Raw genomic sequence first — 49802 nt, 5'->3', positions numbered from 1 at the left:
GGGTAATCGCGTTGTGTGCGTTTAACATATTGGTTCATCACATTTTCCTCTGCCTGCGAGTTAAATGTGTCAACGCTATTTAGGACGGGTCACAGTCATAAAAAAAGCGGTGACCAGGGTCACCGCTTTTTTATTTGAACAGTCGATTATTCGCGGAACATTTATTCGCGGAACAATGCTTCGATATTCAGCCCTTGAGTCTGCAAAATTTCACGCAGACGGCGTAGACCTTCAACCTGAATCTGACGAACACGTTCACGAGTCAGGCCGATTTCACGACCCACATCTTCCAGTGTTGCAGCTTCATAGCCTAAAAGACCAAAACGACGAGCCAATACTTCACGCTGCTTAGCGTTCAGTTCAAACAACCACTTCACGATGCTCTGTTTCATATCATCGTCTTGGGTGGTGTCTTCTGGGCCGTTGTCTTTCTCGTCAGCCAGAATATCCAGCAGCGCTTTTTCAGAATCGCCACCCAACGGGGTGTCTACTGAAGTAATGCGCTCGTTGAGACGCAGCATACGGCTAACATCATCAACCGGTTTATCCAGTTGCTCAGCAATCTCTTCCGCACTTGGCTCATGGTCGAGCTTATGGGAAAGTTCACGAGCGGTACGCAGATAAACGTTCAGCTCTTTCACGATATGAATCGGCAAACGAATCGTACGGGTTTGGTTCATGATTGCCCGTTCGATGGTCTGACGAATCCACCATGTTGCATACGTTGAAAAACGGAACCCACGTTCTGGGTCAAACTTCTCAACGGCACGAATCAGCCCCAGATTCCCCTCTTCAATCAAGTCCAGCAGAGCCAGACCACGATTGCTATAACGGCGGGCAATCTTAACCACCAAACGCAAGTTACTTTCAATCATGCGGCGGCGGGAAGCGACGTCACCACGCAGAGCGCGGCGGGCAAAATACACTTCTTCTTCGGCTGTCAATAATGGGGAATAACCAATCTCCCCAAGATAAAGCTGAGTTGCGTCAAGCACACGCTGAGTGGCGCCCTGTGACAATAACTCCTCTTCGGCTATGTCGTTATCACTGGGTTCCTCTTCTACGAGGGCTTTTTCGTCAAAGACCTCAACTCCATTCTCATCATATTCCGCGTCTTCATTTAACTCGTTAACTTTCAGCGTATTCTGACTCATAAGGTGGCTCCTACCCGTGATCCCTGGGTAAAGCACCTTGCACTTCGTCTTTTAAGCGCTATCTGCGTTGGCTGCCTTCATTCACCCCAGTCACTTACTTAAGTAAGCTCCCGGGGATTCACTCAGTTGCCGCCTTGATATCACTTAAACGACTTTGTGCATGTAAAGTGCTTTACCGGCTTATCGCTGCGGCAAGTAACGCAGCGGGTTGACGGATTTCCCCTTGTAACGAATTTCAAAATGTAAACGTGTTGAACTGGTTCCGGTGCTACCCATGGTAGCTATCTTCTGCCCCGCCTTGATTTCTTCTTGTTCCCGGACCAGCATTGTATCGTTATGGGCGTAGGCACTCAGGTAATCATCATTATGTTTGATGATGATTAGATTACCGTAACCACGCAGCGCGTTACCGGCATACACCACTCGCCCGGAAGCGGTAGCAATAACAGCCTGGCCTTTGCTGCCTGCGATATCGATCCCTTTATTGCCACCTTCGTTAGCAGAAAAGTTCTCAATAACCTTGCCTTCAGTCGGCCAGCGCCAGGTCGAAATTGGCGCGCTATCGGACGTGCTGCTGGCAGTCGGTACAGTAGTCGTAGAGCTAACCACAGGTGCCGTAACCGGTGCTGTGACAGTTGTCGCAGTCCCTGTATTATTCGGCAACATTTTGTTAGCACTTTGTTCACCTGAATCCTCAGAATACGTAATTACCGGTTTAGAAGCAACCACTACGGCGGTTTTTTGCGCAGCGGTAGGGGTGATGCCCTGCGCGCTGGCATCGGCCGCAGTCACAGCGTTTCCACCCGTAATTGGTGCACCGGATGCGTTACCAATCTGCAGGGTCTGACCCACGTTCAAGCCGTACGGCTCGGGGATATTGTTGCGTTGGGCTAAGTCACGGAAGTCGTTCCCGGTGATCCACGCAATATAGAAAAGAGTGTCGCCGCGTTTAACGGTGTAAGTGCTACCGCCGTTATAGCTCCCTTTCGGAATAGCGCCATATTTGCGGTTATAAACAATGCGGCCATTTTCAGTTTGTACTGGCTCGGAAGCGACCGACTGCGTTTGCACCGGCTGAATCGCAGGCTGCTGAGCGACAGGCTGAATTTGTTGGCTCTGGGTTTGGGTAGACATTTTCGGTGGCTGAGTCACCAGCATGCCGCCAGAAGAACTGCTGCTGGTATTGCCGTTACCGCCCACCGAACTGATCGGTGCCTGAGTGTTATTGCTGGTACATCCTGCTAACCACAGGCTCACCAGCGACAAGGCCGCAATACGGCGTAAAGTAAAAGTTGGGCTTCCCGCGCTCATTTATCCCCCAAAAAAACAATCATATGCTAATGAAAATACGGCAGAACTGGTGCTAATACCCATCATCCTTCAAGCTGCAGGGGTGTTGGCTGCAGACGCTCACCTGAAACTCGAATGCTAATGGTTATACAGCCAGATGCTAAAATTTCGCTGCGCGTAACGTTACGCCAATACCTTTAGAAAAAAACAAGATAGTTCCAGGTTATGCCAATTCACCCTTAACTAAGGGGACAAAACGCACGGCTTCTACCGTATCAATGACAAATTCCCCACTCAGTCGACGAACGCGCTTCAGATACTGCCGATCTTCGCCTACCGGGAGGACTAAAATTCCACCTTCGTCCAGCTGCGACAACAGCGCGCTGGGGATTTCCGGTGGTGCAGCCGTAACAATAATAGCGTCAAATGGGCTGCGTGCATGCCAACCCAGCCAGCCGTCACCGTGACGGGTGGAGATATTGTGCAGATCGAGTTGCTTTAAACGTCGCCTTGCGTGCCATTGCAGGCCCTTGATGCGCTCAACTGAACAAACATGATGCACCAGGTGAGCCAGAATCGCGGTTTGATAACCCGAACCGGTGCCGATTTCCAGCACTCGCGATTCCGGAGTCAGCTCCAGCAACTCGGTCATTCTGGCAACCATATAAGGTTGTGAGATAGTTTGGCCGGAACCAATGGGCAAGGCGGTGTTTTCCCAGGCTTTGTGCTCAAACGCTTCATCGACAAATTTTTCCCGCGGTACCTGCGCAATCGCCTCCAGAACTTTTTCGTCCTTGATGCCTTGAGTACGCAGTTGTGCGAGAAGAGCTTCTACGCGTTTGCTTACCATTGCTCGTCCACTCCTGATTTACTCAACCAGTGGCTAACGACCTCACGTGCGCTATGTGCAGTAAGGTCAACATGCAATGGGGTGACCGAAACATAACCTTCATCGACAGCGGCAAAATCGGTATCTGGGCCTGCGTCAAATTTATCGCCCGGCGGTCCAATCCAGTACAGCGTATTGCCGCGCGGATCTTCTTGCGGAATAACTTTATCTGACGGATGGCGGCTACCGCAGCGCGTGACACGAATGCCCTTGATTTGATCAAGCGGCAAATCAGGCACATTGATATTTAAGATACGCCCGGTACGCAGCGGTTCACGCGATAAAGCACGCAAAATCGAGCAAGTGACAGCGGCTGCAGTTTCATAATGCTCATGGCCATTTAATGAAACTGCCAGCGCTGGAATGCCTAAGTGCCGCCCTTCCATCGCCGCCGCAACGGTGCCGGAATAGATGACGTCATCACCCAGATTCGGCCCGGCGTTAATTCCAGAAACCACGACATCAGGTGCCGGACGCATCAAGGCGTTGACACCAAGATAGACGCAGTCTGTCGGCGTGCCCATCTGTACCGAAATATCGCCGTTGGCGAGAGTGAAAGTACGCAATGAAGATTCGAGCGTCAGTGAGTTTGAAGCCCCACTGCGATTACGGTCAGGGGCAACAACCTGCACATCAGCAAATTCCCTTAGTCGGGCCGCCAGAACTTGAATCCCCGGCGCATTGACCCCGTCATCGTTACTCAAAAGTATTCTCATATTGGATTTACAAAGCTTCTTTTTATATGAAAAAGATAAAACCACACGTTGGTTCCCGGCATGACAACTCTGTGCGTTCTGTTAACCTTCAAAATCGCCCCAACCTGTTGTTTTATCCCATTCTGTTGATTTTAGTGCACCCGTAATGAAATTGTTGCTGATTTTGTAACATTCACCACAAAGTCCTGTCCAGGGGACACTATACAATTCAATGTTGACTAAATCACCCTTTCTGGCCCAAGGAATGTGCCGAAAACAACGCCTTAGTGGCCTTTACGGAGCACTGCTGAAGGTGATTTCCCCCGTAAAGTTCGAAGTGTAGCCAGCTTCAACCGGAGTAGACCCCACTTAAAATAGCCAAAATGTTATTTATTTTAATTTTAGAATCATTTTCGAAAGACAAATTCTTCGTATGAAGTTGCAAATACGTTATATCCCATACCACCCCGACAGGATATTATACTAATTTTAAATGGCATTTAGATTAATCAACCAATAGTTAATTGATTATGTAAGCACAACAAACATTAAAAACAAAAACCATTGTTAATCAAATAATTAAAACAGTTAAAAGTATCAAAAAACATTCATACCCTCACGACTAACTGTAGCTATAAATTTTTAGTTAGCAGGTATCACGTGTATACTTTGGTTCTTATTGGGAATTTTTTTAATATTATCACTCTTAACAAACAGTGAATTATTTTATGCTTCTATTTAATGTCTCTGGAATTGCAAAAATTAAGATAATGAAGGCTAATACATGCACACCTTGAACATGGGAACCATCTCAATATTCCTGATGGTCATGGACACTCGTAGCGTAACTAATGCTGCGGCACTATTAGAAACTTCTATTCCATCAGTCAGTCGCGCCATCAATAAAATGCGTGAAACATTTAACAACCCTTTATTTATCAGGACCAAAAATGGGCTTGAACCCACATCTTTAGCCTTGACTATCGCATCAAACTTAACGCGGGCGGTAGAACATGTCGAACTCGCGATTAAAGTATCAAAACCTTATGCCAAAAAACTTAATGACCGTGCATCATTACGCCTGTCGTTATCTCCGGTATTAGAGTTTTATGTCACCTCGACATTGCAGAAGAATGGCCGGTGCTTAGAACAATTTGAATTAACCTGTGAAACACATGATGGCGATTTGCTCAGAGATATTAATCAATTACGATCACGCCGCATTGATTTAAGCCTGACACCACAAAGGCATTCAGACAGTTCAATTGTCAACGAGCCGTTATTTGATATTACACCAAGAGTGATTTGTAGAACTGGGCACCCGCGTATAAAACCGGGGTTCACGATGGAAGAACTCAGAAATGAAGAGTATCTTTCTTATAATCTGTGGCCGTCATTAATTGAAGATAATGTTTTATTGGGTGTGTATAAGCCACCGATTTACTCAAGTAATTCAATGTTGAACTTATTAGTGATGACGACAACATCTGATTATATTTTGCTGTGTGCCGAGCAATTTGCCGCAGGATTTGCCCAGTTTGCTGATGTTCAGATACTGCCACTACCCAATGAAAAACCGACCGGCACTATTTATGCTCATTATCATAAAAATCGCAGCAACGACATCAACATCACCACGTTAATTAATCAACTCAAACAAGATATTACCCATTCATAAAATAAAAAAGCCAGGGGGAATAACCACCTGGCTTTTTTATTACTTCAAATTAATATTTAACGAAGCGGTAGCACTAAATGGCCCACGCTGTGGACGTTTGCCAGTGGTATTGACTGGCCAGGCATAAAGCGTGGTGGAACCTTGCTGAGTCTGTGATGAAAATGTAACCGGTATTTTCGTGACGCGCGAAATAAAAGGCTGCAGATTTTGATCGCCAACCATCACACCAATATCGGGGTTATCAGTAGCCACCGCATTGGGTAAACTTGTTGCTGGCACCGCTTCCATAGTTAATTCCAACGCAACCCTATCGGCAATATTAGTACATTGGTAATTGACGATTATCTGCCTTTTAGTAAAACCGTCCGGCGCCTTGCCTTTAGTCAAAATATCTTTCGCCGCAATTTGTCCGAATGGAACTTCGATGGCTTTTCCGTCATTGATTCGGCAACTCTGCGGCACCGTAACATCACCGCTCACATAGACACTGGCAATCGGCATTCCCGAAAATGAGCTGCTATCTGTTGCGGCAAACAGATCAATAATTTTTACTTTTGGGATAGTAACGTGGCCAATAAAAGGCCGAATAAACATCAGGCTAATTTTCCCCTGCGCCCCAGTCCCAAATTGAATCCGGTTAGCGTTAGTTTGCGTCGTCGGGCAAAGAGTAGTCTGCGGATAATTGTTATCCATCGTGAAAGGCACATTATAAAATTGCTTGCGGTTACCGGCGATATACACCTGCGTAGCAACGCCAAGGTATCCGTCACCTTTATCATTCGGGATCACATACCAGTGTTTATTGGGATCTGGCGTCGCAATGGTTGAAGGGACCGGGCGTGATAAAGAGCTCACAGCGCGATAATGGACCTTCCTCACGGTTCGGGTATCCTGGCAAGCACAACGGCCATAATAGAGATTATTTGGCGAATTCCAGTTTTGCTGATACGCGGTCTTACTGATGACGTTTTGGTCCGGGTCAGTAATATTTTTAACGTAATTAAAATTGAATTCCTGTGTCGCGCCAATAGATTGACACGCAGCCGCCCAAACGTGTGGAGCAAGGGTCATCATCAGCAAGCCAATCAGCCCCAGAAAGACTCGTTTCATTAGGTACCTCCAGAACATTGCGCATCACCAGAAAGGATGTGCGTTTGATTTTTACCCGGCGATGCAAGGCGATATGGCGCGTGGCATTCGTTGACCCGCCCTTTCCCCCACACCACATGCAAATTGCCGCTATCCGCCAGGCCACTGAGGAACACCACGCCGTTATCGCCGACGATGCCGGTTTCATCCGTGCCTTCCAGCGTCACTGTTGCGCCAAATGGCACCACGCCCTTGCCGATGTGTATGGTCATTAAGGCGCGCTGACCCAAATGGGTTTTGTAACGCATCACCACCATTGCCCCTTTGGTGGGCACAACATCGCGGTGAATCGCGTCTATATCTGCATTGCCGGCCAGTTTGTGGGTATCAAGGTTGATGTCGTTGTAATGCCATGGCGTTAAGTAAGGGATGACGGCATAACCGCGTGAATCGGTGTAGACGTTCTGGCTGCTGGTTATTTCGAGATTTTCCACACCAGGTGCTTCAATCAGGCCGAAGGTTTCGCCGAGCGTGTGAGCAAGCGTGATCCCATGGCGATGCACCACCACTGCGCCATTCATGCCGTAGTTAATGCGCTGGGTGTCGTCGCCATAGCTGTAACCCAACGCCAGGTCGCTATAAGGTGCAAGCCACGCTAATTGCGCGTTACCACCATTTTGTTGCTGGCGGTTGCCGTAGGTTTGTTGCACTGAATACTGTAATTGATCGTTTTCCAGCAGCGTACCGTTCACGCCAACCTGATGCTGCGTGGTGCCGTGGGTATTAGTGGTGACGCTGTATTGCGCCCACGCTTTAGGCAGCAACTTTTCCAGTGGGATCTGGATATCAAAAGCAATCTGGCGATCGTTATCGCTATGGTAATCATCATGCACCCAGGACAGAGCAATACCGAAGTTTGCCCATTGCGTCGTGGCACGCACGCCCGCACTCAGCGATTGCTGTGCCTCGGTGGAACCCCAAAAATCATCCTTCGTTCCGGCAAGGTAAAAATTACTGTGGTCGCTTAATGACTGGCTGATATTAATCTGCATCCGGCTGCGTTTGTTTCCCTGCCAGTCCTGCACCTGCCCTTCACGATCCGCCGCTTCCTGGAAGGTGTAATAACCTTTGGTTGAATAACGGTAACCCGCCAGAGTCACGGCGGTATTCGTCGCTTCAAACTCTTTGGAATACTGGAAGCGCCACGACTGGCCTTGTGCATCGGGCGAATCGGTGAAACGCGACTGAGCGTGGCTCATATCCACGGCAATAGAACCCAGAATACCTAAGCCAATCCCCGAGCCAAATATCGCAGAGAAATAGTTTGCCGCAGCAATCACCCCGCCGTAGAGCGTCACGTAGTTGGATAAACCGTAGGTCAGCGTGCCCTGGCTAAACAGCGGATCGCTGGAGGCGCTATTACTGCGATAACGCCCCGTTGACCAGGTGTATTTCATGCTCCCTTCACGCTGCATATTGGGTATCGAAGCAAAAGACTGCACAAAGTGGCGCTCGCTGCCATCGGCTTCGGTGATCGTCACATCCAAATCGCCACCCGACGCGGTGGGATAAAGGTCAGTTATCTGGAAAGGGCCAGCCGGAACAAAGTTCTGATAAATGACATAGCCATTTTGGCGAATGGTGACTTTGGCATTGGAGTTAGCGATACCGTGGATAACCGGCGCAAAGCCGCGCAGGCTATCAGGGCGCATCCCTTCTTCCGTCGCCAGTTGCACGCCGGTGTATTGCACACTGTCAAAAATATCCCCCGGCGTATAGGTCTGGCCCATTGTCAGAGACACACCGCCCAACGCTGGGAAAAAGCGCTGCAAATAGCTGTTCATCGACGACCATTTCTCGCCTCCCTGGCCATAGCTGAAACTGCTGTAATTACGCAGACGCCACGCACCAAGGTTCACTCCCGATTGCAGATTCAGGTAGCCGTTATTGCTATTCTCACCATGCTTGCTTTTATTTTGCGAGGCCGACCAGGCATAGTTGGTAAATAACACCGCCTCACCGTCATCCCATTGCGCAGGGTCGATAAAGTCATGCGCTTTGCTATCAATATTTTCCTGGGGAATACTCAGTTTCAGCGTCTGGCTGGTAAAGGCAAACGTACTGCTGGCTTGTGGAATCATTTCTGCCAGCGAAGATATCGCTTTATCTAAAGGTGCCGCGGCTAACTGTTCTGTGGAATGGAGATTAACGCCCCACTTCTTCAGTTGAGCTGGCGTTAACACCGGAACCAGTTTTTTATCATCCCCGGTCACAAACTCAATATTCTCATCAGCGACTTTATCGCTATTCACTATAATGTGAACACGATAATTTCCCGGTAGTTGCGCCCCTTGTTCTTCAAACAGAGAAATATCAACAGTCGGTTTTTCCGGTGAGTCTAATTCCAGTAATGCCGGATTAAACCAGGCCTTCGCATTTGCCCCTTGGGGAATTACAGCCAGGAGTGCAGCGAATGGCACAACCCAGTGCAATGCCGAAAAATAAGCACGGTGAAATATGCGGAAATAACGCATGATTTTATATTTCCTGGCTGATAAAGGAAAAATTCAGTTTCTTAAAGCGTGGTGCTGCCGGGATCGCTGGCACCGCCATAATCATTGATTAACTTCCAGCTCAGCTGGTTTCCGGACATTCCCGCCAGCGATAAATTAACCGAACTGTGCGGTGCTACCCATTCGGCATTTTTAATCGGTTTTCCGCCCAGCGTTAACTGGTTAAAAATGGCGTACCAGGGAGAGTTATTGACCACTGTCAGCGTATTTCCACTGCGGCTAAACGTCAGCTTTTCCGCAAAATCTTTAGGTGGATTACCCAGCCCTTCCGGGCGATAGAACAGTTTCATGCGGGTTTTGATAGCAATTTGTAGTTTGTTTGTGATTTCGCTATCGGTTTCAGGAATAGAACGCACGTTGACCCAAAACAGCGACTCCCGGTCGCCAGGCAAAGGGTTTCCGGAGTAGATAATACGCAGCTGGTTTTCTTCACCACCGTCGATACGAAATAAAGGCGGCGTAATCACAAAAGGGGCTTTAACCTTTTCATCACCGGTATCAACCCATGACTGAATTAAATAAGCTCCTGCATCTTTGGTTGCTTCAACTTTTAATTCAGCTTCTTTATTTTCAGCATGATAAACAACACGCGTGGCACCGACGATAATTCCGGCGTGAGAGATTAATGGAAATAAAACAATGACTGCCAGCATGGCAAACCATGCCATAGCACGATATTTAACAAAAACTAACATAGCTGCCCCAACTGTATCAGTCAGGCATCCTTGCCCGTTAACGCATAAACTTAGTTATAAATGATGGTGAACTGCGAAGTGGCAACCACGCTGCCGGCTGTCACAGCCGAATTGGTCGCTACATAACTCGCCTGATATTTCAGTTTATTTTTACCCGGAGCTAATTTGAAATCGGTTGACGGTGCATACATGGCAATTTTCTGCCCGGTATCAGAATCAATTTCAATAGCGACACCGCTCGCAACACTGGTCGAATCAATAGCTAATAAAGTTTTATCAACTGAATCTGCGGTACCACTAAAACGGATGTTGGCATTAGTGTCAGGGCAATTATCCAGGTCAATGGTAAAAGGGACAGAAGATGATTTTGCAGCCACGGTAGCTAAACTGGTTTTTGCCACTTTACCCAGAGCAACAGGAATGATTTTCCCGGCACCATTAGTCACGTTACAAGCCGTTTCCGTAATTTCACCGGTAAAGTGAACGGAACCGTCTGCAGCATTTGCCACAGAAACCATCCCGCCCAGAGCCAGTGCGGCTGCCACTAATTTTAATTTAAAACACTTCATACAAACCCCTCTTTTTTACATGACGAACATCCCTTTCCCGATAGTTAAATCGCATAAAGAGATGGTTATAAATATAAAAATGACTGCCAACTGAATGAATAAAAAACCACCCAGAGAATATGGACAGCGACTATAGGAGTCATAAAGTTAAATTGCAATCCAGCTGGGCAAGCCAGAGAGATCGTTTTCGGTCACATATCGTGGAAAATAAAACAAATAACAAACAACCATTAAAAACAATTAAATCAACCACATAAGATTATCATTGCATTCCATAAAACAAAATAAATGTCTATTTTTACGCATTATTGAACAAGCAAAGAATAAAACCATCGCAAAGTGAAAATAACAATTTCACTTTTAGTAAAAAGGTATCAAAGGCGAATTAATGGCAGTTTTAATGCGAATATAGTTTTTAATACACATTACAGAGCAATAATCAGTGCCGAGATAATACTGCCATATAATGTTAGCAGGATAACGATGAGTGCGAAGAAAATAAAAAGGGGAATGAATGTTCATTCCCCTGAGGTTGAGATGACAACAAAACCCGTTATTCAGCAATGTCGGCGTAGTGACTCGCCACGTTCATCAATTCGCGTACTACGCTTGTGGCAAAACTGCCAGCAGGCAGCCAGAAATTCAGCTCAACGGTGATGTCATCCCACCAGTTCCAGTTGAGATCTTTCGGCATCAGCAGCATGGCACGTCGCGCCGCTTCAACACGCTCGCGCACCAGCAGCGCCTGCAAATCAGTTTCTTCGGCTACACACTGTTGTTCAAACTCCAGAGCCGCATTTTGCGTGCCCCAGCCACCGTCGCCCGGTAACGGCGCAGTTATCAGCAGCTCACCGTCATCAACGCGGCTTTGCAATGCAGGCAGTTCTTCCGGCGTGGCAACAAACCAACTGCCGCGACCTGCCAGTTGCAGCGCATCACCGTCGATAACCTGGTTAAAATCAGGCTTCTTCAGGCGCTCGCTGACAATCTGGTTAAACATGGCGCTACGGGCTGCGGACAGATAAAAACTGCGCTTATTACGGTCACGTATTGGCGCGTTGCTTTGCGCCCAACGTAAAGCCTGATGCAGGTTATTGCCCGCAATGCCAAAACGCTGGCTGCCAAAGTAGTTAGGCACACCACGATGAAGAATGGCATTCAGGCGTTGTTCCAGCTCCGCACGGTCGCTAATGTCGCGCAGCACCAGAGTGAAACTGTTTCCCTTCAACGCCCCCAGACGCAATTTACGGCGGTGACGGGCATATTCCAGCACCTGGCAACCTTCAAGTTCAAACGCGCGCATGTCCGGCATTTCTTTACCTGGCAGACGCACGCAAAACCATTGTTCAGTCACCGCATGTTTGTCTTTCTGACCGGCAAAACTGACTTCACGAGCGTGCACTTTCAAAAACTTAGCCAGTGCATCAGCCACGAAGCGGGTATTGCAGCCATTTTTCAGGATGCGTAACAGCAGATGTTCACCGTCGCCATCCGGGCCGAAACCTAAGTCTTCAATAACCACGAAGTCTTCTGGATTGGCTTTGATTAACCCTGTGCCTTGCGGTTTACCGTGCAGCCAGGTCAGATTCTGCATATCCATTATTTACGTGCCTTATGTAGCAAAGCGACCGCTTCGCAAGCAATGCCTTCACCCCGGCCAGTAAAACCGAGTTTTTCAGTGGTGGTCGCCTTGACGTTGACGTCATCCATATGACAGCCCAAATCTTCGGCAATAAATACGCGCATCTGCGGGATGTGCGGAGCCATTTTCGGCGCCTGGGCAATAATCGTCACATCGACGTTACCGAGCGTGTAGCCCTTCGCCTGGATACGGCGCCAGGCTTCACGCAGCAATTCGCGGCTGTCTGCGCCTTTAAACGCCGGATCGGTATCCGGGAATAATTTACCAATATCCCCCAGCGCAGCAGCCCCCAGCAGAGCATCGGTTAATGCGTGCAATGCGACATCGCCATCAGAGTGTGCGAGCAGCCCCTGTTCGAACGGTACGCGCACGCCACCGATGATAATTGGGCCAACGCCTCCAAAGGCGTGTACATCAAAACCATGTCCAATACGCATTATTCTTGCTCCGTTTGGGTTAACCGCGTGAGGTAAAACTCCGCCAGCGCCAGGTCTTCAGGACGAGTCACTTTTATATTATCGGCGCGGGCGCTAATTAATTCGGGATGGAAGCCACAATATTCAAGCGCTGAGGCTTCATCAGTAATTGAGGCGTGTTCATCGAGCGCACGTTGCAAGCAGCTGCGCAATAATTCCAGAGGGAAAAGCTGGGGCGTTAAGGCGTGCCACAGGTCTTCGCGATCCACCGTATGGGCAATCAGGTTTTTACCCGGCTCGCCGCGTTTCATGGTGTCGCGCACCGGTGCGGCCAGAATGCCGCCAATTTTGCTGGTTTCAGTAATCGCCAGTAAACGGGCCAAATCATCCTGATGTAAACAAGGACGCGCTGCGTCGTGCACCAAAACCCATTGCGCGTCTTGCACCACGTTTAACCCGGCAAGAACCGAATCAGCACGCTGCGCTCCGCCGTTTATGACGGTCACATGGGGATGGGTAGCAAGAGGCAAAGAGGTAAACCAGCGGTCGGTAGGGCTGATAGCGATCACGACATGTGCCACGCGTGGATGGGCCATCAGGCTTGCCACCGCATGTTCCAGAATAGTTTTATCGCCGATTTTTAGATATTGCTTAGGACATTCCGTTTGCATGCGGCTGCCGATACCTGCTGCCGGCACCACGGCAATTACGTCCGGGGAGGAGTCTGCCATGTAGATTCACTTACGCGTTATTGTCGATTGTTCTGCCCTGCAGAATTGCCCAGGCGCTTAGAGCTATCGGGTACCAGACGGAAGAAGGTTTCACCTGGTTTGGTCATGCTTAACTCGTTACGTGCGCGCTCTTCGATGGCTTCCTGCCCGCCATTAAGATCGTCGATTTCAGCAAACAGCTGATCGTTACGCGCTTTGAGTTTGGCATTCGTCGCCTGCTGTGCGGCTACGTCGTCACTCACGCGGGTGTAATCATGTACGCCGTTTTTTCCAAACCACAGCGAATACTGCAGCCAGACCAACAAGGCCAGCAATAGTAGCGTTAGTTTACCCATCCAGCCCCCTGAAAAACGGCACAATCATCGCACAAAATTTTATCTGGCTGCGCTCTGGGTACAAAGCGAGCCTTCGTATTTGCGGCAGAATTTATCACAGATTGCGCCGACATGCGCGTTTGCAGGTGAGTTAGCGGCCTTGCAGTCATAAAAAGTTTATACCCGTTAGCATTCGAATTGCAGCCAACACCCCTGCAGCTTGAAGGATGACGGGTATATTGCGTTAACCCATCAGCCACAGGAAAAGCATGCCAAACATCAGCCCCACCGCCAGCACGGTTACAATGCAGCTAAAGATCAAGCGGCCATGCAACAGAGAATGCAAAGCAATCCCTACCACCACGGCAACAGGCAATAATGCGAGGAAGAAAGGCCAGGTATACAGAAAGAAAAACAGGGTATTAGGGCCATAAATCAAGAAGGGCAAACCCAATGCCAGCAACCACGACAAAAAGCCGATGAACGCCCCAGCCAATGACCAGGTCGTTTCTTCGGTACTGGGGCTAGCTTCAGCCGATGTAGATGTCATAGCCAGGTTGGTGCTATTGCGCATAACGAATCCGTAAACCATGCAAACCAGGCGCATGATGTGCCTGGAAATGTCTTAGGATTTGATAATAACGTCACGGCGCAACAGGTCTAATAATTGCGCAATCAAATTTGTTACCAATTGTTCGCCGTCTAAGTATATTTCCGGGTTCACTGGCGCTTCGTAAACCGAGTCAATTCCAGTGAAATTCCGTAACTCTCCGGCACGGGCTTTTTTGTACAAACCCTTTGGGTCACGCGCTTCACAGACAGAAAGTGGTGTATCAACAAACACTTCGATAAACCGCCCTTCACCGACACGGTCACGAACCATCTGGCGTTCTGCACGATGCGGAGAGATAAATGCCGTCAGCACCACCAGTCCCGCATCCACCATTAGGTTGGCAACTTCGCCGACACGACGGATATTTTCTTTACGATCTGCATCGCTAAAACCGAGGTCACTGCACAAACCGTGGCGCACATTGTCGCCATCCAGTAAGTAGGTGCTCACACCAAGCTGGTGCAACGCTTCTTCAAGCGCCCCCGCGATGGTGGATTTACCCGAGCCAGACAGCCCGGTAAACCACAGCACCGCACCGCGATGCTGATGAAGTTTTTCACGTTGCGCAACCGTCACCGGATGCGCATGCCAGACGACGTTTTCGTCGTGCTCAGCCATTATTTGCCTCCCAGCAAATCACGTGCGCCCCAGTGCGGGAAATGACGGCGCACCAGCGCGTTCAGTTCCAGCTCAAAAGCGCTGAAGGCTGACGGCTCCTGATACACATCTTGTTGCGGTTCACGCACCATTCCGGCACCGACTGTCACGTTGCTCAGTCGGTCGATGAAAATCAACCCGCCCGTGACCGGGTTATCCTGGTATTTATCCAGCACCAGAGGTTCGTCGAACGTTAAATCAACGAGGCCAATTCCATTGAGCGGCAGGTTTTCGACGACGCGCTGCGTCAGGCTGTTAATTTCAACCTGATAATGGATGTTGTCGACGCGAGCGCGGGTTTTCTTGCCTGCGACTTTAATGTCGTAGCTTTGGCCGGGGACCAGCGCTTGTTCTGCCATCCACACTACGTCGACTTTCGCGGTTTGTACCGCAGGCTGCGCATCGCTGGCATCGACCAGTAAATCACCGCGGCTGATGTCGATTTCATCTTTCAGCACCAAAGTGATGGCTTCGCCCGCAGCAGCTTGTTGCAAATCCCCATCAAAAGTCACAATTCGGGCAATGGAAGATTCAACACCCGACGGCAGAACCTTCACACGCTGCCCGACGTTCACCACGCCGGATGCCAGCGTTCCTGCATAACCACGGAAATCCAGATTCGGGCGATTCACATACTGAACCGGGAAGCGCATCGGCTGTTGTTCAACCACACGCTTCACTTCGACGGTTTCCAGAAGTTCCAGCAGCGTTGGGCCGGAATACCACGGCATGCTGTTGCTTTGCGTCGCCACGTTATCGCCTTCCAGCGCCGATAACGGCACAAAGCGAATATCCAGATCCGCGGGCAGTTGCTCGGCAAAGGTCAGGTAATCTTGTTTGATCTGCTCGAAAGTCTCTTCGCTGTAATTCACCAGATCCATTTTGTTGACCGCCACCACCAAATGTTTGATCCCCAAAAGTGTGGAGATAAAACTGTGGCGGCGCGTTTGATCCAGCACGCTTTTACGCGCATCGATCAATAAGATCGCCAGATCGCAGGTTGATGCACCGGTCGCCATATTACGGGTGTACTGCTCATGCCCTGGGGTATCAGCAATAATAAATTTACGTTTTTCGGTCGAGAAATAACGGTAGGCCACATCAATGGTAATGCCCTGCTCGCGTTCGGCTTGTAAGCCGTCCACCAGCAAAGCCAGATCCAGTTTTTCACCCTGCGTGCCGTGGCGTTTGCTGTCGGTATGCAGCGATGAAAGCTGATCTTCATAAATCTGGCGCGTGTCATGCAGCAGGCGGCCAATCAGGGTACTTTTGCCGTCATCGACGCTGCCGCAGGTCAAAAAGCGCAGCAGGCTTTTGTGTTGTTGCGCATGCAGGTAGGCTTCTACGCCGCCTTCATCAGCAATTTGTTGTGCAATAGTGGTGTTCATCTGGCGGCTCCTTAGAAATAACCCTGGCGTTTTTTAAGCTCCATGGAGCCTGCCTGGTCGCGGTCAATTGCCCGCCCTTGACGTTCACTGGTGGTCGAAACCAGCATCTCTTCGATGATTTCCGGCAGCGTCTGCGCCTCGGATTCAACGGCTCCGGTTAGCGGCCAGCAGCCCAGGGTACGGAAGCGCACCATTTTCTGCTCAATCACTTCACCTGGCTGCAAATCGATGCGGTCGTCATCCACCATCAGCAGCATGCCATCGCGCTCAAGAACCGGGCGCGGTGCTGCCAGATACAGCGGCACGATTTCGATATTTTCCAGGAAGATGTACTGCCAGATATCCAGTTCGGTCCAGTTGGAAAGCGGGAACACACGAATGCTTTCGCCTTTATTAATCTGGCCGTTGTAGTTGTGCCACAGTTCAGGGCGCTGGTTTTTTGGGTCCCAGCGATGGAAGCGGTCACGGAATGAATAGATACGTTCTTTAGCGCGTGATTTTTCTTCGTCACGACGAGCGCCACCAAAGGCGGCATCAAAACCGTATTTGCTCAGCGCCTGCTTCAGGCCCTCGGTTTTCATGATGTCAGTATGTTTGGCGCTGCCATGCACGAAGGGGTTAATGCCCATCGCCACCCCTTCCGGGTTTTTATGCACCAACAACTCAAAACCGTAATTCTTCGCGGTACGGTCACGGAAATCGTACATTTCGCGGAATTTCCAGCCTGTGTCGACATGCAGCAGCGGGAACGGAAGTGTGCCTGGATAAAAGGCTTTACGGGCCAAATGCAACATCACCGATGAGTCTTTACCGATGGAATACATCATTACCGGATTGGAAAATTCGGCGGCAACCTCACGGATGATATGGATGCTTTCTGCCTCCAGTTGCCGTAAGTGTGTGAGTCGTTTTTGGTCCATAACCTTCCCTTAACCGAGGTTTAGTACGGTGGGTCATGGCCCGCCGTTTTAAATTCATGCAGGGACTATACGGCTGAGGTTGATTTGTTATGAAATTACTAATTGGAATGACTAGTTCCACAAAAGAATAACGAGATGCAAAAGCAAATGACAAAATGTGCTTAACCCTCGAATTATCCTGGGTTTCGGAACGATAGAAATTGTGTAGTCTCCATCACAGTTTCATACTATGCAGGCAAAAAACTTTCCGGTTTAAAAGGGACTCACTATGTTTTCCGCATTGCGCCAAACGCTTACCAGCCTGGCGTTAGGAATTTGCTGTACCTTGCCTGCGTTTGCCAACGCAACCACGATGGGCAACATTGCCGACCAACAAACGCGCCACATCGCGACCGTTTTCCCAGGCCGAATGACAGGCAGCCCGGCGGAAATGATGGCCGCGGATTACCTTAATCAACAATTTAGCCAGCTTGGCTACCAAAGCGATATTCGCCGCTTCAACACCCGTTACCTTTACACCAGCAAAGACGGTCATCAGAACTGGCATAACGTCAGCGCAAGCTCGGTGATCGCCGCTCGTGAAGGTATTGAACCGCAGCAAATCATCATCATGGCGCATCTCGATACTTTTTCGCCGCTCAATGACAACGACGTGAATAACAACCTTGGCGGTTTAACGCTACAAGGCGTGGATGATAATGCTTCAGGCCTGGGCGTGATGCTGGAGCTTGCCACCCGCCTGAAAGATATACCAACACGCTACGGCATCCGTTTTATCGCCACCAGCGGTGAAGAACTTGGTTCGTTGGGCGCGGAAGATATCCTGAAACGCATGAGTGCCAGCGACAAGAAAAACACCCTGCTGGTGATTAATCTCGATAGTCTGATTGTCGGCGACAAGCTCTATTTCAACAGCGGTAAATCGACGCCGACCGCCGTCACTAAAATGACACGTGACCGCGCATTAGCTTTGGCACGGCAGTTAAATATTAAGGCTACAACCAATCCTGGACTTAATGCCCATTATCCAAAAGGCACTGCCTGCTGTAACGATGCTGAGGTGTTTGATAAAGCCGGGATCCCGGTGCTTTCAGTGGAAGCCACCAACTGGTCGCTGGGTAAGAAAGATGGCTATCAGCAACGCGTAAAAAGCAAAGCGTTCCCCGATGGAACCAGTTGGCATAATGCCTTAATTGATAACCAGCAATATCTGGATAAGTGGCTACCGCAGCGCATTGAAAAACGCAGCCGTGACGTAGTGCGCGTGATGTTGCCATTGGTGAAGGAGCTGGCTAAGGCGAAGAAATAAATACAAAAGCCACAAATCATCACGATTTGTGGCTTTTTAGTATGGGTTTAGCTTTGCTGACGTGGGGACAAGCCCTCTCCTCAGGGAGAGGGCTTGTCCCCGCTGGCGCGGGGAACACGTGAGTAATGGGAAGCCGGTCGGCGTGACTCTCGGTTTATCCCCGCTAGCGCGGGGAACACTACGCGGAGATAAGCCCCGGCTAAGGTAAATCCGGTTTATCTCCGCTAGCGCGGGGAACACTAGGGTTATCGGCATGACGATTAATGAAATGGCGGTTTATCCCCGCTAGCGCGGGGAACACATCTGGATGCAAAAGGTCGGGCATTCATGGCGCGGGGAACACAAGTGATACCGCAGCAGCAGAGAAGGCGATCACGGTTTATCCCCACTGGCGCGGGGAACACATTTTGTTCCACGCTTCTTGTGCGTGGTCCATCGGTTTATCCCCGCTGGCGCGGGGAACACCTGCGAGCAATCCTGAAACTTTCACTAAATGGCGGTTTATCCCCGCTGGCGCGGGGAACACGCTGAGAATGGCGAACTGTGAGCCGATGATCACGGTTTATCCCCGCTGGCGCGGGGAACACGCGTGCAGTATGGTTTCCATCACAAGGCGGCTCGGTTTATCCCCGCTGGCGCGGGGAACACAGACAGGCGTGTTTTCAAGGGCTGAATCCACACGGTTTATCCCCGCTGGCGCGGGGAACACTCTAAAACTATATAACTGATCTCAAACAACTTTTTTGGCATCAAAAAATCTACCAATTCTCCCTATTTTTTAAAGATCACTAACCCATTGAATGATCAGATAGTGAAATGCTTTAAAAACAAAAAAATTGAATCCACCAACGTTTTACTCTTTTCCTGAATAAAATTGTTCTTCTGAGAAAGGCAGGAAAATAGTTTATCACTCTCAATAACTAAAACTTTTCACCAGCGTTAATTCACCGGCATTACGCATGGGAACAATAAAGGTTTCCTGTTTCTCGTTTATTGTCCCCTCCTCGCTGATTATGGTCAGGTGCGCTGTGGTTAATTCGGTTTCGCTTCTGCCACCGTAATAGTTGATATACACCAGATAGCGGCCCTTGAGCGGCGTTGGCGTGGCAAACATTTCCGGGCCATAACCCGTTGTTACGTCGATATCCAGTGCTCCGCCGTTTTCCAGCAAAGTATTGCCATACCAGGCGTGCTGCCCGTCCGGGGTCACAACATGCAGATCCAGATCGGTATTATCGGTATCCCAGGAAAGCACGACGCGCAAACGCGCAGAAATACCACCGCGGCCTTTGGTCGCGTAAAACTGCATTTTGCTGCCGCTTTGCCCATCCGGGCTTTTCACCTCAACGCTGTTGCTACCGTTGGGGAAGATAAAGGGGCGAGCAAATGAGCCATCATCTTCAACGCGCAGCGGCATATCGATACCATTCACCACCAGCCGCCCCGGTTGATTAGGCTGATTCGCGACTTTATGTACTCCCTTAATCTGCCCGCGAATTTGGGCTGAGGCGTTCTGTTCGCTGGCAATATTCACCGACGAGGCGGGATAGTTAATCTGCTGCGAATAATCGGCATTTTCGCCATTATTAACCTGCCAGCCGGAATGAGGGGTATCAATTTGCACCTCTTGCCCCTCAGCACAGGCCAGCGAGGAGAACAGGGTAAGAAACAGAAAAGTAAGATGGCGCATATCATTAGTCCATTAACAGATGGCGAATCAGGGTTTCGATGTACTGCTCATCCATGCCTGATGGATAACCATCAAAAGCCAGATGCAGATACTCATGGGTCAAATCGAGCCGGTCTTGCAGGGTAAAGAAATTGCGCACATACAAGCGCTTTTGCGTGCGATCGGTAAACGGGTGCCCGGCAGTTAGGGGGCAAACAGCAAACTGCGTCGGCGGTTGTAGCCCGGTTCATTATTTAGCGGTATTCGCCAGCGTGGCTGTTGTGCCTTTAGCCAGTCTTCGGCCTCGGGTAATGCCTGGCAATTTGCTTCAGGGTTGCTCCAGCGGCTCAAGTTGGCATGAGGGAAAGCATCGGCGAGGATCGCGTCGTAACGCCCTCCCTGCGGGCGAAGGTGAAACACGCTGGCTGGCACCTGACGGTAAGTCATTTCCCCTTTTCGACCTGTTCGACAACGGCCAGTTTAAAGAATAGAGGGTAATCACGTTGTATGCGCTTAACATATTGATTCATCACATTTTCCTCTACCTACGAGTTAAATGTGTCAACGCTATTTAGGACGGGGCACAGTTTACAAATAAAAAATCATTAAACCTGATTTTTCTAATTATTAGGAATTTGCCTGTGTTAATTGCGGTGTTCTGCATTTAGAGACACATAACACCACCAGATAAATATGATTTTACTACTCGTGCAAACCACACTCGCGCTTAAGCCCAAAGAAACGCGTCTCTTCTTCAGCCATGCCTTCTTCCCACTTACGCGTGGTGTGGGTATCGCCCACGGAAAGGTAGCCTTGATCCCACAACGGGTGGTATTTCAGGCCATTGGCGGTGAGGTATTGGTAAACCTGGCGGTTGTCCCAGTCGATGATCGGCAGGATTTTAAACACTTCACGCTGAATCGCCAGCACCGGTAAATGGGCACGGCTGCCCGATTGTTCACGGCGCAAACCAGCAAACCAGGTTTGCCCGTTGAGTTCACGCAGCGCACGGTTCATCGGCTCAACCTTGTTGATATCATTGTATTTCTCAATGCCTTCAACGCCCTGTTCCCACAGTTTTCCGTAACGCGCTTCCTGCCACGCGGCACTTTCCTTCGCGCTAAAGACTTGCAGATTCAGCTTCAGCTTATCGGTGAGTTCATCAATGAACTGGTAGGTTTCCGGGAACAGATAACCGGTGTCGGTGAGGATCACCGGAATATCCGGGAACTGTTGGGTGACCAGGTGCAAGGACACCGCAGCCTGAATCCCAAAACTCGAGGAGAGTACAAACTCACCAGGCAAGTTTTCCAGCGACCAGCTGACACGCTGTTCGGCGCTAAGTTTTTCAAGCTGGCTGTTGACCTCCGCCAGCGCCATGATGCGCTCGACTTTAGGGAGTTCGTTCAGCGCTTTTAGATCGAGTACAGGCATAGATACCTCGCTAAATAGTATTCCCTCTCCCTGGGGAGAGGGTTAGGGTGAGGGCGACCCATGGTCAAGTGCTGACGCACGTAGTAAGCCCAGACGCCCTCATCCCGGCCTTCTCCCCCAGGAGAAGGAGAAGAATAGTGCTAGTCCCACAAGTCCCGGGCCGGGTCCAGTACCGGGCGAATAATCCCGGCGCGGATGGTGAAATCACCGAAGCCTTCGTCAGCTTCACGCTCTTTCGCCCAGCGCCCGACCAACTCATCAATGGAGGCCAGAATTTCCGGCTCAGTGATGTTTTCACGGTACATGCGCGGGATACGCGTGCCGATGCGGTTACCGCCAATATGCAGGTTATAGCGGCCTGGCGCTTTGCCCACCAGGCCGATTTCCGCCAGCAGCGCGCGGCCACAGCCGTTCGGGCAGCCGGTAACACGCGTGACGATGTGTTCATCTGGCACCTGGTGTTTTTCCAGCACTTCTTCAACTTTAGTCACAAACTGCGGTAGGAAGCGTTCGGCTTCGGCCATCGCCAGCGGGCAAGTCGGGAAGGAAACGCAGGCCATTGAGTTTTCACGCTGTGGTTTCACCGCGTTCATCAGGCCGCTTTCTTTGGCGATCTTCTCGATAGCTGCTTTTTCACTGGCCGGTACACCAGCGACGATCAGGTTCTGGTTTGCCGTCAGGCGGAAGTCGCCTTTGTGGATCTTCGCGATCGCCATCAGGCCGGTTTTCAGCGGACGGTCCGGGTAGTCCAGGATACGGCCATTTTCGATAAACAGCGTCAGGTGCCATTTGTCGTCGATGCCTTTTACCCAGCCAATACGATCGCCACGTCCGGTAAATTCATACGCGCGAGTCGGCTCGAATTTGATGCCTGCGCGGCGTTCAACTTCGGCTTTAAACACCTCCACACCAACACGCTCAAGGGTGTATTTGGTCTTGGCATTTTTACGATCGGTACGGTTGCCCCAGTCGCGTTGTGTGGTGACAACGGCTTCCGCCACCGCCAGCGTGTGCTCAAGCGGAATGTAACCGAACTCGCTCGCGGTGCGGGCATAGGTTGCTTTGTTGCCGTGTTCGATGGACAAACCGCCGCCCACCAGCAGGTTGAAGCCCACCAGCTTGCCGTCTTTGGCAATGGCGATGAAGTTCATGTCATTGGCATGAAGATCGACGTCATTCTGCGGCGGTACCACCACCGTGGTTTTAAACTTACGCGGCAGATACGTTTCACCGAGGATCGGCTCTTCGTCGGTGGTGGCGACTTTCTCTTGATCCCACCAGATCTCGGCATAAGCACGGGTGCGCGGCAGCAAATGTTCAGAAAGCTTTTTCGCCCATTCGTACGCTTCCTGGTGCAGTTCAGACTCCACCGGGTTTGAGGTACACAGCACGTTGCGGTTCACGTCGTTAGCGGTTGCCAGCGCATCCAGCCCAACTTCGTGCAGCATTTCGTGTGCCGGTTTCACGTTCTTTTTCAGAATGCCGTGGAACTGGAAAGTCTGGCGGTTAGTCAGACGAATGCTGCCGTAAATGGTTTTATCTTCGGCAAATTTATCAATCGCACGCCATTGCTCGGTGGTGATAATCCCACCCGGCAGACGGCAGCGCAGCATCATCGCATGGCGCGGCTCGAGCTTTTGTTCTGCACGTTCCGCACGAATATCGCGGTCATCCTGCTGATACATGCCGTGAAAGCGGATCAGCAAAAAGTTGTCGCCTCTGAAGCCACCGGTCAGCCCGTCCTGCAAATCTTCTTTGATAGTGCCGCGCAGGTAATTGCTTTCGCGTTTCAGGCGCTCGGCGTCAGACAGTTTGCCTTCGACCACTAATGGTCCTGGGTGTTTTTCGCTCATTAGTAGACATCTCGCTGATAACGGCGCTCAACGCGCAGCTCACTTAAAAATTCATCGGCCGTTTCGGTATCCATGCCACCGAACTCGGCTACCACTTCCAGTAAAACCTGCTCAACGTCTTTAGCCATGCGATTCGCATCGCCGCAGACGTAAATGTGGGCACCTTCTTTAATCCAGCTCCACAGTTCCGCGCCTTTTTCGCGCAGTTTATCTTGTACGTATATTTTGTGTTGCTGGTCGCGAGACCAGGCCAGATCGATATTCGTCAGCAGGCCATCTTTGACGTAACGCTGCCATTCAACCTGATACAGGAAATCATCGGTAAAGTGCGGGTTGCCGAAGAACAGCCAGTTTTTACCGGTTGCCCCATCACTTTCACGCTGCTGCATAAAGGCACGGAATGGTGCGATGCCGGTGCCTGGGCCAATCATAATCACCGGCGTTTCTGGGTTGGCAGGCAGGCGGAAGTTATCGTTATGTTCGATGAACACACGTACTTCGCCATCTTCTCCAAGGCGGTCAGCAAGGTAACCAGAAGCACCGCCAGTACGGGCGCGGCCTTCGATGTCATAACGCACCACGCCAACGGTAATGTGCACTTCGCTTTCCGCTTCAGCCTGCGAAGAAGCAATCGAGTACAGGCGCGGCGTCAGCGGGCGCAGTAAATCAATCAGCTGCTCAGCAGTTAATTCCGCTGGCGCGTAACGCACCATGTCGACAATCGGCGTGTTGTGAGCAAAGTGCTGCAATTTGGTTTTATCACCCACCAGATCCAGCAACGCGGCGTTGCGGGTAACCTGCGCATACTTCTCAACGATGTTGGCGGTATTGATGGTCAGCTCGAAATGCCACTCCAGCGCTTCGCTCAGTGGCAAAGTTTTGCCATCGACAGTGACGCTTTCATCGCCTTTCAGCCACAGCAGTTCGACCAGCTCTTTCACCAATGCTTGATCGTTTTGGTACCAGACGCCCAGCGCATCCCCCGGCTGGTAACGCAAACCGGAATCACCCAGGTCAATCTCAAAGTGACGCACGTCTTTTTCAGAATCGCGACCGGTAATTTTCTGGTTAACCGCAAGCGTTGCGGTCAGCGGCGCTTCTTTGCTGTACGGGCTAGTGAAGATTTCGTTGGCAACGCCCGTGGCGGTGACTGCCGCTTGCGCCGGAGTTTCTGCCGGTACGCGGGATTTCAGAACGTCGACAATTTTTGCCCGCCACTGCGCGGCGGCTGGCTGGAATTCGACATCACAATCCACACGATCCAACAGGCGCTCACCGCCGAGTTCCGCGAGTTTGTTATCAAAATCTTTACCCGACTGGCAGAAGAACTCGTAAGAGGTGTCGCCAAGGCTAAAGACTGCAAACGCAGTGCCTGGCAGTTTTGGTGCCTTTTTCGAGAACAGGAATTTGTGCAACGCCACGGCTTCTTCCGGCGGTTCGCCCTCGCCTTGCGTTGAGGTGACAACAATCAGCAGTTTTTCCTGGGCAATTTGTTTGAATTTATAGTCGCCCGCGTTAACCAGGTTAACGTTTAGTTTAGCCGCCAGTAAATCGTCGCGCAGTTGTTCGCTGACGCGGCGCGCGTTACCGGTTTGCGATGCAGAAATCAGCGTAATGACCGGAACTTCAGCCGCAGCAGGTTGAGCTGCCGCAACAGTACCAGGTTGTTGATTAATCATTCCCCAGAAATAGCCGGATAACCAGGCCAGTTGAGTCTGCGAGAAATCTGTCGTCGCCGCCTGGAGGCGTGCCAGTTGCTCCGGGGTTAGCGGTAACAGTGCGGTCGGTGGGGCCTGAATTGTCATGCGTTGTGAGTTCCAGTAGCAAAAGATCCGTTTTTAATATCGAACGAATAAACGGGAATGGTGTAAGGGTAACCATCGCGATAATAACAATTAAAGAAGGGATAGAAATAACAAATAACCAAAACGACTAACCACTTTTACGGGTAATCCATAACGTTAAAAGTGATTAGTTAACTTAATGAAAAATAAAAGATAACAGAAAGAAAAATACTATCAGGGGGAGTTGGCACCCGCCTGGCAGGTATAGTTAATGCGTGAAATAGTCATTTCCTGTACTATGCCGCGGTTATTTTGTATGAAAGAGACTTAATTATGTCCACCACCCTGTTTAAAGATTTTACCTTCGAAGCCGCTCACCACCTGCCACATGTACCAGAAGGCCACAAATGCGGTCGCTTACATGGTCATTCATTTATGGTGCGCCTGGAAATCACTGGCGAGGTTGATCCGTATACCGGCTGGATTATGGATTTTTCTGAGCTGAAGGCGGCGTTTAAACCGACTTATGACAGGCTTGATCATTACTATCTGAATGATATTCCTGGGCTTGAGAATCCAACCAGCGAAGTGCTGGCAAAATGGATTTGGGACGAAATGAAGCCGCTTGTGCCGCTGCTAAGTTCAGTGATGGTGAAAGAAACCTGTACCGCCGGTTGCGTGTATAAGGGTTAAAAGAAAGGCACCGTAAAGGTGCCTTGAGACTGATGACAAACTTCTTCGTAGGTCAGATAAGCGCAGCGTCATCCGACACCACTGGCGTAAATGGTGGATGACGCTAACGCTTATCCACCCTACAAAACACATTTATCACCCTTTGTCAGCAATCTGAAGGCACCGTAGAGGTGCCTTTTTGGTTTTAAGCGATATTCAAATACTTATGCGTCTGCATTGAAAGCCGCCAGTTGCGGGCGATACAAGTTTCGATACACAGACGCGTCGCATCTTCTTTCTGGCTGATAGGCTGAAGCGCAATCACCCGTTTTTTATCGTCAACCAGGGTCGCTAACAGTTCATCCAGCGCTTCGATATCCCGCATACGCCCCACCGGATGTTTAATTTCATCGGCACGTTCTAAAGCCTGAGACAGTACGTCGTAACCACCACGCATATTCACTTTCGGGGAAACGGTCACCCAGGTTCCGGCAGTGCAACGCACTTCATGCGTGCCGCTGGTTTCAATCTGGCAGCTATAACCGTGGTGCTCAAACAGCGAGGTTAATGGCGTGAGATCGTGAATGCATGGCTCGCCGCCGGTAATTACCACATGGCGCGCGGTGTAATCCTGGCGCTGGAAAATCGCCAGCAAATCTTCAGGGCTAGCGTTGCCCCATTTGTCGCTTTCTTTGGTTTTAGCAAGGATGCTGAACAAAGAGACTTCACGATCCGCGAGTTTATCCCAGGTGTGTTTGGTATCGCACCACGCGCAGCCCACCGGGCAGCCTTGCAGGCGAATAAAAATGGCGGGCACACCAGTAAAATAGCCCTCCCCTTGCAGGGTCTGGAACATCTCGTTAATCGGATACTGCATAGTCTTCTCAAATAATGGGCGTAAAGAGTGATTATCGCAGAAGTGACGGTTGAGATCATGCGTAACGGTGTGACAGGCCCAATCAGGGGGAGACTGGGCCTGTCACTGCCATCACAACCTGGAAGTTGCAATGGCATTTACGAAGCGGCGTGTGATTTGCTGCGGGCGAGTAATCGCCCCGCCGACTACCACCGCATGAGCCCCGAGAGCCAGGCAATGCGCAGCCATTTCCGGCGTTTCCACATTCCCTTCAGCAATAACCGGCACATCGACCGCCGCCAGAACATCGCGCAAGAACTGGCAGCCATTCGTCGCCAGAATTTGCCCTTTCGTTTCAGCGGTATAACCATGTAGCGTGGTGCCAACACAATCAAAACCCAGTGCGGCGGCATCACGAGCTTCTTCAACGGTGGCAATATCCGCCATCAACAGCAACTGCGGATAACGCTGGCGAATTGCCGCCACCAGGCCGCGCAAGTCCAGTTGGCCAGGGCGTTCATGCCCGGTGCCATCCAGCGCAATCATCGCCGGGTTTGCGGCCATTAACTCATCCACCTCTTTGAGAGTTGGCGTGATGTAAACATCGCTGCCCGGATAATCACGTTTGATGATCGCAATCACCGGTAAATCAACCGTTTCCATGATTGTTTGAACGTCTGGCAAACTGTTGGCGCGAATCGCACAAGCGCCACCTTGTGCGGCGGCCAGCGCCATTTTCGACATAATAAACGAGCTGTGTAACGGTTCATTTTCCAACGCCTGGCAGGAAACAATCAGTTTTCCCTCAATCAGCGACAACATGGACGGTTTCATATGGCGAGAATCTCCTCTACTTCATTTTTAATAATCGTGACGTGCGGGCCGTAAATCACCTGTACGCCATTGCCGCGCTGGATAACGGCACGAGCGCCGGTCTCTTTTAATAGGGCTTCATCAACCAGTGAACCGTCATGTAACGTGACGCGCAGACGAGTGGCACAGCAATCAAGCTCGACAATATTCTCTTTGCCGCCCAACGCGATGATGACTTGCAACGGGCGCTCGCCTGCTGTGACCTGCACGCTTTCCGTTCCCGCATCTTCACGACCCGGCGTTTTGAAATTGAAGCGTGTAATCACGAAACGGAAGGTGAAGTAGTACAGGAAGAACCACGGAATACCGACGAGCGGGACGTACATCCAGTGGGTTTTAGCTTCGCCCTGCAACACACCAAACAGAATGAAATCAATAAAGCCGCCAGAGAATGTCTGGCCGATGGTGATGTGCAGCATGTGCGCCAGCATAAATGCCAGGCCATCGAACAACGCGTGGATCACGTACAACACCGGGGCGATAAACAGGAAAGAGAACTCGATAGGTTCGGTAATACCGGTTAAGAAAGAGGTCAACGCCGCAGAAAGTAACAGCCCCGCCACACGCTTGCGATTCTCAGGTTTCGCAGTGTGATACATCGCAAGGCACGCCCCCACCAGGCCAAACATCATGGTGATAAAGCGGCCAGACATGAAACGTGAAGTGCCGATGTAGAACTGCTGGGTGTTCGGGTCAGCCAACTGGGCAAAGAAGATGCGCTGTGTGCCTTCAACCAGTTGACCGTTAACCATCTCGGTACCGCCAAGCGCCGTCGTCCAGAATGGCAGGTAGAAGATATGGTGCAGACCGAATGGGCCGAGCATACGCAGCACGAAGCCGTAGATAAATGTCCCGAGGTAACCGGTGGCATCCACCAGGCCGCCCATGCCAAAAATGAGTTTCTGGAAATGCGGCCAAATGACGGTCATCGCCGCACCAACCAGGATAGCGACCAGCGAGCTGATTATCGGCACAAAACGTGAACCACCGAAGAAACCAAGGAATTGCGGTAGCGCGATTTTGTTATAGCGGTTATGCAGCAGTGAAGTGACGATACCGATGACCACGCCACCAAAAACGCCGGTTTCCAGCGTCTGGATACCTAATGCCATCCCCTGCCCGACCGCACCTGGATTGGTTGCCGCCAGTGTGCCGCTTAATGTCAGCAACGCATTGATGGTAGCGTTCATTACCAGATAAGCCAGTAATGCCGCCAGACCCGCTGTGCCTTTATCCCCTTTTGCCAGCCCTACAGACACGCCGACGGCAAATAACACCGCCAGGTTAGCAAACACGATTGAACCCGCACTCGCCATGATGGTGAAAATACCCTGCAACCAGGCGACATCCAGGAAGGGATAGGCCGCAACAGTATTGGGATTAGACAGCGCACCGCCAATCCCCAGCAACAGCCCGGCTGCCGGTAAAACGGCGATAGGTAACATGAACGACTTGCCAAAACGCTGGGCCTTTTCAAACCAGCCCCCTGAAGAGGTACCGCTAAAGATTGACATAAATTTTCTTCCTGCCAAATTATTGTGATGAAAATTATTACCATAATAAGATGTAGTGAGTGAAAATTTTCACCATCAATACGATCCACATCACAGTTAACCGAATCTGCTGGCACTGCGGGGCCGCTTTCCTCCACACTATGTCCAGTAATTAAGTAAGGCCGTGGGATGGGTCCGATGACAGAAAACGAAAATTTATTGCTGCACTTGCGTCAGGGTCTGCCAGGTTACAGCCCAACGTTACAAAAACTAGGCGAGTTCGTTCTTGGCGAGCCGCAGAAGGTGCTGTATCTGACCATCACCGAGCTGGCGCGTGAAAGTGAAACCAGCGAGGCCAGCGTCACTCGCCTGTGCCGCCATTTAGGCTGCAAGGGATATACCGAATTTAAGATGGCGCTGGCGCTGGATGTTCAGCAGCAGCAGCCTCCCGCTCCCGTGAGCGAAGACAGTATTGATGAGTTAATCGAAGAGTCTGTGCAGGCGCTGAGAGATACCGGGAAACTGCTCAATCGCGAGGTGCTGCAACAGGCGGGCATTGCCCTGCATCGTGCCACTTCGGTGCAAATTTATGGCGTTGCAGCCAGCGCAATTATGGGGGATTACCTGCATTACAAATTGCTGCGCTTAGGCAAACCTGCACAGTTGTTTAGCGATATGCACCGCGCAGCGATGAATGCAGCAACGCTTAGCGAGCGTGATCTGGTAGTGGTGATTTCGAGTTCCGGTTCCACCAAAGATTTAATGCATGTGGTGAAACTCGCCAAAAAGCGCCATGCCTGTGTGCTGCTGATTAGTAACACTTTGCGCAGCCCTCTCGCCGATCTTGCCGATCTGTTGCTGGTTGCCGCTAAACCAGAAGGCCCATTAAGCGCCGGTGCGTTAAACGCCAAAGTGGGAGCCATGTTGTTGGTGGAGGTACTGGTGGGAGAGCTGATTACTCACGATAACCAATACGCCGCCACGAGCCAGCAAACCGCCAGCGCCACGCTGCCATTGCTTATCTGATATCGGGTAATAAGCGCAGTGCCATCCGACAAACTGACGCAAATGGTGGATGGCGCTATCGCTTATCCACCCTACAAAACCGGTTTAGTGACCCACGGGTTGAGCAGGCCGGTGTCGCAGAAGGTATCGACGTGAAGTGGAAGTCCGTCGGTGGTGGCTCTGATGTTAACCATACGGCAGAGTTGGGTATCCCTTCTCTGGACGGTTTCGGGCCAATAGGTGCCGGTTTCCACAGTACGTCAGAGTATCTGGAACTGGATAGCATTGAGCCAAGAATCCGTCTGCTTAAGCGGGTGATTCAGTCGCTTTAAAAAACCAATGGCCGGGGTTTCCCGGCCACTTTTAGCTAATCACATAGCTTACTTTTTGGTTTTAAAATCAATCACCATGCGGCCTTTGATTTTACCGTCTTCCATTTCTTTGAAGATAGCATTGATATCTTCAAGTGGACGCATGGTCACTTTAGGAACCACTTTTCCTTCGGCAGCAAACTGGAAGGCTTCAGCTAAATCATGGCGCGTTCCAACCAAAGAACCGACGACTTCGATACCATCAAGTACCAGACGTGGAATGTTCAGGCTCATGGATTCTGATGGTAAACCGACCGCAACGATACGCGCACCCGCACGAACAGCATCTACCGCAGAGTTGAATGCCGCTTTCGCCACCGCAGTCACTACCGCAGCATGGGCACCGCCTACTTTTTCCTGGATGACTTTTGCCGCATCTTCATTGCGTGAGTTGATGACCAAATCCGCGCCACACTCTTTGGCGAATTCGAGCTGTGCATCATTGACGTCGATGGCAATGACTTTGGCATTAAAGACGTTTTTAGCGTATTGCAGCGCGAGGTTGCCAAGGCCGCCAAGGCCATAAATCGCAATCCACTGCCCCGGTTTGATATGCGAGACTTTCACCGCTTTGTAAGTGGTGACACCAGCACAAGTCACGCTGCTGGCCGCCGCAGATTCAAGTCCATCAGGGACTTTTACCGCGTAATCGGCAACGACAATGCACTCTTCAGCCATGCCACCATCGGCGGTATAACCCGCGTTGGTGACGCTGCGACACAGAGTTTCATTGCCAGTATTACAGTATTCACAGTTGCCGCAGCCGCGGAAGAACCAGGCAACGCTTGCGCGGTCGCCCACTTTCAGGGAAGTCACCCCTGGGCCAACTGTTTTCACTACGCCAATGCCTTCATGCCCCAGCGTAATGCCTGTTACATCACCAAAATCTCCATTTTTCACATGTAAATCGGTATGGCATACGCCACAGCATTCCATTGTCAGCAATGCTTCGCCGTGTTTAAGGGCTCGAACAGGTTTGTCGATGATCCCTACAGAGTGATCTTTATTAACAACTGCTGCTTTCATGTCGGTCTCCTGACCTGTGAGTGAAAAGTCCCCGTAAGCCTGGTCGACAGGTGGGGGATCTGCAAACTCTACTAGTGAGATCGGCTATATGTTGTTCAGGAGCCAGCAAAAATAGAAATAAAAAAACCCGCCGAAGCGGGTTTTTTGTAAGAATTTAAAGCAGTAACGAATTACTGACCTTTAACTTCTTTCAGACCGTTGAACGGAGCTGGTGTGCCCGCAGCAGCCAGAGCTTCTTCAATACGAATCAGCTGGTTGTACTTAGCAACACGGTCAGAACGGCTCATAGAACCAGTTTTGATCTGGCCTGCAGCAGTACCAACAGCCAGGTCAGCGATGGTAGCGTCTTCAGTTTCGCCTGAACGGTGAGAGATAACTGCAGTGTAGCCAGCATCTTTCGCCATTTTGATCGCAGCCAGAGTTTCGGTCAGAGAACCGATCTGGTTGAATTTGATCAGAATGGAGTTAGCGATACCGTTGTCGATACCTCTTTTCAGGATTTTGGTGTTAGTTACAAACAGATCGTCACCAACCAACTGGATTTTGTCGCCCAGAACTTTAGTCTGGTGTGCGAAACCATCCCAATCAGACTCGTCCAGACCGTCTTCGATAGAAACGATTGGGTACTGTTTGGTCAGATCTTCCAGGAATGCAGTGAATTCTTCAGAGGTGAAAGCTTTGTTGCCTTCGCCAGCCAGAACGTATTTACCGTCTTTGTAGAATTCAGAAGCAGCACAGTCCATAGCCAGAGTAATGTCTTTACCCAGCTCGTAACCTGCAGCTTTAACCGCTTCAGCGATTACAGCCAGTGCTTCAGCGTTGGAACCCAGGTTTGGCGCATAGCCACCTTCGTCACCAACAGCAGTACCCATGCCTTTAGATTTCAGAACTTTAGCCAGGGTATGGAAAACTTCAGAACCCATACGGATGGCTTCTTTCAGGTTTTTCGCACCAACTGGTTGAATCATGAACTCTTGGATATCAACGTTGTTATCAGCGTGCTCGCCGCCGTTGATGATGTTCATCATAGGCAGTGGCATAGAGAATTTGCCTGGAGTGCCGTTCAGTTCAGCGATGTGTGCATACAGCGGCAGGCCTTTAGAGGCAGCAGCAGCTTTAGCAGCAGCAAGAGAAACAGCCAGGATTGCGTTAGCACCGAAGTTAGATTTGTTTTCGGTACCGTCCAGGTCGATCATGATTTTATCGATGTTAGCCTGGTCTTTCGCATCTTTACCAGTTACAGCCGCAGCGATCGGGCCATTAACTGCAGCAACGGCTTTCAGAACGCCTTTGCCCAGGAAGCGAGATTTGTCGCCATCGCGCAGTTCCAGCGCTTCGCGGGAACCAGTTGAAGCACCTGATGGTGCAGCAGCCATACCTACGAAACCGCCTTCCAGATGAACTTCAGCTTCAACAGTCGGGTTACCACGGGAGTCGATGATTTCACGACCGATGACTTTAACGATTTTGGACATTAGATTTTCCTCAGTACAAGTTAAACTAAAACTCCAGACAAACAACGCGCGAAACATTCGCGCGTTGTCGTTCTAACTTTCTGCTTACTTTTCCTGGCGCTTCTGGTACTCACCTGCAGCTTTCACAAAGCCTGCAAACAGTGGGTGGCCATCACGCGGAGTCGAAGTAAATTCCGGGTGGAACTGGCAAGCAACAAACCACGGATGATTTGGTACTTCGATGATTTCTACCAGTTGGTCATCACCGGAACGGCCCGCAACGCGCAGACCTGCTGTTTCAATTTGTTTCAACAACATGTTGTTGACTTCATAACGATGGCGATGACGCTCAGTAATTGTCGGTTCACCGTACATCTGGCGCACCAGACTACCATCGGTCAACTGACACTGCTGGCCACCAAGACGCATGGTGCCGCCCAAGTCGCTCTTTTCAGTACGAACTTCAACGTTACCTTCTTCGTCTCGCCACTCGGTGATTAAGGCAACCACCGGGTATTTACAGTCTGGCACAAATTCAGTTGAGTTGGCGTTAGCCATACCTGCAACGTTTCGTGCGAACTCGATCAGCGCCACTTGCATACCTAAGCAAATACCCAGATACGGAATGTTCTGTTCACGAGCATAGCGCGCGGTGGCGATTTTGCCTTCCACACCACGGTAACCGAAACCGCCAGGGATAAGGATAGCATCCAATCCCTTCAGCATTTCTTCAGCACCGCGAGTTTCAACATCCTGCGAGTCAATCAGCTTGATGTTAACGGTCAGACGATTTTTCAAACCACCGTGTTTCAGCGCTTCAATCACAGATTTGTAGGCATCTGGCAGTTCAATGTACTTGCCGACCATACCAATCGTAACTTCGCTTGTCGGATTCGCTTCTTCGTAAATAACTTGTTCCCATTCGGACAAGTTAGCTTCAGGAACGTTCAAGCTGAATCGTTTACAAATATAATCGTCCAGCCCCTGTGATTTCAACAGGCCTGGAATTTTATAGATAGAATCGACATCTTTCAGAGAAATAACCGCTTTCTCCGGGACGTTACAGAACAATGCAATTTTCGCACGTTCATTTGCCGGAACCACGCGGTCAGAGCGGCAGATCAGCACATCTGGCTGAATACCGATGGAAAGCAGTTCTTTTACGGAGTGTTGAGTCGGTTTAGTTTTCACTTCACCGGCAGCGGCCATGTATGGCACCAGAGTCAGGTGCATATACAGCGTGTGCTCACGACCCACTTCGACAGCCATCTGGCGAATCGCTTCGAGGAACGGCAGGGATTCGATATCACCTACAGTACCGCCGATTTCAACCAGAACAACATCGTAGCCTTCGCCACCTTCAAGGATGCGTTCTTTGATAGCGTTCGTGATGTGTGGAATAACCTGGACTGTCGCGCCCAGATAGTCGCCACGGCGTTCTTTACGCAGAACATCTGAGTAGATACGGCCAGTGGTGAAGTTGTTACGACGCGTCATTTTGTTGCGAATGAAACGCTCGTAGTGACCTAAATCCAGGTCGGTTTCAGCGCCGTCTTCTGTAACGAACACTTCCCCATGTTGAATAGGGCTCATGGTACCCGGATCGACGTTGATGTACGGATCGAGTTTCATGATGGATACGTTGAGGCCACGGGCTTCGAGAATAGCTGCGAGGGAGGCTGCGGCAATGCCTTTACCCAGAGAGGAAACGACCCCGCCGGTCACAAAAATATAGTTCGTTGTCATGCTGAACCTGAGAAGTTAGGTTTAAAGACGATGGGAGTACCAGGACGGGAAAGTAGTATACCCGAACAGTATCGGCGCCACAAACTTTCATTCTGTCTGCAAAGCCCTGACCTCGCACTTTGTCAGGGCACTGAAAATAGCCCGTCTGGAATAAATGTTTTTGACGTAAATCAATCGCTTGTTAAATTGAAATTGCCATTAAATGTGTTTGACCACAAAAACGCGTTAAATTTCAGTTTCCTGGCGTTTAACTTCTTGCCAGACTTCTTCCATGATTTCCAGGTCAACACCGGTCATTGTCAGGCCCCTGGCGGCGATAATCTGTTCCACCTGGCGGAAACGGCGCTCGAATTTCAGATTAGCTTTTTGCAAAGCAGTCTCCGCTTTGGTGCCTAAATGGCGCGCAAGATTAACGGTCGCGAACAATAAATCACCGACTTCTTCTTCCAGTTTCGCTTCGTCAACGACAACCTGTTTTGCCTCAAACATCACTTCGTCGATCTCTTCATAGACTTTGTCTAACACAGGGCCAAGAGTGCTCCAGTCGAAGCCAACGGTTGAGCATCGCTTTTGGATTTTGTGCGCACGCATCAAAGCAGGTAAGGAATGAGGAATATCATCGAGCGCAGAATGTTGCGCCTTTTCAGCACGCTCATCGCTTTTGATTTGTTCCCAGCGAGCCAGCACTTCGGTGCTGTTTTCAGCAATAGCATCAGCAAAGATATGTGGGTGGCGACGTTCAAGTTTGTCACTGATGGCTTCGCAGATATCATCGAAATTAAAGCGCCCTTCTTCCTGAGCCATTTGCGCGTAAAACACCACCTGGAACAGTAAATCGCCCAGTTCACCGCGCAAATCATCAAAATCTTCGCGGTTGATGGCGTCGAGCACTTCGTAGGTTTCTTCCAGGGTATAGGGTGCGATAGTGGCGAAGGTTTGTTCTTTATCCCACGGACAACCCGTTTCCGGATCGCGCAGGCGCTTCATGATATTCAGCAGGCGGGTAATTTGAGTCATTAGGAATCCTTACAAATAAAAACAACCCTCACCCTGGCCCTCTCCCTGATAGAGAGGGAACGATCTTTTCTCCCTCGCCCCAAAGGGGCGAGGGTCGGGGTGAGGGGCAATAAATCAGCCGTGCAAACGCTTCGCGTCGATGATATCCGGCACCTGGTTCAATTTACCCAGTACACGGCCTAATACCTGCAGGTTGTAGATTTCGATATTCATGTCGATGGTCGCCAGTTGCTGTTTGGTATCGCTACGGCTTGCAACACCCAAAACGTTGACCTTTTCGTTCGCCAGAATGGTGGTGATGTCTCGCAACAGGCCGCTACGGTCATTAGCCGTCACACGCACCACCAGCGAATAACCACTGGAATAGCTTTCCCCCCAAACCGCATCAACAATACGTTCTGGCGCATGGGATTGCAGTTCCGCCAACTGGTCGCAGTCTGCACGGTGAATAGAGATCCCACGCCCCTGTGTAATGAAGCCGACGATTTCGTCGCCAGGAATCGGCTGGCAGCAACGTGCAATGTGGTGCATCAGATTGCCAACCCCTTCCACCACCACACGGCCATTATCTTTGCTGCGCGATTGTGGCGTGTGGGTCTTTTGCTTCAGTTGACGAAGAGCTTGCTCATCCTGTTCAGCTGCAGTCGGCTTATTAAACTGCGATTGCAGGTAGTTACTCATCTGGTTAAGACGAATATCACCGCCGCCAATCGCCGCTAGCAACTCTTCAACTTCATTGAAGTTATAACGTGGCAGCAACGATTTTTCGGCTTCTTTCAGGCTGATACCCAGATGCTCAATTTCATCATCAAGGATTTGGCGCCCGGCCAGTATGTTTTTGTCACGGTCCTGTTTACGGAACCAGTTGTGGATTTTCGCGCGGCCCCGGCTGGTAGTAATGTAACCGAGGTTTGGGTTCAGCCAGTCACGGCTTGGGTTCGGCTGTTTCTGAGTGATAACTTCAATCTGATCGCCCATTTGCAGCTGATAGGTAAACGGCACAATGCGGCCACCTATTTTCGCGCCGATACAACGGTGCCCAACATCACTGTGAATGTGGTAGGCAAAGTCCAGTGGCGTGGAACCGGCAGGCAAGTCCACTACGTCACCTTTCGGGGTAAACACATACACGCGGTCATCAAACACCTGACTGCGCACTTCATCCAGCAACTCGCCGGAGTCGGCCATTTCTTCTTGCCAGGCAATCAGTTTACGCAGCCACGCAATGCGGTCTTCGTGGCCCGAACTGCCGCTTTTGGCATTACCCTCTTTGTACTTCCAGTGGGCAGCAACCCCCAGTTCCGAGTCTTCATGCATCTGCTTGGTTCGGATCTGGATTTCAATAGTTTTGCCATTTGGCCCCAACACCACGGTGTGAATCGACTGATAACCGTTGGGTTTCGGGTTGGCGACGTAATCGTCAAACTCGTCGGGCATATGGCGATAATGGGTGTGCACGATGCCGAGTGCCGCGTAGCAATCCTGTAAACGCTCCGCCACCACGCGCACCGCACGCACATCAAACAGCTCGTCAAAGGCGAGGGATTTTTTCTGCATCTTGCGCCAGATGCTGTAGATGTGTTTCGGGCGGCCATACACTTCAGCCTTCACGCCCTCTTCTTTCATCGATTTACGCAACGCACTGACAAACTCGTCGATGTAATGCTCACGGTCGATACGACGCTCGTGCAGCAATTTCGCGATACGTTTGTATTCATCGGGATGCAAATAGCGGAAGCAGTAGTCTTCCAGCTCCCATTTGAGCTGGCCAATGCCCAGGCGGTTGGCAAGCGGCGCATAGATATTGGTGCACTCTTTTGCCGCCAGAACGCGTTCGTCTTCCGGCGCATCTTTCACTTCACGCAGGTGAGCGATGCGTTCTGCGAGTTTAATCACCACGCAGCGGAAATCGTCCACCATCGCCAGCAACATGCGACGCACGTTATCAACCTGTTCAGCAGAGACTGAATCGGTATGTGCGGCTTTTAGCTGGCGAATGGCGGCCATGTCGCGCACGCCGTGAATCAGCGTGACGACCTGGCTATCGATGCTTTCGCGCATCACCTCTTCGGTGACCACGCCCGCGTCGGCAAGAGGGAACAGCAAGGCGGCTCGCAGCGTATCGTTGTCCATGCTCAGCATCGACAGGATTTCGACCATTTCAACGCCGCGCCACAACAGCAACTCCGCGTCAGGATGGCCTTTAGTTTGTTGCTCGCAATACCGCCAGGTTTCGGCTAAGCGTTCACATGACTGCTGGTTGGTGATCCCGAGACTAGCAATCCATCTATCGGGCGCAAATTCGCCAGCTTTATTGAGATGTGCACTTCTTACCGCAACCATTGTCCGTCCTCTTCGGTGGGGCTTGAATCATTCACACGACTTGATCCAAATACTTAATTTCGCTCAAACAGCGCCATCGACTCCAGATGCCCGGTATGCGGGAACATGTCCAGCATTGCCAATTGGCGCAGTTGATAACCCGCTGCCAGCAATGCCTTGCTATCACGGGCAAGTGTTGTCGGATTACATGAAACATAGACCACTCGCTTAGGAGCAAGTGCGATCACGTGTTGCATGACGCCTGGTGCACCCGCTCGTGCGGGGTCGAGCAATATTTTGTCAAAACCCTGGGCAGCCCAGGGTTGACGAGTCACATCATCTTCCAGGTTTTCATGGAAGAATGTGACATTTTTCAGCGAATTATATCGAGCATTATATTCACCTTTCGCCACTAGCGCAGCAACGCCTTCCACTCCAACGACACTTTCAGCGCGGGTTGCGAGCGGGAGCGTAAAGTTTCCCATTCCGCAGAACAGGTCCAGCACGCGGTCAGTTGGCTGAATATCCAGCCATTCAATAGCACGCGCAACCATTTGCTGGTTCACACCATCGTTCACCTGAATGAAATCGCGCGGACTGAACGTTAAGCGTAGCCCGTCTGAATGATAACAAGGCTCGTCCTCACCCAGCGCCGTGAGTGTCTCACTGTCCGGCGCTAAAAACAGCGCGACGCCAGTAGAATGCGAAAAGCGTTCCAGTTTTTGCCTGTCGTCGTCATTTAGTGCATCTAAATGACGCAACACCATCAGCGGGCCATTATCTGCAAGTACCAGTTCAACATGGCCTAAACGACGCACCGCTTTTAATGTTGATAAACATTGGTGCAAAGGTTCCAGCAATGCCTCAAGTTGGGGTTCCAAAACAGGGCAATGGTGAATATTCACCAGTTCACTGTCTTGCGACTTGCGAAATCCCATCTGTAAGGTTTGTGTTTTAGGCAGGTAATTCAACCCCAAGCGCGCACGGCGACGATAACCCCATGGCGAACCAGAAATTATTTCGTTGACCACCGCAGGGGTTTCACGCGTCCCCATCATGCGGGCAAGCGCACGGGATTTTGCTTGCTGCTGTAATTCGATGCTGGCATGTTGCTGCTGGCACCCTCCGCAAATGCCAAAGTGCGGACAACGCGGTGCAACACGTTGCGGGCTATCATTTAAACGTCGCTTAACTTTAGCCTGTGCAAAGTTACGTTTGTCATCAGTAACCGTGACTTCGACCTGTTCGCCGGGCAGTGCACCCTGGATAAAAAGCGCTTTACCGTTATGGCGGGCAACGCCCTGACCAAACGGATCAAGGTCGTTAACCGTCACGCTTATGATTTGACGAGTCGTAACCCGTCGCTTTGCAGAGTAGAATTGCGCCATGAGCCTGTATGCTCTCTCAAAATATTAACTATTGCTTCAATTGTCCCATATCGGAACCCCATGACCAACTACAGCCTACGCGCACGTATGATGATCCTGATTCTGGCACCGACATTAATGATCGGTTTATTGCTCAGTATCTTTTTTGTCGTCCATCGCTACAACGACTTGCAGCGTCAGCTCGAAGACTCGGGTGCCAACATTATCGAGCCGCTGGCAGTTGCCAGCGAATATGGCATGAGTTTCCATAGCCGCGAATCGATACGCCAGTTGGTCAGTGTGTTGCACCGCCGCCACTCCGATATTGTGCGGGCAATTTCAGTATTCGATGAAAACAACAAGCTGTTTGTCACCTCGAATTATCAGTTAAATGCTTCGGTACTGAAGCTACCAAACCATGAAAAACCGCCGCACAGCCTGAGCATTTCACGCCACGGTGATTCAATCATTCTGCGTACACCCATTATTTCTGAAAGTTATTCACCAGACGAATCTGAAGTGACCGATGCTAAGCCTGCGGGCAATTCGCTCGGCTATGTCGCGATTGAGCTCGACCTGAAATCGGTGCGTTTGCAGCAATACCGGGAAATTTTTATCTCGACGTTGATGATGTTGTTCTGCGTTGGCATTGCCATGCTGTTCGCTTATCGCCTGATGCGCGATGTCACAGGGCCAATCCGTAACATGGTGAATACCGTTGACCGGATACGCCGCGGTCAACTCGATAGCCGCGTCGAAGGTTTCATGCTCGGCGAATTGGATATGCTGAAAAACGGTATCAATTCGATGGCGATGTCGTTGACCGCCTATCACGAAGAGATGCAGCACAATATTGACCAGGCCACTTCTGACCTGCGCGAAACACTTGAGCAGATGGAAATCCAGAACGTTGAACTGGATCTCGCCAAGAAACGCGCGCAGGAAGCCGCACGTATTAAGTCTGAATTCCTCGCCAATATGTCGCACGAACTGCGCACGCCGCTCAATGGGGTGATTGGCTTTACTCGTTTGACGCTGAAAACAGATTTGAATGCCACCCAGCGCGACCATCTGTATACCATCGAACGTTCAGCCAATAACCTGCTCACCATCATCAATGACGTGCTGGACTTCTCCAAACTGGAAGCGGGTAAACTGATTCTGGAAAGCATTCCATTCCCGCTGCGTAATACTCTCGATGAAGTCGTGACATTGCTGGCGCATTCAGCCCATGACAAAGGTCTGGAGCTGACGCTGAACATTAAAAACGATGTGCCGGATAACGTGATTGGCGACCCACTGCGCTTGCAGCAAGTAGTGACCAACCTGGTGGGGAATGCGATTAAGTTTACCGAGAACGGCAATATTGATTTGGTGGTCGAGAAGCGCTCGCAAGGAAACAATAAAGTCCAGGTTGAGATGCGCATTCATGATACCGGTATTGGTATTCCTGAACAGGAACAGTCGCGTCTGTTCCAGGCATTTCGTCAGGCTGATGCCAGTATTTCACGGCGTCATGGTGGCACCGGGCTGGGGCTGGTTATCACTCAGAAATTGGTCAGTGAAATGGGCGGGGATATCTCGTTCCATAGCCAGCCAAATCAAGGTTCTACTTTCTGGTTTTATATCAATCTGGACCTGAACTCTAACGCGGTGCTGGACGGTTATTCGACCGAGAATCTGGCGGGCAAACGCATCGCTTATATCGAACAAAATGCTTCTGCGGCACAAAGCACGCTCAACATTTTAGCCAATACGCCGCTTGAGGTGGTGTATAGCCCAACGTTTACCGCCCTCGCCGAAGCGCACTACGACATTATGCTGCTCGGTATGCCGGTCACCTTCCGTGACACGCTATCCATTAAAAATCCAAAACTGGCGAAAGCCGTCACCATGACAGACTGCCTGATTCTGGCTCTGCCAAGCCATTGCCAGATTGATGCTGAATCGCTTAAAAAAGAAGGCGTTGCTGCTTGCTTACTGAAACCGGTCACCGCACCGCGTCTGCTGCCGCTGTTGGCTGAGCACATCTTCAATGCGCACCCGGCACTGGCTGATAACATTGAGAACAAAAAATTACCGCTGACGGTTATGGCCGTTGATGACAACCCTGCCAACCTAAAACTGATCGGCGCATTGCTCGATGATCATGTGCAAAACGTTGAGCTGTGTGGCAGCGGTTTACAAGCCATTGAGCGGGCAAAACAGATGCAGATAGACATCATTCTGATGGATATTCAGATGCCTGAGATGGATGGTATTCGCGCCTGCGAAGTCATTCGTCAATTGCCACACCACCAGCAAACGCCGGTTATCGCGGTAACGGCACACGCCATGGCAGGGCAAAAAGAGAAGCTGCTAAGCGCGGGTATGAACGACTATCTTGCCAAGCCAATCGAAGAGAAAAAGTTGTATAGCCTGCTGTTACGTTATCAGCCGGGGGCGATTGCCGCACCTGTGCTGGTGGCGAATGTCGATTCTGCTGCGCAAACTAGTAGCCCAAACCAGACTCTTGATTGGCGACTTGCATTGCAACAAGCCGCCAACAAGCCAGATCTGGCGCGCGATCTCCTCCAGATGCTGCTGGCATTCTTACCTGAAGTCCGCAATACCGTTGAAGAACAACTGGTCGGGGAAAACCCGCAGGAGTTGGTTGATATCATTCATAAACTTCACGGAAGTTGTAGCTACAGCGGTGTGCCACGGTTGAAAAACCTCTGCCTGACGCTGGAACATGAACTGCGCAGTGGCGTGAAGCCAGAAGATCTGGAGCCTGAACTCTTTGAGCTACTCGATGAGATGAATAATGTCTCGAAAGAAGCCCAACGGATGTTCGGTTAGGCGCCGTGTGGGTGATTGATGTCGAATATCGCTAATCCGACCAGGGCGGATTCAGAAGGTTTTGTGTTTACCTATCGCAATGGTTGCCGCGATATTTCGTGCAGCCATTCGCAGATTATCTCCGGCTTCGTTCAATGCTTCATCCAGCGTACAAATGCGATACAACACGCTGAAAACTGCATCCAGGCCATGGCCGTACACCACGGCTACATCTGGCGTTAAACTTCCGGCAATCCCAATAACCGGGATATTATAGCGCTTCGCTACTTTTGCCACGCCGATCGGCACTTTGCCATGAATTGACTGGCTATCAATACGGCCTTCTCCGGTAATCACCAGATCTGCATCACGCACCAGTTCATCTAGTTTCAACGCTCTAGTGACTATCTCAATACCTTGTTGCAATTGCGCACCGCAGAAAGCAAAAAGTGCCGCGCCCATACCTCCCGCCGCACCGCCACCGGAAAGCGTCATGACGTCAATATCGAGATCACGGGAAATGATTTTTGCGTAGTGCTCCAGCGCCTGGTCGAGCTTAGTGACCATTTCAGGAGTGGCGCCTTTTTGTGGGCCAAATACCGCCGACGCCCCTTCCTTGCCGGTCAACAGGTTAGTGACATCACACGCAACTTCGATACGACACGCTTTCAGCCGTTTATCCAGCCCGGAAATATCAATAGAAGCCAGGCGCGCAACTTCCCGGCCTCCCAGTCCCAATGGCTCGCCGTCGCTGTCGAGCAAACGCGCGCCCAGCGCCTGTACCATGCCGATACCACCGTCGTTGGTAGCGCTGCCGCCAATCCCAATCAGGATACTTTGCACGCCGCTGTCGAGCGCATAACGAATCAACTCACCCGTTCCCCACGACGTGGTATTCATCGGGTTACGCAGTTCAGGTGCAACTTGCTCCAGACCACTCGCCGCTGCCATTTCGATAAAGGCTTGCTGCCGGTCGCCTGAAATTCCATAAAAAGAGTGGATAGGGTCACCCAGTGGCCCAGTGACATCCACTTCAATGATGTCACCGTTTGTTGCGGCCACCATCGCCTCAACAGTCCCTTCCCCCCCATCAGCGATGGGTAACTTCACATAGCAGGCTTCAGGGAAGATTTCCCGAAACCCTGCTTCAATCTGTGTCGCTACTTCCAGAGCACTGAGGCTCTCCTTGTATGAATCTGGTGCGATTACAATTTTCATGTGCCTTCCGTCGGATGTCGCTACGCTAATCCAACCTACAAAATCTCTTTTGTAAGAAGGATTAGCTATAGTCTAACGCACCATGCAAGGTCGTTTATTATTGAAAGTCCATTGTGGGATCAAGTACTGCATAGCCATTGCGTCATCGCGCGCGCCCAGACCATGTTGCTGATAAAGCTCGTGCGCTTTCATCACTTGATCCATATCCAACTCCACACCCAGGCCAGGGGTAGTTGGCACCTGCACCATACCGCCTTTAATTTCGAAAGGCTGTTTTGTCAGGCGCTGATTGCCTTCCTGCCAAATCCAGTGCGTGTCGATCGCGGTGACTTTACCAGGTGCTGCGGCGGCGACATGGGTGAACATTGCCAGCGAAATGTCGAAGTGGTTGTTGGAATGCGAGCCCCAGGTCAGGCCAAATTCGTGGCACATCTGCGCGACACGTACCGAACCTTGCATGGTCCAGAAATGCGGGTCAGCCAGCGGAATATCGACTGATTGCAACGAAAGCGTGTGGCCCATCTGACGCCAGTCGGTGGCAATCATATTGGTTGCGGTCGGCAGACCAGTCGCACGGCGGAATTCAGCCATAATTTCACGGCCTGAATAACCTTGTTCCGCGCCGCACGGATCTTCTGCATACGCCAGCACACCCCGCAGTTGCTTGCCAATGCTAATCGCTTCGTCAAGCGACCAGGCACCGTTCGGGTCCAGCGTCACACGCGCTTGTGGGAAACGTTTTGCCAGCGCGGTCACCGCTTCGGCTTCTTCGCTACCGGCTAATACGCCACCTTTAAGTTTGAAGTCATTGAAACCATATTTTTCATAGGCCGCTTCTGCCAGGCGCACCACTGAATCGGGCGTCATCGCTTCATCGTGGCGAATGCGATACCAGTCGCATTTCTCATCGGGCTGGCTCTGATAAGGCAATGGCGTTTGTTTGCGGTTGCCCACGAAGAACAGATAACCCAACATTTCGACTTCGCTACGCTGTTGCCCATCGCCGAGTAAAGATGCCACATTCACGCCCAAATGCTGCCCAAGCAAATCCAACATGGCCGATTCAATACCCGTCACCACGTGAATGGTGGTGCGTAAATCAAAGGTCTGTAACCCACGGCCACCGGAATCACGGTCGGCAAATTCTGCACGCACCAGGTTGAGGATATTCTTGTATTCGCCCAGAGTTTTGCCAATCACCAACGCGGCGGCTTCTTCAAGGGTCTGACGGATTTTCTCGCCACCCGGAATTTCACCCACGCCGGTATGGCCTGAGTTATCTTTGATAATCACAATATTACGGGTGAAGAATGGCGAGTGCGCACCGCTGAGGTTCATCAGCATACTGTCGTGACCCGCAACAGGAATAACCTGCATTGCGGTGACTTTTGGGGTAGAGGTTGTCATGTTATTTATTCCTTTTCATCAAGATGGATGAGTTGCGGCCAAATGCCGGGCGTTTACGATCAAACTTCCAGCCAGGCACCAGATATTGCATTGCCGTCGCGTCATTGCGCGAACCACCCGGAAGGGATTTATACACTTCATGGGCTTTCTGCACCTGTTCCCAGTCTAGTTCCACACCTAATCCAGGAGCGTCCGGAACAGCAATTTTGCCGTTAACGATTTGCAGTGGTTTTTTCGTCAGGCGTTGGTCACCTTCCTGCCAAATCCAGTGCGTGTCGATGGCGGTCGGTTTGCCAGGCGCCGCTGCGCCAACGTGGGTAAACATCGCCAGTGAGATGTCGAAATGATTATTGGAATGGCAACCCCACGTCAGGCCCCATTCATCGCACATCTGCGCCACACGAACAGCACCGCTGAGCGTCCAGAAATGTGGGTCGGCTAACGGGATATCGACGGCATTGAGCATTATTGCGTGGCTCATTTCACGCCAGTTGGTGGCAATCATATTGGTCGCCACCGGTAAACCTGTGGCACGGCGGAATTCAGCCATGATCTCGCGTCCGGAATAACCTTGCTCCGCACCACAGGGATCTTCAGCGTAGGTCAGCACATCGCTCATGCCTTTGCACAACGCGATGGCTTCATCGAGTAGCCATGCGCCGTTCGGATCAACGGTAATTCGTGCATCCGGGAAACGCTTTTTCAGTGCACTTGCGGCATCCAGTTCTTGCTCGCCAGGCAGTACACCGCCTTTGAGTTTGAAATCTTTGAATCCATAACGGTCATGCGCAGCTTCTGCAAGCCGCACAATCGACTCGCTACCCAACGCTTCCTGATGGCGTAACTCGTACCAGTCGTGACGGGCATGTTGCCCTTCCAGATACGGTAAATCAGTTTTGTTGCGATCGCCGATATAGAACAGGTAACCCAGCACAGTGACTTCATCGCGCTGTTTGCCAGGCCCTAATAGCTCACAAACCGGGACATTCAACGCCTTGCCGAGTAAGTCGAGCAGTGCGGCTTCCAGCGCCGCCACTGCATTTACTCGTAATTCAAACGTCCATGCACCTTTACCGAAGGTATCGAAATCCGCTGCCTGGTTACCCTGGTGGACGTTTTGCACCACGCGATTCATTCGCGCAACTTCTTGCCCGACGACCTGCGGTATCGCATCCACCAGCGTCTGATAAATCACTTCGCCGCCTGGCGCTTCACCCACACCGGTATGCCCGGCGTTATCAGTGAGCACCACAATATTACGGGTGAAAAAGGCGCCGTGCGCACCGCCAATATTCAGCAGCATGCTGTCATTCCCCGCCACCGGAATGACTTTCATATCAGTAATAATCGGGCTTGCCTGAGTATTCATGATGATTGCCCTACCGTGACAGGTTTCAGTTCAACACGTTTGATATCGCCAACAATGACCAGGTAGCTCAGTACCGCGATAACTGCGTGAACCCCAACGTAGATCAGCGCGCCGTTAAATGAACCGGTTGTGCCGACAATGTAACCGATAGCAATTGGCGTCACGATGCCGGAGACATTACCGAACATGTTAAACAGGCCGCCGCTCAAGCCACTGATCTCTTTTGGTGCGGTATCGGCCATAACAGCCCAGCCCAGTGCCCCAATACCCTTGCCGAAGAACGCCATTGCCATAAAGCCGACAACCATCATTTCTGATTCGACATAGTTACAGAACACCATGCTGACGGAGAGCAACATCCCCAGTACGATTGGCGTTTTACGCGCAATATTTAACGAACCGGTGCGGCGCATCAGCCAGTCTGAAATCACACCACCGAGCACACCGCCGACAAACCCACACACCGCTGGAACTGAAGCCACAAAACCGGCTTTCAGTATCGACATCCCTTTTTCCTGCACCAGGTAAACCGGGAACCAGGTAATGAAGAAGTAAGTTAAGGCGTTGATACAATACTGGCCGATATAGATCCCAATCATCATGCGTGATCCGATCAACTGTTTGATCTGCCCCCACTTCTGCGCCATTGGGATATGTTCTTTGGCTTTCTTCTGATCCATGTTGATCAGCGCGCCGCCGGCTTCGATGTATTCCAATTCTTTTTGATTTACGCCTGGATGGTTATTCGGCTCATGAATCACTTTTAGCCACACGAAGCTGATGATGATGCCCAGCCCGCCCATAAAGAAGAACACATGTGACCAGCCCACTTCGTGGGTCAGCCAACCCATGATTGGCGCGAAGATAACGGTGGCAAAATACTGTGCGGAGTTAAAAATGGACACCGCGGTGCCGCGTTCTTGTGCCGGGAACCACGCTGCGACGATTCGGCTGTTGCCAGGGAAAGAAGGTGCTTCGGCCAGCCCCACCAGGAAGCGCAAGGTAAACAGCGCGATGATGATGCCAAAGCCATTGAAGATGTCGACGAAACCTTGCAGCAAGGTAAACATCGACCAAATAAAGATCGACCAGAAGTAAACGCGTTTTGAACCGAATTTATCCAGCAACCAGCCGCCGGGGATTTGCCCGATGACGTATGCCCATGAAAATGCAGAGAACACATAACCCATGCCAATCGGGTCAAGGCCAATATCTTTTGCCATTTCGGAACCGGCAATCGATAGCGTGGCGCGGTCGCCATAGTTAAACGAGGTGACGATGAAGAGCATTACTACTATCCAATAACGAGCGTTGGTTCTTTTTTCAGCAACGCTCGCTGCCTGGCTAATTGTATTCATGTGGCACTCCTGAAACATAGCTTTTAGCTACAGTCCATTCTGCACTTGTAGGGTTATCAGAATGAGGTATTGGCCTGTCCACAGTATTTTTGTGAATCTGTATCTGTGGTTTTTATATTTGACCGAGAGAAAGTATATGAAGGGAGTTACAACGCCTCATCGTGCAAAGACACAAGTTTACCGCTCGCTAAATGAGCACTTTATGGCGTCTGTCCAACACGTTGCGGGATGGTTCACGATTTTTGAAACAACACTATAACCAGGAGGGGTAAATCACGTTCAGGGTTCACTGCAAAGTGGTGGATGTCGCTGGCGCTAATCCACCCAGGATATTGGCTTAATCTAACAACGCAGCCCACTGCTCAACCCATGGGTTGGAGACAGCTTCTGGCTCAGGATGATCATTGGCATCAATGGCTAACACGGTGCCAATGCGTTTTGCGCCCTGCTCTTGTAGCAAGGTATCGAATTGTTTACCGCCACCACAAAAATGTTCGTAGTTGCTGTCACCTAACGCTATCAAACCGTAACGCAATTCAGGCTGGTATCCGACTTCATCTTTAATTGCCTGAAACAGAGGGACGATGCTGTCTGGCAAATCGCCCTGACCGGTGGTTGAAGTGACAACCAGCACATATTGGTCGCGATATTTCTGCCAGTCTGCCAGCTCAGGATCTTCGAATACTGTGGCTTTATGACCTTTCTTTTTTAGAATCGCTTCGGCTTCTTCCGCCACCAACAGCGAGTTTCCGTACATTGTTCCGACAAAAATCCCCACTTCGGCCATCAGTTAACTCCTTGCGTTACGGCTGTATTATTCATCCTGGCCGTTGCTCGCCACAAACTCAACCCTTTCTATATCACTGAGCAATCCGCGCCAGCCAAACTGTGACATCATCTGCATCCAGGTATCATCAAGATTTGCCCTTAAGCATAAAGGTTCACCGGTAATCGGGTGAGTCAACGAAAGCTGGCTTGCGTGCAACATTAAACGTTCACAGCCAAAATGCTCGGCAGCACCACGGTTCTGGCGCAAATCACCATGTTTAGAATCACCAATAATGGGATGGCGTAAATGCGATAAATGGCGGCGTAACTGGTGTTTTCGACCGGTTTTAGGTTCCAGTTCTACCAGGCTGTAGCGTGCCGTTGGGTAGCGGCCAACCGGGACTTGCATTTCAACCGTTGCCAGACCGCGATAATGCGTAACTGCTGGTTGCGGGTCTTTATTCTGTGTCGCTTTTTTATCGGCGATTTTGTCCAGCTCTTCAACCAGCGGGTAATCAAGCACCGCTTCATCTTCCAGCCAGCCACGAGAAACCGCATGGTAGCGTTTCTGGATTTGGTGATTTTCAAATTGCTGGGATAACAAATGCGCGACTTCACTGGAAAGCGCCATCAATAAGACGCCGGAAGTGGGCCTGTCGAGACGGTGAACGGTAAAGACGTGCTTACCGATTTGGTCGCGCACGGTTTGCATCACAAACACGGTTTCATGCCTGTCCAACCAGCTTCGGTGGACTAACCAACCCGAGGGTTTGTTCACCGCCACCAGCCATTCATCCTGATAAATAATTTCCAGCATCAGGATTTGTCGCTCGCAAACAGCGCATCGAGTTCTTGCAGGGCTTTTAATAGCGGCTCACGGCCAGCGTGTGCCGCATCGAGCGCCATTTCGTAATAGGGTGCTACGGCGAAATCAGCGGGCAAAGGGTGTTGCGCCTCAATCAGGGCGTGCATACGCGGGATCAAAACCCATTGCAGCCATTCGGTCGGTTGCAGAGTATCCAGGCAAAATGGTTGCGTGCTTTCAAAGGCTTCGGCACTCGGGGCGCAGCCCTGCCAAAGTTGATGGTCACGCAAAACCTGTTCGATGATCTGTAGATGCTGGCGAACCAGCGCGTGGCGTTCCATGAAAACCTCAGGCATCAGTTAAAAAGAAGCCGGCAAGCATACCACTTCTTACTTTCATGTGACCCGTCCTAAATAGCGTTGACACATTTAACTCGCAGGCAGAGGAAAATGTGATGAACCAATATGTTAAACGCACACAACGCGATTACCCT

Annotated in this window: 41 protein-coding genes, 2 pseudogenes and 1 CRISPR repeat array; of the genes and pseudogenes, 6 read left to right on the top strand and 37 right to left on the bottom strand. The window is 50.8% G+C overall.

Features of this window, described 5'->3' with window-relative positions; all coding sequences use genetic code 11:
- Nucleotides 1-161 precede the first annotated feature (161 nt).
- The 4 genes from rpoS to surE form a co-directional block, all read right to left on the bottom strand.
- The gene (gene rpoS / locus EC843_RS23870; RefSeq protein ID WP_064543919.1) at nt 162-1154 is read right to left on the bottom strand and encodes an RNA polymerase sigma factor RpoS; all 993 of its coding nucleotides are present in this window, start codon (nt 1152-1154) and stop codon (nt 162-164) included.
- 180 nt (nt 1155-1334) lie between these two features.
- Complete coding sequence (nlpD, locus tag EC843_RS23865) at nt 1335-2465, bottom strand: murein hydrolase activator NlpD (RefSeq protein WP_064543917.1); 1131 nt, start codon at nt 2463-2465, stop codon at nt 1335-1337.
- Nucleotides 2466-2667: 202 nt separating this feature from the next.
- Complete coding sequence (locus tag EC843_RS23860; protein ID WP_064543915.1) at nt 2668-3294, bottom strand: protein-L-isoaspartate(D-aspartate) O-methyltransferase; 627 nt, start codon at nt 3292-3294, stop codon at nt 2668-2670.
- On the bottom strand, nt 3288-4049 hold the full coding sequence (gene surE / locus EC843_RS23855) for a 5'/3'-nucleotidase SurE (protein WP_064543913.1): 762 nt from the start codon (nt 4047-4049) through the stop codon (nt 3288-3290). Before surE ends, EC843_RS23860 begins: the two co-directional genes overlap by 7 nt.
- A 763-nt stretch (nt 4050-4812) precedes the next feature.
- On the opposite strand from surE, the gene EC843_RS23850 reads away from it, so the two are divergent.
- Complete coding sequence (locus EC843_RS23850; RefSeq protein WP_121815019.1) at nt 4813-5706, top strand: LysR family transcriptional regulator; 894 nt, start codon at nt 4813-4815, stop codon at nt 5704-5706.
- 39 nt (nt 5707-5745) lie between these two features.
- Here EC843_RS23850 and EC843_RS23845 read toward each other — a convergent pair whose 3' ends face one another.
- The 12 genes from EC843_RS23845 to cysD all read right to left on the bottom strand — a co-directional run bounded on the left by EC843_RS23845 (nt 5746) and on the right by cysD (nt 17313).
- Nucleotides 5746-6816, bottom strand: coding sequence for a fimbrial protein (locus tag EC843_RS23845; RefSeq protein ID WP_166642093.1), 1071 nt, complete (start codon nt 6814-6816; stop codon nt 5746-5748).
- A complete protein-coding gene (locus EC843_RS23840) occupies nt 6816-9329 on the bottom strand; it encodes a fimbria/pilus outer membrane usher protein (protein ID WP_133523166.1) in 2514 nt (837 codons plus the stop codon). The genes EC843_RS23845 and EC843_RS23840 overlap by 1 nt, the downstream gene beginning before the upstream one ends.
- Before the next feature lie 41 nt (nt 9330-9370).
- Nucleotides 9371-10063, bottom strand: coding sequence for a molecular chaperone (locus tag EC843_RS23835; RefSeq protein WP_232886948.1), 693 nt, complete (start codon nt 10061-10063; stop codon nt 9371-9373).
- A gap of 50 nt (nt 10064-10113) precedes the next feature.
- Nucleotides 10114-10632: a fimbrial protein gene (locus EC843_RS23830; RefSeq protein ID WP_133523165.1), complete on the bottom strand. Its 519-nt coding sequence runs from the start codon at nt 10630-10632 to the stop codon at nt 10114-10116.
- Nucleotides 10633-11185: 553 nt separating this feature from the next.
- Nucleotides 11186-12235, bottom strand: coding sequence for a tRNA pseudouridine(13) synthase TruD (truD, locus tag EC843_RS23825; RefSeq protein ID WP_064543905.1), 1050 nt, complete (start codon nt 12233-12235; stop codon nt 11186-11188).
- The gene (gene ispF / locus EC843_RS23820; RefSeq protein ID WP_064543903.1) at nt 12232-12711 is read right to left on the bottom strand and encodes a 2-C-methyl-D-erythritol 2,4-cyclodiphosphate synthase; all 480 of its coding nucleotides are present in this window, start codon (nt 12709-12711) and stop codon (nt 12232-12234) included. The genes truD and ispF overlap by 4 nt, the downstream gene beginning before the upstream one ends.
- Nucleotides 12711-13421 (bottom strand): 2-C-methyl-D-erythritol 4-phosphate cytidylyltransferase, encoded by a 711-nt coding sequence (ispD, locus tag EC843_RS23815; protein ID WP_064543901.1) that lies wholly within the window; start codon nt 13419-13421, stop codon nt 12711-12713. Before ispD ends, ispF begins: the two co-directional genes overlap by 1 nt.
- Nucleotides 13422-13438: 17 nt before the next feature.
- On the bottom strand, nt 13439-13756 hold the full coding sequence (gene ftsB, locus EC843_RS23810) for a cell division protein FtsB (RefSeq protein ID WP_064543899.1): 318 nt from the start codon (nt 13754-13756) through the stop codon (nt 13439-13441).
- A gap of 223 nt (nt 13757-13979) precedes the next feature.
- Nucleotides 13980-14309 (bottom strand): DUF3561 family protein, encoded by a 330-nt coding sequence (locus tag EC843_RS23805; protein WP_064543923.1) that lies wholly within the window; start codon nt 14307-14309, stop codon nt 13980-13982.
- A 51-nt stretch (nt 14310-14360) separates the two neighbouring features.
- Nucleotides 14361-14966: an adenylyl-sulfate kinase gene (cysC, locus tag EC843_RS23800; protein WP_064543897.1), complete on the bottom strand. Its 606-nt coding sequence runs from the start codon at nt 14964-14966 to the stop codon at nt 14361-14363.
- The gene (gene cysN / locus EC843_RS23795; RefSeq protein ID WP_133523164.1) at nt 14966-16393 is read right to left on the bottom strand and encodes a sulfate adenylyltransferase subunit CysN; all 1428 of its coding nucleotides are present in this window, start codon (nt 16391-16393) and stop codon (nt 14966-14968) included. The genes cysC and cysN overlap by 1 nt, the downstream gene beginning before the upstream one ends.
- A gap of 11 nt (nt 16394-16404) precedes the next feature.
- Entirely contained in the window at nt 16405-17313 is a 909-nt protein-coding gene (gene cysD, locus EC843_RS23790; protein ID WP_064543893.1) for a sulfate adenylyltransferase subunit CysD, read from the bottom strand.
- A 268-nt stretch (nt 17314-17581) separates the two neighbouring features.
- Between cysD and EC843_RS23785 the strand changes: the two genes are divergently transcribed.
- The gene (locus tag EC843_RS23785; protein ID WP_133523163.1) at nt 17582-18622 is read left to right on the top strand and encodes an aminopeptidase; all 1041 of its coding nucleotides are present in this window, start codon (nt 17582-17584) and stop codon (nt 18620-18622) included.
- Between the two features lie 89 nt (nt 18623-18711).
- Nucleotides 18712-19331: direct repeats of the CRISPR family, unit length 29 nt; unit sequence CGGTTTATCCCCGCTGGCGCGGGGAACAC.
- Nucleotides 19332-19535: 204 nt separating this feature from the next.
- Here the strand turns inward: EC843_RS23785 and EC843_RS23780 are convergent.
- From EC843_RS23780 to cysJ, 5 genes and pseudogenes are all read right to left on the bottom strand, one after another.
- Nucleotides 19536-20312 (bottom strand): DUF2135 domain-containing protein, encoded by a 777-nt coding sequence (locus tag EC843_RS23780; RefSeq protein WP_133523162.1) that lies wholly within the window; start codon nt 20310-20312, stop codon nt 19536-19538.
- A gap of 4 nt (nt 20313-20316) precedes the next feature.
- A pseudogene (locus tag EC843_RS23775) lies at nt 20317-20693 on the bottom strand (DUF2300 domain-containing protein); the annotation flags it as partial.
- Between the two features lie 300 nt (nt 20694-20993).
- A complete protein-coding gene (gene cysH / locus EC843_RS23770) occupies nt 20994-21725 on the bottom strand; it encodes a phosphoadenosine phosphosulfate reductase (RefSeq protein ID WP_133523161.1) in 732 nt (243 codons plus the stop codon).
- A gap of 140 nt (nt 21726-21865) precedes the next feature.
- Nucleotides 21866-23578 carry an assimilatory sulfite reductase (NADPH) hemoprotein subunit gene (gene cysI, locus EC843_RS23765; RefSeq protein ID WP_121815013.1) on the bottom strand — a complete coding sequence of 571 codons (1713 nt, stop codon included), beginning with the start codon at nt 23576-23578 and terminating at the stop codon, nt 21866-21868.
- Entirely contained in the window at nt 23578-25383 is a 1806-nt protein-coding gene (cysJ, locus tag EC843_RS23760) for an NADPH-dependent assimilatory sulfite reductase flavoprotein subunit (RefSeq protein ID WP_133523160.1), read from the bottom strand. The genes cysI and cysJ overlap by 1 nt, the downstream gene beginning before the upstream one ends.
- A 309-nt stretch (nt 25384-25692) precedes the next feature.
- Here cysJ and queD point away from each other — a divergent pair, with 309 nt between their 5' ends.
- Entirely contained in the window at nt 25693-26055 is a 363-nt protein-coding gene (queD, locus tag EC843_RS23755; RefSeq protein ID WP_202914405.1) for a 6-carboxytetrahydropterin synthase QueD, read from the top strand.
- Nucleotides 26056-26239: 184 nt separating this feature from the next.
- Here the strand turns inward: queD and queE are convergent, their stop codons facing one another.
- The 3 genes from queE to EC843_RS23740 all read right to left on the bottom strand — a co-directional run bounded on the left by queE (nt 26240) and on the right by EC843_RS23740 (nt 29277).
- On the bottom strand, nt 26240-26911 hold the full coding sequence (gene queE / locus EC843_RS23750) for a 7-carboxy-7-deazaguanine synthase QueE (protein ID WP_064543880.1): 672 nt from the start codon (nt 26909-26911) through the stop codon (nt 26240-26242).
- Nucleotides 26912-27022: 111 nt separating this feature from the next.
- Nucleotides 27023-27724 carry an N-acetylmannosamine-6-phosphate 2-epimerase gene (locus tag EC843_RS23745; RefSeq protein WP_133523159.1) on the bottom strand — a complete coding sequence of 234 codons (702 nt, stop codon included), beginning with the start codon at nt 27722-27724 and terminating at the stop codon, nt 27023-27025.
- Entirely contained in the window at nt 27721-29277 is a 1557-nt protein-coding gene (locus EC843_RS23740; protein WP_064543876.1) for a maltose/glucose-specific PTS transporter subunit IIC, read from the bottom strand. The genes EC843_RS23745 and EC843_RS23740 overlap by 4 nt, the downstream gene beginning before the upstream one ends.
- Before the next feature lie 177 nt (nt 29278-29454).
- On the opposite strand from EC843_RS23740, the gene EC843_RS23735 reads away from it, so the two are divergent.
- Both EC843_RS23735 and EC843_RS24920 read left to right on the top strand, forming a co-directional pair.
- The gene (locus EC843_RS23735; RefSeq protein ID WP_064543921.1) at nt 29455-30282 is read left to right on the top strand and encodes a MurR/RpiR family transcriptional regulator; all 828 of its coding nucleotides are present in this window, start codon (nt 29455-29457) and stop codon (nt 30280-30282) included.
- Nucleotides 30283-30380: 98 nt separating this feature from the next.
- Nucleotides 30381-30593 (top strand): annotated as a pseudogene (locus EC843_RS24920) (M20/M25/M40 family metallo-hydrolase); the annotation flags it as partial.
- A gap of 48 nt (nt 30594-30641) precedes the next feature.
- Here the strand turns inward: EC843_RS24920 and adhP are convergent.
- The 6 genes from adhP to rlmD form a co-directional block, all read right to left on the bottom strand.
- Nucleotides 30642-31658 (bottom strand): alcohol dehydrogenase AdhP, encoded by a 1017-nt coding sequence (gene adhP / locus EC843_RS23725; RefSeq protein WP_064543872.1) that lies wholly within the window; start codon nt 31656-31658, stop codon nt 30642-30644.
- A gap of 170 nt (nt 31659-31828) precedes the next feature.
- A complete protein-coding gene (gene eno / locus EC843_RS23720) occupies nt 31829-33133 on the bottom strand; it encodes a phosphopyruvate hydratase (protein WP_064543870.1) in 1305 nt (434 codons plus the stop codon).
- Nucleotides 33134-33217: 84 nt separating this feature from the next.
- Nucleotides 33218-34858, bottom strand: coding sequence for a CTP synthase (glutamine hydrolyzing) (gene pyrG / locus EC843_RS23715; protein WP_064543868.1), 1641 nt, complete (start codon nt 34856-34858; stop codon nt 33218-33220).
- 225 nt (nt 34859-35083) lie between these two features.
- Nucleotides 35084-35875: a nucleoside triphosphate pyrophosphohydrolase gene (gene mazG / locus EC843_RS23710; RefSeq protein ID WP_133523158.1), complete on the bottom strand. Its 792-nt coding sequence runs from the start codon at nt 35873-35875 to the stop codon at nt 35084-35086.
- 114 nt (nt 35876-35989) lie between these two features.
- The gene (gene relA / locus EC843_RS23705) at nt 35990-38218 is read right to left on the bottom strand and encodes a GTP diphosphokinase (RefSeq protein WP_064543865.1); all 2229 of its coding nucleotides are present in this window, start codon (nt 38216-38218) and stop codon (nt 35990-35992) included.
- A gap of 53 nt (nt 38219-38271) precedes the next feature.
- The gene (rlmD, locus tag EC843_RS23700; RefSeq protein WP_133523157.1) at nt 38272-39585 is read right to left on the bottom strand and encodes a 23S rRNA (uracil(1939)-C(5))-methyltransferase RlmD; all 1314 of its coding nucleotides are present in this window, start codon (nt 39583-39585) and stop codon (nt 38272-38274) included.
- Nucleotides 39586-39645: 60 nt separating this feature from the next.
- On the opposite strand from rlmD, the gene barA reads away from it, so the two are divergent.
- Nucleotides 39646-42405 carry a two-component sensor histidine kinase BarA gene (gene barA, locus EC843_RS23695; RefSeq protein ID WP_064543863.1) on the top strand — a complete coding sequence of 920 codons (2760 nt, stop codon included), beginning with the start codon at nt 39646-39648 and terminating at the stop codon, nt 42403-42405.
- Between the two features lie 51 nt (nt 42406-42456).
- Here barA and EC843_RS23690 read toward each other — a convergent pair whose 3' ends face one another.
- From EC843_RS23690 to EC843_RS23660, 7 genes are all read right to left on the bottom strand, one after another.
- A complete protein-coding gene (locus EC843_RS23690; RefSeq protein ID WP_133523156.1) occupies nt 42457-43602 on the bottom strand; it encodes a glycerate kinase in 1146 nt (381 codons plus the stop codon).
- Between the two features lie 72 nt (nt 43603-43674).
- Entirely contained in the window at nt 43675-45009 is a 1335-nt protein-coding gene (gene gudD, locus EC843_RS23685; protein WP_133523155.1) for a glucarate dehydratase, read from the bottom strand.
- Between the two features lies 1 nt (nt 45010).
- On the bottom strand, nt 45011-46378 hold the full coding sequence (locus EC843_RS23680) for an enolase C-terminal domain-like protein (protein ID WP_133523154.1): 1368 nt from the start codon (nt 46376-46378) through the stop codon (nt 45011-45013).
- Entirely contained in the window at nt 46375-47736 is a 1362-nt protein-coding gene (locus EC843_RS23675; protein WP_064543859.1) for an MFS transporter, read from the bottom strand. Before EC843_RS23675 ends, EC843_RS23680 begins: the two co-directional genes overlap by 4 nt.
- A 337-nt stretch (nt 47737-48073) precedes the next feature.
- Nucleotides 48074-48523 carry a flavodoxin gene (locus EC843_RS23670; protein WP_064543857.1) on the bottom strand — a complete coding sequence of 150 codons (450 nt, stop codon included), beginning with the start codon at nt 48521-48523 and terminating at the stop codon, nt 48074-48076.
- A gap of 27 nt (nt 48524-48550) precedes the next feature.
- A complete protein-coding gene (truC, locus tag EC843_RS23665; RefSeq protein WP_064543856.1) occupies nt 48551-49321 on the bottom strand; it encodes a tRNA pseudouridine(65) synthase TruC in 771 nt (256 codons plus the stop codon).
- Entirely contained in the window at nt 49321-49650 is a 330-nt protein-coding gene (locus EC843_RS23660; RefSeq protein ID WP_121815004.1) for a YqcC family protein, read from the bottom strand. Before EC843_RS23660 ends, truC begins: the two co-directional genes overlap by 1 nt.
- Nucleotides 49651-49802: the final 152 nt, after the last annotated feature.

This window comes from Buttiauxella sp. JUb87 (assembly GCF_004361975.1).
In the GTDB taxonomy this organism is placed as follows: domain Bacteria; phylum Pseudomonadota; class Gammaproteobacteria; order Enterobacterales; family Enterobacteriaceae; genus Buttiauxella; species Buttiauxella ferragutiae.
The sequence above is the reverse complement of the archived record's forward strand: the minus strand, read 5'-3'. Positions and strand labels throughout refer to the sequence as shown.

Excerpts from the sequence above, each read along its gene's own strand:
- rpoS (WP_064543919.1), bottom strand. The coding sequence starts at position 1,154 with ATGAGTCAGAATACGCTGAAAGTTAACGAGTTAAATGAAGACGCGGAA.
- nlpD (WP_064543917.1), bottom strand. The coding sequence starts at position 2,465 with ATGAGCGCGGGAAGCCCAACTTTTACTTTACGCCGTATTGCGGCCTTG.
- EC843_RS23860 (WP_064543915.1), bottom strand. The coding sequence starts at position 3,294 with ATGGTAAGCAAACGCGTAGAAGCTCTTCTCGCACAACTGCGTACTCAA.
- surE (WP_064543913.1), bottom strand. The coding sequence starts at position 4,049 with ATGAGAATACTTTTGAGTAACGATGACGGGGTCAATGCGCCGGGGATT.
- EC843_RS23850 (WP_121815019.1), top strand. The coding sequence starts at position 4,813 with ATGCACACCTTGAACATGGGAACCATCTCAATATTCCTGATGGTCATG.
- EC843_RS23845 (WP_166642093.1), bottom strand. The coding sequence starts at position 6,816 with ATGAAACGAGTCTTTCTGGGGCTGATTGGCTTGCTGATGATGACCCTT.
- EC843_RS23840 (WP_133523166.1), bottom strand. The coding sequence starts at position 9,329 with ATGCGTTATTTCCGCATATTTCACCGTGCTTATTTTTCGGCATTGCAC.
- EC843_RS23835 (WP_232886948.1), bottom strand. The coding sequence starts at position 10,063 with ATGTTAGTTTTTGTTAAATATCGTGCTATGGCATGGTTTGCCATGCTG.
- EC843_RS23830 (WP_133523165.1), bottom strand. The coding sequence starts at position 10,632 with ATGAAGTGTTTTAAATTAAAATTAGTGGCAGCCGCACTGGCTCTGGGC.
- ispF (WP_064543903.1), bottom strand. The coding sequence starts at position 12,711 with ATGCGTATTGGACATGGTTTTGATGTACACGCCTTTGGAGGCGTTGGC.
- ispD (WP_064543901.1), bottom strand. The coding sequence starts at position 13,421 with ATGGCAGACTCCTCCCCGGACGTAATTGCCGTGGTGCCGGCAGCAGGT.
- ftsB (WP_064543899.1), bottom strand. The coding sequence starts at position 13,756 with ATGGGTAAACTAACGCTACTATTGCTGGCCTTGTTGGTCTGGCTGCAG.
- EC843_RS23805 (WP_064543923.1), bottom strand. The coding sequence starts at position 14,309 with ATGCGCAATAGCACCAACCTGGCTATGACATCTACATCGGCTGAAGCT.
- cysC (WP_064543897.1), bottom strand. The coding sequence starts at position 14,966 with ATGGCTGAGCACGACGAAAACGTCGTCTGGCATGCGCATCCGGTGACG.
- cysN (WP_133523164.1), bottom strand. The coding sequence starts at position 16,393 with ATGAACACCACTATTGCACAACAAATTGCTGATGAAGGCGGCGTAGAA.
- cysD (WP_064543893.1), bottom strand. The coding sequence starts at position 17,313 with ATGGACCAAAAACGACTCACACACTTACGGCAACTGGAGGCAGAAAGC.
- EC843_RS23785 (WP_133523163.1), top strand. The coding sequence starts at position 17,582 with ATGTTTTCCGCATTGCGCCAAACGCTTACCAGCCTGGCGTTAGGAATT.
- EC843_RS23780 (WP_133523162.1), bottom strand. The coding sequence starts at position 20,312 with ATGCGCCATCTTACTTTTCTGTTTCTTACCCTGTTCTCCTCGCTGGCC.
- cysH (WP_133523161.1), bottom strand. The coding sequence starts at position 21,725 with ATGCCTGTACTCGATCTAAAAGCGCTGAACGAACTCCCTAAAGTCGAG.
- cysI (WP_121815013.1), bottom strand. The coding sequence starts at position 23,578 with ATGAGCGAAAAACACCCAGGACCATTAGTGGTCGAAGGCAAACTGTCT.
- cysJ (WP_133523160.1), bottom strand. The coding sequence starts at position 25,383 with ATGACAATTCAGGCCCCACCGACCGCACTGTTACCGCTAACCCCGGAG.
- queE (WP_064543880.1), bottom strand. The coding sequence starts at position 26,911 with ATGCAGTATCCGATTAACGAGATGTTCCAGACCCTGCAAGGGGAGGGC.
- EC843_RS23745 (WP_133523159.1), bottom strand. The coding sequence starts at position 27,724 with ATGAAACCGTCCATGTTGTCGCTGATTGAGGGAAAACTGATTGTTTCC.
- EC843_RS23740 (WP_064543876.1), bottom strand. The coding sequence starts at position 29,277 with ATGTCAATCTTTAGCGGTACCTCTTCAGGGGGCTGGTTTGAAAAGGCC.
- EC843_RS23735 (WP_064543921.1), top strand. The coding sequence starts at position 29,455 with ATGACAGAAAACGAAAATTTATTGCTGCACTTGCGTCAGGGTCTGCCA.
- adhP (WP_064543872.1), bottom strand. The coding sequence starts at position 31,658 with ATGAAAGCAGCAGTTGTTAATAAAGATCACTCTGTAGGGATCATCGAC.
- eno (WP_064543870.1), bottom strand. The coding sequence starts at position 33,133 with ATGTCCAAAATCGTTAAAGTCATCGGTCGTGAAATCATCGACTCCCGT.
- pyrG (WP_064543868.1), bottom strand. The coding sequence starts at position 34,858 with ATGACAACGAACTATATTTTTGTGACCGGCGGGGTCGTTTCCTCTCTG.
- mazG (WP_133523158.1), bottom strand. The coding sequence starts at position 35,875 with ATGACTCAAATTACCCGCCTGCTGAATATCATGAAGCGCCTGCGCGAT.
- relA (WP_064543865.1), bottom strand. The coding sequence starts at position 38,218 with ATGGTTGCGGTAAGAAGTGCACATCTCAATAAAGCTGGCGAATTTGCG.
- rlmD (WP_133523157.1), bottom strand. The coding sequence starts at position 39,585 with ATGGCGCAATTCTACTCTGCAAAGCGACGGGTTACGACTCGTCAAATC.
- barA (WP_064543863.1), top strand. The coding sequence starts at position 39,646 with ATGACCAACTACAGCCTACGCGCACGTATGATGATCCTGATTCTGGCA.
- EC843_RS23690 (WP_133523156.1), bottom strand. The coding sequence starts at position 43,602 with ATGAAAATTGTAATCGCACCAGATTCATACAAGGAGAGCCTCAGTGCT.
- gudD (WP_133523155.1), bottom strand. The coding sequence starts at position 45,009 with ATGACAACCTCTACCCCAAAAGTCACCGCAATGCAGGTTATTCCTGTT.
- EC843_RS23680 (WP_133523154.1), bottom strand. The coding sequence starts at position 46,378 with ATGAATACTCAGGCAAGCCCGATTATTACTGATATGAAAGTCATTCCG.
- EC843_RS23675 (WP_064543859.1), bottom strand. The coding sequence starts at position 47,736 with ATGAATACAATTAGCCAGGCAGCGAGCGTTGCTGAAAAAAGAACCAAC.
- EC843_RS23670 (WP_064543857.1), bottom strand. The coding sequence starts at position 48,523 with ATGGCCGAAGTGGGGATTTTTGTCGGAACAATGTACGGAAACTCGCTG.
- truC (WP_064543856.1), bottom strand. The coding sequence starts at position 49,321 with ATGCTGGAAATTATTTATCAGGATGAATGGCTGGTGGCGGTGAACAAA.
- EC843_RS23660 (WP_121815004.1), bottom strand. The coding sequence starts at position 49,650 with ATGGAACGCCACGCGCTGGTTCGCCAGCATCTACAGATCATCGAACAG.